We start from the raw sequence: 45,152 nt of genomic DNA, 5'->3' as shown, positions 1-45,152 counted from the left end.
CACTACCCAAGATAATCACGAATTTGTGCGAAGTGGAGCAATCCGGGCATTAGCCGAGAACTTCAAAGATGATCCTGACACCAAAACCTGGCTCAAAGAACGCACTACCCAAGATAATCACGAATTTGTGCGAAGTGGAGCAATCCGGGCATTAGCCCGGAACTTCAAAGATGACCCCGACACCAAAACCTGGCTCAAAGAATGCGCTACCCAGGATGATCATCAGTATGTGCGAGGTGCAGCAGTCCGCGAATTAGCCGAGAACTTCAAAGATGACCTCGACACCAAAACCTTCCTCAAAAAACACGCTACTCAGGATGATCATGAAAATGTGCGAAGTGCCGCAGTTGAAGAATTAGCCGAGAACTTCAAAGATGACCCCGACACCAAAATCTGGCTCAAAGAACGCGCTACCCAGGATGATCATGAAAATGTGCGAGGTGCAGCAGTCCGAGAATTAGCTAAACACTTTAAAGATGACCCCGACACCAAAACCTGGCTCAAAGAACGTGCTACCCAGGATGATCATGAAAATGTGCGAGGTGCAGCAGTCCGAGAATTAGCAAATCACTTTAAAGATGACCCCGACACCAAAACCTGGCTCAAAGAACGCGCTACTCAGGATGCTCACGAAGATGTGCGAGGTGTAGCAGTCCGAGAATTAGCTAAACACTTTAAATATCAACCTGAGTTGCTTAAAATCTACTATCATTGCGCTGTCGATAATGCCTTTAAAGGTAGCCATAATCCCCGGCTTAAACTCAATCCTCGGTACATTGCACTGGAGATAATTATCAAGCAATTTCCTCAGCATCCCCAGACTTTACCACTGTTGCGCGATCGCGCACAAAATGATCCAGATGAGCAAGTGCGGGAATTTGCACAGAAGAAGTTGGCACAATTAGAGAAGTAGAAGAGTTGCAAAAATATGAGTAACACAGAAGTTCGTCAGCAAATCAACCAATATTTAGATGTATTATCTTCAGAACGCTTACAACTGGTTGCTGATTTTTTAGCATATCTAGCAGATAAGGAGAGTGAAGACGCTACCCAAGAGTTACTTGATATCCCTGGATTTATTGAATCATTTGAAGAAGGTAAAAAAGATATTGCTGAAGGTCGGGTAAAAAGCTGGAGAACAATTCGGTCTGATGTATAACGTTGTGTTATCTGCCAAAGCCGAGGAGATTTTTGCTACAGCAGACCAAGCTTTAGCCAAAAAGGTTGCTAGATGCTTTGAGCAACTAGAACAAAATCCTCGGTTTCATCCTAATGTTAAACCTCTCAAAGGTGACTTTGCAGGTTATTATCGCTATCGTATTGGTGACTATCGAGTAATCTATCAAGTTGATGATGGAACAAATCAAGTCATGGTAACTACTATTGCTCATCGACGAGAAGCTTATGAATAAATATACAATCGTGATTCAATGGTTAGAAGAAGATCAATCTTATGTGGTTTCGCTACCTGAGTTTACGGATATAATGCAGCCTTGCACTCACGGAGAGACTTACGAAGAAGCTCTTAAAAATGCTCAAGAAGTTTTAGAAATGCTGATTGAATCATCTTTGGCTGATGGTGAACCTTTACCAGAGCCTAAGACGCTAGGAAAGTCTTTGGAAGTTGCATAAAATTTATGAATTAAACAGGTAGCTTATGAACACATCTATAAATACAGCCAAAGTCTACGACGAAATTGTAGAGTTTATTGCTGCTGGAACCACTCCCCAAAGCGTTATCGATTTCAAACTTCTCGGATGCAGCCAAAGACCGTTTAGAGGATCTCGTTTACCGCGCAAAAATTGAAGGTCTTACAGGAAGTGGCCGGCGAGAGTTAGATCATTTCCTCACGCTAGAGCATATTATGCTACTAGCAAAAGCAAGAGCTACTCAGGACATCAGCGCGGAGTAAGTATTCAAAGTGTCTCGTTCATATATTAATGCAGAATTGCGGCGTTTAGTTAGCGATCGCGCCGCCCATATATGCGAGTATTGTTTATATCCAGTAAATAAATAGGTTATGATGTGCGATCGCACCCACCAATGGGAATTCTATACTTAGCAACTATTGCTACCTCACCAACTTGCAATCTGCTGTAAATTAAACCTAATTAGTGACTTCTTTCTATCATATAACTTTTGAAATCAATCATTAGGAGGATGCCAACCACTAATTGTCCAACGTCGTCGAGCAACAACTATAACTGGATTATTCATTCGCAAGCAAACAATTGTAGCCCTGCCAATAGTAGTTAAACCTTCAACTCTTGTCCCATCAGAACTCCAATTAAAATGGTCTGACCATCTCTGTGTACGTGGATGAAATAGAGGTGTTATTTCCCCAGTTAAAGGGTCTATAGCTTCGGTTGAATCAGCTTTAAATTCATTGCAAGAACGACAAGCTAAACATAGATTGTCAAACGTAGTTTCCCCACCTTTAGAACGGGGTTGAATATGGTCATAACTCATAGGAATGCCGCTATTAGCTTCAGTAGTTAAGCAATAACAGCAACGTCCTTTATCGCTAGCAGATATTTTAGTTTTTAAGCTTTCAGGAATGTATTTAGACACAATAGTTTAAGCAGTTGGCATATAATGTCCTCGCCAACGGAGTAACACAGCAGCTTGGGCTTTACAAAGCATAAAACTATCTGCTTCGTGACGCAGTTTTATGAGTTCCAATTGTTCTGCATCTGTAATGTTACCACTAGAGTTACATTCCAGCAGAAAGTTGTATCGTTCCATTTGCTCTGCTGTTTTGCGACTGCGGACAATTTGCCACAAACTATTATCATCTAGTTTATCTAAAGCCGCGAGGTCAGCTTGGAATTCCTCTGGTACATCATCCCATTCTGGAGGACTACCTACTTGCAAAGCATGAACTATTACCTCTTCAATGGGGCGATGTTGCGCGTGGGCAGTGTTAACTAAACGCTGATAGAGTATTTCTGGAATTTGCAGAGTAATTGTTTCTGTTGCCATTGCTCAATTGCCTACCCATACCTTGCTTAAACCGTCTTAATTTTAGCGTAGGTCAAGTTACTCCTAGAATGACGACCTACTTCTGGTAGAAACTGTCAAGACTACCAATGACAAGGGTTTTACTATCTCGGCTATATTTGGTTTTGTTGATTTCTAGCCAGTTGCAGAGCGGGAAATGAACTCTGTTAAGCGCTGTATCAATTATGTAGAGCTATTCTACAGCACTCATTTGACAACTGGCGTAGCTGGGACTCTAGAAGCGGAAAGTTTTACCTTATCCCTCGTACAACTTCTTCACTGTCCCTTTGTGTTGATATCTCCATTAAAACTGCAACTCGAAGTCATGATATGCCAAATTGCCAAAACTGCTTAGGGCGGTATTTCATCCCCATATTCTTTTCCTGGAACAGCTAATCTTCGTCCAATATTTGCCAGCACCCGGCAACTCATCACTCCAATAGACCCTTGTACCAACGTTAACTAAGCTGTGATACCTGAAGTTACAGAGGTGTCACAGAAGGCTCTTGCACACTATCGTTAACAGTTTTTGGTTCTACAAAAGCTTCTCGGCCTGTAATCAATCTAGAGCGACGATTACGAGTGATATAATTCCATGCCCACTGAAATACTACTAGTAATTTAGTGTCAAACTCGATTAAGAAGTAGATGTGAACTAATAGCCAAAATGCCCAAGCAATGAAACCTGTGAGTTTGATTAAGCTTAAATCTACAACAGCTAAATTTTGCCCAATCATCGCCAAACTACCCACATCGTTGTAATGAAATTGTGGCAAAGTCTTACCTTGAAGCCGTCGTCGAATTAGTTTACCTACATACTCTCCTTGTTGTTTAGCTACGGGTGCAACACCAGGTAAAGGTTTAGCATCTTGATGGGAGAAGTTGGCTAAATCTCCAATTACGAAAATGTTGTCATAACCTTCGATAGACAAGTCAGGTTCTACAATGACACGCCCAGAGAAATCGCGCTCTACACCTGTAGTTTCTGCTAAGACTTTCCCCATTGGGGAACCTTGAACACCTGCTGCCCACAAGATAGTTTTTGAGGCAATTTCTGTAAATTGATTGTCTTGCTTGAAAGTAACAATATCACCTTCAATATTTGTCACCCTGGTGTGAGTGTGGAGTTCTACACCCAACGTTTGCAAAGATACTGCTGCTGATGCCGATAACTCTGGCACCATGTGTGGGAGGATGCGAGGACCCCCTTGTAATAGGAAAATTTTCGTTTCTGAGGTGTCGATGCTGCGGAAATCTTCTTTGAGAGTTTTGTATGCCAATTCTGCGATCGCACCCGCTAATTCTACACCAGTCGGGCCACCCCCCACAATCACAAAATTCAAGAAAGCACGGCGTTTTTCAGGATCAGTTTCTTTTTCTGCTGCTTCAAATGCGCCAAATATCCGGCGACGCATTTCTATCGCATCTTCCACAGTTTTCAAACCAGGGGCAACTTCTTCCCAATGATCCTTACCAAAATAGGAATGGTTAGCACCTGTGGCAACAATTAAAGTATCATAAGGTACTACTTCATCACCCAAAATAACTTGTTGCGCTTTTGGATCAATTTCACTTACTTCTCCCAACAACACCTTTGTATTCTTGCTTTTGCTGAATACAGACCGCAATGGTGCAGAGATATCAGAAGGTGATAGCGTACCTGTGGCAACTTGATATAAAAGCGGCTGAAATAGGTGAAAGTTGCGTTTATCAATGAGAGTAACATTTACATTCGCTGCATTCAGACCCTTTGCTGCATACAGTCCACCAAAACCGCCACCAACGATTACAACTTGATGTGGTGCATTCTTATTAATTCCAACTGCCATAAGAAATATGCCCTTGTGTTAAGAAGCTGTAACTATTCTTAACAAAGATGTAACAGCATTATGATGTAGGTTGCTGTTTATTTAGAACAATTGAAGAAATACTAAAAGTAGCCAAAGTTAGTTCTTAGTCCTCAGTTTCGGATTGTCCTCAGAAAGGATTTGGCACACTTCGCAAATTTGATAGGTACATTTGTCCATTCTATAATTTGCTGCACAAGGAAAAACCCTGTTGTTTTACTTGAGTGATTCAGTAATCAAATCGGATTCCTATATTTGCACTCATTGAAATGCTTTCCTTCAACACATCTATATAATAAGATATTCACTATGAGCGATAACTATATTTTGAAACGTATACATACATACAGACAGCAAATCCTAAAAGAAAATAAAGAAACCTATCTTTCGCCTATTCAAATAATAAGATACTAATAGTAATAGGAGATACAGAATATTGATTTGTAGTCTCATCTAACTCTTATTTGAGTGCATCTGAGTACAGCTTAATATATTGCAAAATATCTTGATAAAATCTTAGCAAAAGCTTACGGGTAAAGTTTCTTGTAGCGTGAACAGAAATTCTTAAACCCTGCCCCAAAAATACTAGTACCCCCATCATGAAACACTAGTGCCCCTACCCCAAGAGAAATTTTAAGTTTATCTTGAGTCGGGGTTTTAGCGTTTGAGTACAACCTTAATCAATCCAATAAATCCAATCAGCATTGAGTTTTGTATCGAGTTGGATGTCACCTGATATAAGCATAAAAATAGCAGATGACTTTTCTACCAGATAGACATTACCGATGCAACAGTCTTTAGACAGTATTAGCAATCCCCAAAGTACCAAAACGCAGGATTCTGCCCATACATCCATGCTGAAAAATCTCCTCTCTGGCATTTTTTTTGAGCCATTATTGAGTGATTTTCGCATTATTTTTGAGCGCGATCCAGCAGCACGGAATTGGCTAGAAGTGGTGTTTTGCTACCCTGGATTGCACGCGCTATGTTTGCATCGTCTTGCTCACTGGTTACATGGTCGAGGAGTCGGTTTTATCCCCCGCTTAATTTCTCACTTGGGGCGATTTTTGACCGGTATTGAAATTCACCCAGGTGCAGAGATTGGACACGGCGTGTTTATCGACCACGGAATGGGTGTTGTCATTGGCGAAACTGCGATCGTGGGCGACTATACACTGATTTATCAGGGCGTCACCCTTGGCGGAACTGGTAAAGAAACTGGTAAGCGTCATCCCACAGTCGGCAAAAATGCAGTGATTGGAGCGGGTGCGAAAGTTTTAGGTAATCTGCAAATTGGCGATCGCGTCCGTATTGGCGCTGGTTCGGTTGTCTTGCAGAATGTCCCCAGCGACTCCACAGTTGTGGGAATTCCCGGTCGAATTATCTCTCGCAACGAAAGCGGCGTCAGCCTTTCTCCCTTAGAACATGGAAAGCTACCCGATGTGGAAGCAACCGTGATTCGTTCTTTGCTCTCACGCATCGAAGAACTTGAAAAACAACTGCAAACTTTAAAAGTCAAGAGTCATTAGTCATTGGTCATTTGCAAATGACAAAGGACAAATGACAACTGACAAAGGACAAATGACAAATGACAAATCACGTTTTGCAGATTCCTTTGAGCGATCGCTGGCGAATCTATCACCGTTTGCAAGAGTTAAAAATTAATTGCTCTTGTCCCCCTGATGGTTCTTTACGGGTGCAAGTGAACAATTTGCTGGAAGTAATTCTAATTCGCAGTACAGTTATGCAACTTCTTGCTTCTCGTCACGAATTATTAGAATGGCTAGAGCGTTGCTGGCGTTACAGTGATGAGTCATGATTATTTCAAAAAGACCTAACTCAGAGACAATTAATCTTGAATTCATGACGCAAGTACTGGACTTTATCCTTTTTGTCCATAGATGCACAAAGCTCAAATAGGTTTAGAGTTTGAAGCTACTGTCCGCTAGCAGAATTTGTTGCAGACTGAGATGGATTAGATGGGATTTAGATTTTATGTAGTCTACTAAATCTGAAATTACCCTGACATATAGCAACAGTGAAAAATTAGAAATTCTGATTTTTAATTATTTTCCCAAATTAAGAAATTGAAAGTTCAATTATGGCGACTCGGAACAGAGATATAAAACTACTCAATTTTTTGCACAATGAACTTGAACTTTCAAATGCTGATATTGCTGTAGCTCTGCGACACCGTGAATTAGAAAATGGCCCACTACCGATGCTCCTCTGGCAGTATGGTTTCGTTGATTTGGAGCAGCTAGGAAAGATATTTGATTGGCTAGCAGACCACAGTTAGCTAGTTTGTACCCCTTAGCTTTAAGTAGCATTATCTGCCTAAATTACACCCAAATGCACTAGAAAAGATGAGGTTAGGAAGATGATTACATCCTTAATTGCTGGATTTTGTGTATTACTTTGTTCCGGATTTGCTAATAGTTATATTAGCTCATTGCTACTCGAAGATATTTCAACTGACATCGGTAAAAACGATTAGTAAATTATACATTGATTTAGTTCCCTGTCATACAGATGTGATGCTAATAATGGGGCAATAATTAAGGATCATGTATCCTACATTATGAATTGTGATATTTTTAGCATTTACCATCACTAGGGATTGTAGAGAGAAAGGATATTAAGAATACTTCCAAGAGAGGGATATTTGCAATGAATCAAATCATCATTAATGACACTACACTACGTGATGGTGAACAAGCAGCAGGTGTTGCTTTTACCCTAGAAGAAAAAGTAGCGATCGCTAAATTTCTAGATGCCATTGGTATCCCGGAATTAGAAGTGGGTATACCGGCAATGGGCGACGAAGAAACCCGTGCGATCGCTGCAATTTCTGACTTGGGTTTACAAGCAAAACTCTTGGGCTGGAACCGCGCTGTCATCTCAGATATCAAGGCTTCCATCGCCTGTGGTTTGAATCGGGTGCATATTGCCATTCCCGTCTCTGGTATCCAAATTGCCACTAAATTTCATGGTCAGTGGCGAGTAAGTTTGCAAAAACTCAAAGACTCAATCCACTTCGCCCTCGATCAAGGTCTTTGGGTAGCAGTTGGCGGAGAAGATTCTTCCAGGGCTGATGAAAACTTCCTCTTAGATGTAGCACTTTATGCCCAAGAATGGGGTGCATCCCGCTTCCGTTTCTGCGATACCGTAGGAGTTCTTGACCCCTTCACCACCTACACCAAAGTCCAAAGGCTGGTTTCAGCGTTGACGATTCCCTTAGAAATCCACACGCATAATGATTTTGGTCTGGCAACTGCCAACGCCCTTGCGGGTATCAAAGCCGGAGCATCATCAGTGAATACCACAGTCAACGGATTGGGTGAACGGGCAGGAAATGCAGCATTAGAAGAAGTTGTCATGGCAATCAAACGCATCTACGGCGTTGATTTGGGCATTGACACTCCCAGTTTGCTGGAACTGTCTCAACTAGTTGCAGCCGCATCAGGAGCCGATGTACCACCCTGGAAAGCGATCGTTGGCGAAAATACTTTTGCTCACGAATCTGGCATCCATGCTCACGGCGTATTGCAAAATCCCATTACCTACGAACCATTTGCACCCGAAGAAGTGGGTTGGGAACGGCGTTTAGTAGTAGGTAAACATTCTGGACGGCATTTGGTTGCTAACTTGCTAGAACAGCATGGAATTTTCTTGAACTCTCAAGAAACCCAATCTGTTTTAGACGCAGTACGCCATCAATCGGTACAGAAAAAACGCAGTTTGACGACAGAAGAATTGTTGAATTTGGTCAGAGAACAGAGGTACTCTCATGCAACGCGATGAATTAGAACTAAACTTGCCACCCGCTTTTGAAATTGGTGAAAAAGTCAGAGTTCGTAAACTGCTAAAAAACGATGGTACCTTTCCCGGTAAGGAAGTCGGCCAAGTTTTGGTAAACAAGGGAGATATCGGTTACATAGCGAGTATAGGCACATATTTGCAGACTTCCTATATATATGCTGTGCATTTCTTAGAAACAGGGTTTGTCGTCGGCTGCAAGAAAAAAGAACTAGAATCGGTTGAGGAATCTCATGAAAGTAATGCTACGGATGAATGATGCCGGCACTTTAGTAGTTTACGTTGCTAAAAAAGACCTGGAAGAAGAAGTCGTCAAACAAACCGATGGAAGTGATGGCAAGATTCTCACCCTAGCAAATGGTTGGGAATTGGAATTTCGTGATTTACCAGACACAGCAAATTTACCTCAAACAGTAGAAGCTAAACGCCTAGCTTAAAAACAGTTAGGAGTTAAGAGTTATGAGTTGGAAGTTAAGAGTTATGAGTTAAGAGTTATGAATTATTAACTCCTAACTCCTCATTTTTAACTCCTCATTTTTAACTCCTCACTCCTAACTCTTCACTTTTAACTCCCCACTCCTAAATTTTTATCAATCATGGGTAACAAGTATTTGACGTTATCAGAATTGAACCTTGAGGGACAGTTACTAGGTTTTGTTGGTGGTGAACCAGGAAAATATAAATACTTGCAATTAGCAGTTCCATCTGGAGATGTGGAAATTAAACTGCCTAAAGAGTTGCGGCGGTTACTAAGTTCATCCTTAGTTCCCGGTCAACAAATTCGCATTTGTGGTCATAGTAAGGTAGACTCACGCACAAGTAAAATTAAAATTAAAGCCTATCGGGTGACACCAATTGATGCGTGTCCAAAACAAGATTTACCACCTCAACCCAAAGCGAGGATTATGGTATGTCAAAAAGGTGGTTGCCTGAAACGTGGTGGTAAAGGGTTATTATCAGAATTAGAAAAAACTTTGTGCGATCGCGGTTTGTTAGACAAAGTTACCATTGAACATACAAGTTGCCAAAAATGTTGTGGCAGCGCTCCCAACTGTGTTTTGCAGCTTGGTAAAAAGAAATACAAGAATATTCATCCTGATGCGATCGCATCTTTGCTAGAAAGTCACTTAACTTCAGAGTAATAAGCTTTTCTAGCTTTTCTTAAAATAATACATGACTTTGTAGGGGTAAAATCTTACCCTTATTTTTTATTGGTATCCCTTGTCAAAACCTAATACTATGAAAATTATCAAATCGTTTAAATTAGAGCCAGCATTTCAAGGAATGACTATGATGCTGAAATTTTATCCCTCGTCTGCTTGGAAAAATTAGGTTCTACAATATTTGGAAAGTTCTCAAAATTACGTCGCACCCAATCCATGCCTACTTCATTATTGAGTTTAATTTTTTGAGGCATATTTGGATAAATTTTTCCTAATATATCTGCATCTTGATTTACTACTACCTCCCCAAACTTGAGATATTGGCTACCAAATATCTTAAATATAGGATGCTTGGCTTGACCAAATAATAAAATATAAGTCCGTGTACGATTAGCACCTTCTGGCACAAATATATGGCACTGTGCGGCTTTACCTAATGGCATTTCTCCATGAAAAATTATCAGAGATGGAAAGTGATTTTCTAGATGTGCTTGAATATTCTTGGGCAGTAATAGTAAATCAGGTTTTTTGAGTTTTTCTAGCAAGCTGTAAGGTGCTGTGGGCAAATCATAAAAAGCATGGGAATTATGACCGTTATCAATAAATTGATGAAATTCTATATCGGTAATCCGAAACAATTCTCGGTGAGTACCGTTTTGATGATTGTAGTCGTGCATATTCAGCAGCATCGTCAGCATTGGAGTATCTATAGTTCTATCTGCTGTATGTCCAATAAAGTAGTATGTTTTAGCAATCTCATTTAGGACTGTGGGAATAGGTATTTTCGGATCATATCCACCATAAGACCAAATAAAATCCCCTTGAATTATTAGCTCTAATGATTTGAGTTGTGGCAATGTTTTCTTGTTCGTTCCAGGTAAAACAGTGCAGCCTGAACCATCAAATTTCAAGGCATGAAACGGGCAGACCACAGCACTCTTACCATCAGTTTCTGTTTCGCACCAGCCTTCTGACAACATTGCTCCCATGTGTGGACAGGCATTGGGCAAAGCATATATAGCTTCGGTAGAATCTTTCCACATCACATAGTCATAACCATACAAGGAAATTTTTCGAGGTTGGTTAACTGCCAACATCGACTTGTGAAGCAACAGCCAGGGCGCACCAGGAAGCATAGATTCCATGATCTTCTCCGCTAGTTATAAAATTGTGAAAAATCCGTCGTCTTTTTAAGATATGACAGAAGATTCACATTCGTCAAGCAGTTTACGTCGTCAACCCAAACAACAACGAGGAAAACAACGAGTTGAAAAAATCTTGGATGCGGCAGCAGCAGTGTTTGATCAAGTGGGTTATGAAGCTGCAACTACCCATTTAATTGCAGCAAAAGCAGGAACAGCAATCGGTTCTTTGTATCAGTTTTTTCCTGATAAAGCCGCTATTTTTCAAGCGATGGAGTTACGCCATGTTGAGCGGGTAAAGCAGATGTGGGCGCAGGTGAACACACCAGAAATTGTCCAGTTACCACTGCGTCAAATGATTCATGCTCTTGTTAACTCTGTAGCACAAATATTTGAGCAGCCAGTTTCACGGGTGGTATTTGTGCAGTTTTTCATGGCACGAGAAATTTTCCAGTCCATTGATGAAAGCATGACCCAAGAAGCAATTAACTTTACGGCAAATATCTTGAAACAGCGAAACTCAAAATTAAGTGAAGCCCAGTGCAGCTTGCTGGCAGAAGTTTGTGTTCACAGCAGCAATGCTGTCATGTTATCGGCACTTCGCAACCCAGATCAACAACATCGGCAACAACTGACCCAAGCTATTGAAGATTTGCTCGTTTTATATTTAGAACCCCATGTTGGAGATAATCTGTTGGGAAATGTAATGAAAGTAATGAAATGCTTACATTGTCAATCACAGCGATTATCTAAAAATGGGTATCGCCGAGGGAAGCAGTGCTATCTTTGTAAGGACTGTGGAAAACAATTTGTGTAAACTTGTGGCAGGTCTTTTGCTCCTTGAAAGCTAGTCATTAACCTCTGCTGCAACTGTGTGTAACCTTGTCGGTCATCGGTAGGCTAATTTTTTATTAAGATAAAAATAACTCTGCATTTCTTTAGTTGTTATGAGCCTTACCACTGCTAAACGCTTTACTATAGATGAATATCACCGTCTAGCTGAACTCGGCTTCTTTGAGGAGAATGACCGAGTTGAGCTAATTAAAGGTGAAATAATCCAGATGGCAGCAAAAGGTACACCGCACTCTGTTTGTGAAACACGCCTAGAACGAGAATTATATAAACTAGTAGGCGATCGCGCAACCCTGCGAGGACAACAACCAATTACTTTGTCTGACAACAGTGAGCCTGAACCAGATAGAGTAATTGCAAAAAATAGAGATGATGACTATCTAGCAAATCATCCTAGCCCATCTGATATTTTACTCTTAATTGAGATTGCCGATTCATCCTTAAAATATGACCAAGATGAAAAGCTACCTATTTATGCAGAAGCAGGTATTTCTGATTATTGGATATTTAATTTAGTAGATAATTATCTGGAGTGCTACAGCGAACCTTACCAAACTTTGCAAGGTAAATTTGGTTATCGTCGCAAGTTAATTTATTTGCCAAATGAATCAGTTAATCTGCCCTGTTTTTCTGAATTTTCGCTATATTTATCTAAGATATTTTCTGGAATGTTATTTTAAAATTGCTGCAAAAACAGATTGACGGCTTAGTATTCACTTGACAATCTACTCATCTCGATAAACATCTCTTCGATGCCCTACTCTGACAACTTTAACTATCAGTATATCATCTTGAATCTCGTACAAAATCCTATAATTGCCAACACGAATACGATATTTATTGCCGCTATCTTCTAGCTTGACAACGCCGCTAGGACGGGGATTCTCAGCTAGTTCTAAAATTTTCTCGTTAACTCTATCTCTAATATCAGCAGATAATTTTTTTAATTGTTTCGCAGCCCTGTTAGAAATTTCTATTTGATAAGTCACGATTCTAATTCTTGTTTGTACTGTTCCCAAGTAATAGTAGGTTCATTTTCAGCTTCCTCAAATGCTTTAATATCTTCTTGATCCTCTGCTTTTCTAATATCTAACAGTTCTAGAATATCTTCTAAAGTATCTTCATAAGCTTGTTCTAGTCTTTGATTGATTGCTTTTAACAACTCTTGTCTTTTAGTTGTAGTTTCCATAATTAACCTCTGCAACTGCAAAACTTTTAATTAATTTCCGCTAATAGTGAAACTCTTCTAATGGCTCATCAAAGTCATCTGTTATAGTAATCAAACCTTTGGCGCTACCAAATAAAGGAGAGCGTTTTTTCTCAGAAATCACCGAAGTCAGCTTAATTACTGGTTGCTCATCTTTGGTGATAATAATTTCTTCGCCATTGATTGCTACATCGATTAATTCGTGTAAGTGTTGTGATGCTGCATCGATAGTAATTTGTTGCATGATTATCACTATTTAATTAACTATTTCAAGCATGAAATAGCTGGAGTTATTTGTCAGTTATTAGCCTTTTACTTATCTTCCTTAGTTTCTAGTCATCAGTAGTTTTATTTTACCATAATAGTCAAATCAATCCTTCTAACGCGTGTTGCAAATCGTTCGTCACATCAGCAACAGCTTGTCTAGCACCTAAACGATTTTCCTTATACGCTGGGTAACGCTCAGAAATAGATATCGGTTCACCCACAGTAATTTTTACTTTTTGCTTACCCAATTGCGGACGTTGTAAACCCTTATCGCCTTTGATTTTAGCAATCATTTGCCATAAAATTAAAGTTGTCTCAGCAAACCTTTCTACTGTTGGATTTTCCCGAATATAATTACCAGAAACTGCCACAAAACTTTCTACTAAACGCATGTGCCACATCCGCGCATTCGCTTCTTCGGCAACGCGATCGCCTAAAGCTCTTTCAACAGCAGATACTCCTTTGACATCCTTAAATTCTTCTCTAAATATATAATTCCAACCTGCTTGTTCTACCCTCCGGCAACGGTCACTTAAACTACCTTTGGACTGCAAATTAAAATACTGTTCTGATATTTGTAGTGCAGCATTTAACAAAGCTTGTAAACGAACTGCTAATGCTTCATTTCTATCTTCAATTCCTCCTACTGCTGTTTTGGCATCTGCCAGCTTTAGATGATAAAATCGCGTGTAAAATTTTTCCATCAGTGAAAGTAAATGTTCTGCCAAGGTTAATAACCGGGGATAAAGCGACTCTATAGAAGCATTTTCTGGTGGATTCACAGGTAAACCACTAGCTGCTTCCAATTCACTTAAAAGATTTGCGATCGCACCCCAAGGAGCATCAACGTAACTATATTTAATCCCAACTGGTACAATTAGAACCTGTTCGGGGCGTTCAGCTTTGTGCAAATCTTCAGCACACCAAAAGCCTAATTGGGCGATACCGGGTTCCAAAGGGCTAATATTCTCCGATAAACCATTGGTTGCACCCTCTGGCGCAGCCGCCATCGGAAATTTCCCATTGGCGAACAAGTCACGCGCCGAACGTAACCCCGTCCAGTCAGCCTTACCTCGCTGAATCGGAGTCCCACCCAAATGAGAAGCAATCCAGCCAACGTGGGAACCTGCCCATAGAGGAATGCCGCGATCGTAGATAAAATGAGCGTGAATGGGATGTTGTAGTGTTGTACCTTGCGATCGCGCTACCTTTGGTACAAGTTGAGATAGCAAGTAAGCTAAACAAAACGGATCGTCTGTTTTCGGATGGCGAAATGCCAGCATAAAACGGATCTTACCCTCCTGAAACTGGCGATAGAGATCCACCAGAACCTCTACGTTGTCTGCTTCAATTTGGGTAATCGATGTTTGCCAGTTTATCCAACTGGGTAGCAACAGATGGACGAATCGTAGAAATAAGGGGTTAAACGCCGGAGGAATAAATTCTAAGGGTGCCTGTGCTTGATAAATTACGTCTGCCAAGGTAGTTTTCTCCTAAAGTTGCGATCAAAAAAGGCGGAAGGCTATAAGTAAAAATGAAAAAGAAATAACACTGTGTACTTTGTACTTCATCCTTAATACTTCATACTTTAGTTGACATAGAAATTAGTGATTCTGGAAAGGCTATAAACGATGCGACTGTCACAAATGTTATTCGTTACACTCCGGGATGATCCAGCTGATGCTGAGATTCCCAGTCATAAATTATTACTCCGTGCAGGTTACATTCGTCGCATCGGTAGTGGGATTTATGCTTATCTCCCTCTGATGTGGCGGGTACTGCAAAAAGTTTCCCAGATTGTGCGGGAAGAAATGAACGCGACAGGCGCACAAGAATGTCTTTTGCCACAATTGCAACCGGCTGATTTATGGAAGGAATCGGGACGCTGGGACACTTACACCAAAGCCGAGGGGATCATGTTTTCCCTAATTGACCGTCGTGAGCAACAATTAGGATTAGGCCCAACTCATGAAGAAGTAATCACAGCGATCGCTCGTGATATGATTCGCTCGTATCGCCAACTACCACTACATCTCTACCAAATTCAAACCAAATTCCGCGATGAAATTCGTCCCCGCTTTGGTTTGATGCGCGGACGGGAATTTATCATGAAGGATGGCTACTCTTTCCATACCGATGAAGCCAGTCTCAAAGAAACTTACCAGGATATGTATAAAGCCTACAGCAATATCCTGCGACGTTCTGGTTTAGCTTTTCGGGCAGTGGAAGCTGATTCTGGTGCAATTGGCGGTTCTGGTTCCACAGAATTTATGATTTTGGCGGAAGCTGGCGAAGACGAAGTTCTCTACACTGAGGATGGTAAATACGCCGCTAACGTAGAAAAGGCTGTTTCTTTACCAATTGACGCCGAAACCTCACGGTTTACAACCTACGAGAAACGCGATACACCTGGAACAGAAACGATTGAAAAGGTGTGTCAACTCCTCAACTGTTCTCCCACTCAATTGGTGAAAAACGTCCTTTATCAAACCGTTTATGATAATGGTATAACGGTGTTAGTTCTGGTGAGCATCCGAGGCGATCAAGAAGTTAATGAAGTCAAATTGCAAAATGAATTGACTAAATTAGCTTCTGAATATGGTGCTAAAACTATTATTAGTTTGAATGTACCAAATGTAGAAGCCCAGCAAGCATGGACAGCTAAATCTCTACCTTTAGGCTACATTGCGCCAGACATCGCAGACGAGTATATTGCCGCCAATAAACAGATCCATCCCAAGTTTTTGCGCTTGGTGGATCAAACAGCCGTTGATTTAAAAAACTTTGTTACAGGGGCGAATGAAGCTGGCTATCACGTAGTTGGCGCTAATTGGGGTGAGCAATTTCCACTACCAAGCGGTGTAGTAGATATACGAAAGGCAAGACCAGGCGATCGCGCCATCCATAATCCAGAACAAACCTTACAAAGCGCCCGTGGAATTGAAGCAGGTCACATCTTCCAATTAGGTACTAAATATTCCCAAGCGATGGGTGCAACTTATACCAATGAACAGGGTGAAGAGAAGCCCCTATTTATGGGTTGTTTTGGTGTAGGTGTATCACGACTAGCCCAAGCTGCCGTAGAGCAATCTTACGATAAAGATGGGATTATTTGGCCAGTTGCGATCGCACCTTATCACGCGATCATCACAATTCCCAACATTAAGGATGCTCAACAAATCGAAATCGCCCAAAAACTTTACACAGAACTCAATCAAGCAGGAATTGAAACCCTACTTGATGACCGCGATGAACGGGCTGGAGTGAAATTTAAAGATGCTGACTTAATTGGCATCCCTTACAGGATTGTAACCGGGCGGGCGATCGCTAATGGCAAAGTCGAAGTTGTGGAAAGAGCCACCCGCAAATCTCAAGAAATAATCATTGAAGAAGTTACAACAACGCTCCAACAGTGGATTACGGAAGCAATAGGACACAGGGCATAGGGTATGAGGCATGGAGAAGAGACAAGGAAGAGAGGGGAGTAAATTCTCCCTTTTCCCCTTTGTCTCCCCTGTCTCCCTCATCCCCCTCATCTCCCCACTCCCCAAAATTTACATAATTTGGCAGGTGACGGACTAGAAGTAAAAATTCTAGAATTGAATTATAGACTTGCGGAGTTAAAAGGCATAAAATCTCTTCCAAGTTGCGGGAAACTCTCTACTCGTAAGTATCGTCTTTAACCAGGCTGCTCCTCACATAACTACCATATCAGCCCTAGTCAGGAAGGTTTTGAACATGAAAGACCAACAAGGATCTAATCGTATTTCTTCAGGCGTAATTGCAGCCGTCTCAGCGGCGGTTGTAGCGGTAGGTGGCGGTGTGGCTTGGTTTACTTCACAATCCAGCAATACTCCTACACCGTCAAACCCCTCTGGGCGAATCGCTCAACCAGCACAGCCATCAACTAGGCAGCCAGCTAACGAGCAAACCCCTAATGTTTATTGGCTCAGATCAAATGACAAAAATATTGCTTTGGTTCCCCAACCTGTGAAAGTAGCTTCTATAAGACCAAATCAGCCTTTAGAATCAGCTTTTCAAAGTTTGTTAGCAGGCCCAACAGAAGGAACAGATTCAACAACCATCCCCAAAGGAACCAAGCTGTTGGGGTTGAAGACAGAAAATGATGAAGTTCACGTTAATTTATCTGAAGATTTTACCAGCGGTGGTGGTAGCACCTCAATGATGGGTCGCGTGGGACAAGTTGTTTACACTGCGACAAGTTTAAATCCCAAAGCCAAGGTATACATTGACGTAAATGGCAAACCGTTAGATGTTTTAGGCGGTGAGGGTGTAGAGTTACAACAACCACTAACTCGTGAAAGCTTTCAGAAAAATTATCCGCTTTAGTCATTGGTCATTGGTCATTGGTCATTAGTCATTAGTCATTGGTTTTTCACAAATGACAACTGACAAATGACAAAGGACAAATGACAAAAGACCTAACGTTTGCTATTTAACACACGAAAATTACGGGCTTGCTCCTCTAACCTTGTGGCGAGGCGATCGCAAACCCGGTTACACAACTCAAAAATCATTTGATCTTCCACCCGGTAATAGGCGCAAGTTCCTTCACTGCGGCGGCTAAGGATACCTGCTTGCCACATTACCTTCAGGTGTTTTGACACATTTGCCTGAGAAGTCTGTGTTGCCTCTACCAACTCTTGCACGCATTTTTCTTCATCCCGTAATAAGTGGAGCAGCCGCAGGCGCATTGGCTCACTTAACAGACTGAAGTATTCAGCTACTTGTTGCACCACTTCTGGTGGTAAAGGCAACGTTTGTTTCATCAGGATTAACCCGCAAAGACTGAAAGTTTTAACAATTACTCACTTGATATATACATTAATACTTAATCAGGGTTAATTCGCATCAAAGGTTGACCATATTCTACAGGGTCACCATTTTGGAGAAGAATTTCCATCACCTGTCCAGAGACTTCGGCTTCAATTTCATTCATCAGCTTCATGGCCTCAATGATACAGACTGTTTGACCTTTGCGGACGCGATCGCCCACTTCCACAAATGCTGCTTCCCCAGGTGCGGGAGCGCGATAAAACGTTCCCACCATTGGGGAAGGCACTTCTACTAATCTCTGGTCAATCGTTGAGGGAGGATTTACTGACAACTGCAATTGTGTGCTAGTACCAGTATTTTCAAACACGCGAGATGTGGACACCTCCGTTACCTGACTGGCGTTCAACTGGTTCCCCCCAGATGAACCCGATGTCAAGCCCGAACCTACCACACTGCCTAAAGTCCCTTGACCTACCGACAACATCTGATTGCTGAGGCTCACAGCCTTACGGACTGTTAGTTCAAAATCATCGCTTTTGAGCGTGACTTCTGCAATATCTGTTTGTGCGATAGTTGCCAGTAATTGGCGAATTTCATTAAAGTCCAATGGCACAGTTTTTATTACCTCGACCTATCCGTAAATGAGCATCTTAAGTGTGGCAGGGATTTAATCCCTATATAGGGATTTCAATCGGGACTTGCATCTCCGTAGAGATGAAAGTTATTCCCTGCTGATATATTTATCTTCCTGAGTGTCAACTTTGATGCGTTCTCCTTGAGAAATAAACAAAGGAACCATCACAATTGCACCAGTTTCCAGAGTTGCTGGTTTTGAGCCACCTGTGGCAGTGTCACCTTTTAAACCTGGATCTGTTTGTACAATTTCCAGAACCACAGACTTAGGCAATTCTACTCCTAGAACCTGCTCACCCCATTTAATAACTTCAGCTTCCATACCTTCCTTAAGGTACTTGACGCGATCGCCAATTTGTTCGCGGGTCAATCTGCCTTCTTCGTAGGTTTCCATATCCATAAAGACGAACTCATCGCCCTCTTTATAGGTATGCTGCATCGTGCTTTTTTCTAGAGTGGCTTGCGGCACTGTTTCCCCTGCGCGGAACGTTTTTTCCATAACGCTCCCACTCTGGACATTTTTTAGCTTAGTTCGTACAAAGGCAGAACCTTTACCTGGCTTGACGTGTAGGAATTCAAGCACTCGCCATACAGACCCATCCAATACAATTGAAACACCGGGTCGAAAGTCGTTACTGGAGATCATGAAACTTTCAAATTTTGGAAGACAATCGGGATTTATTGTACCCTTCTAGGGTCGTCATTGGGCATTTGTCATTAGTTAGTTGTCATTTGTCATTAGTCACTTGTACTGAGCGAAGTCGAAGTATTTGTCATTTATCCTCCGCCCTTAACGTGGGAAGATTATTTATGGGTTACGTCCAGTCAACAATTTAATGCTGCATTTGAGTTATCCCATGCTTAACTTATTAAAATCCTGGCTGAAGAACAGCCTAATAGCAATACTGCTGGTGACAATATTTTTAGGCATAACTACAGCGGGGTGGACTCCCTCCAGTAGCGCCGCACTGCCATCGGGCAATGCAATTACCGACGGTAAGGCTTTGTTGCGGTATGCACTCCCGATAGATAACAAACCTGTGCGGCAACTACAAGCCAGTTTAGAGGACATCTCTGCCCAACTGCGGGCGAATCGACGTTGGGGTGCTATTTCCAAAGACATCAGCCAAGCATCCCGCATTCTCGATAAACCTTCCCAAATCTTAACAAGCGTTCCCGAAGAACGCCAACCCCAAGCCGAAGCTTGGATTACCGAGTTGAAATCTGGGGTGGGTAAGTTGCAAGAATTGGCGAACAGCAAAGATAAAGAACAAATACTGCAAGAGAGAAGCAAACTTTTGAATCTCGTGACTCAGCTAGAAGAATCAATGGTGAAACAATTCCCCTTTGAAGTGCCTGCTGAGTACAGCAACCTACCACAACTTAAAGGGCGTGCCACTGTAGAATTCAAAACCAACAAAGGCGATTTAACTGTCGTAGTAGATGGTTACAGCGCTCCTGTCACTGCTGGTAATTTTGTAGATTTGGTAAATAGGGGTTTTTATAATGGCTTAGAATTTACCCGTTCTGAAGAATCTTACTTTCTCCAAACTGGAGATCCTGCTGGAAAAGATGTAGGTTTCATTGACCCAAAAACGGGCAAATATCGCGCCATCCCCTTAGAAGTCTTAGTTGAGGGCGATAAAGAACCTACTTATGGCATTACTCTAGAAGAAGCTGGTCGTTACGTTGATATGCCAGTTCTGCCTTTTTCTGCCTTTGGTGCAGTGGTAATGGCTCGTCCCGAAAGTGAAGTAAATGGTGGTTCATCACAATTTTTCTTCTTTCTGTTTGAACCAGAACTCACTCCCGCCGGACGCAACCTATTAGATGGTCGTTATGCCGTTTTTGGCTATCTCACCGAAGGCAGAGAAGTTTTGGATAAACTGAAGGCTGGTGACAAAATTGAATCGGCAACCGTGGTTAAGGGAATAGAAAATCTGGTTGAGCCGCAAGCTGCATAAGAAGACACAGGGGCAGGAGAAGAATAATTCTTGTACAGACGCGATTAATCGCGTCTCCCCTGATTCAGATTCCCGGCGGTGAATATTTGATCAACTACAATCCTTAATTCTGGAAAAGTTCGTGATACAATTTCCTGGTTAGCAGTAAAAACTGTTTCTTCGTACAATCCATCTTCCAGTAGTAACACTGAAACTTTTATTGCCAGTGGGTCTACAATCCAATATTCAGGAACCTCTAACGCCGCATATTCTGAGCGTTTATAACGATAGTCCCGTTTCACCGACTCTGGACTGACTACCTCGACAATTAGTAACGGTGGTGACTCAAATACTGCTGAAGCATTCAACAATTCTCTAGCTTGCTCCAGTGTCACTACACACAAATCAGTCAACCTAGATTTATTTCTACCTGTTCTCACCCCGCTTTCCCGAAAACAAAGCCAAGTAGAGTTACAACGTTTGATTTCTGCTTTCAAGGCAGTATCCAAAAAATCGACAATCAGGAAATGTTCAATAGTAGGTGGATTCATTAGTTCTAGCTTCCCATCCACCAGTTCATAATGGAAATCGCTACCATCATCATAGGTTAAGTACTCTTCAAATGTGATGCTGGTTACTGGTGTTGTTACCATTCCAACTGACTCCTAGACGATACCCTTATCTTAAACAGTAAAGTAAATCATCAGTTTTCTTCGTAATTTTGCAACACGGAAAACCGATTGTGAACAGTGAGTTATCTTCTCAACAAGTAAAAGACATTGGCGAACAAGGTCTTTTAGAAAGATTACAGCGCTTTTGTCCTCCAGAAATTATCGGCGATGATGCAGCAGTTCTTGAGACTGCACCAGGGCAATCTTTGGTAGTGACTACAGATGTGCTGGTTGATGGTGTGCATTTTAGTAACCTCACCACTTCCCCAGAAGATGCTGGTTGGCGAGCTGCTGCTGCCAATTTATCAGATTTAGCAGCAATGGGTGCTTCTCCATTAGGAATCACTGTCGGGTTAGGACTACCCAGTGAACTTAGGGTTAGTTGGGTAGAACGCTTGTACCAGGGAATGACAGAATGCCTACAAAAATACAATACTCCAATTGTCGGGGGTGATGTCGTGCGATCGCCTGTAACTACTCTGGCAATTACTGCTTTTGGTCAAGTTAACCCTAGTCAAATTATCCGCCGTTCTGCTGCCGTTATTGGAAATGCGATCGTCGTTACAGGCGTTCATGGAGCCTCCCACGCTGGCTTAGAACTCCTCTTGCATCCCGAATTAGGACAAAACCTCAATAACGAAGAAAAGACGGCTCTAATCCGCGCACACCAACGCCCACAGCCACGATTAGATGTCTTACCAATCCTCTGGAAAATCTTAACTCCTAACTCCCAACTCTCCATTGCTGGTATGGATAGCAGCGATGGTTTGGCAGATGCGATTATTCAAATCTGCCGCGCCAGTGGCGTTGGCGCTGTCTTAGAACGCAGACAAATTTCCGTACCAAAAACTTTTAACCATTGGTTGCCACCAGAGCAAGCGCTAAAATATGCTCTATACGGTGGCGAAGACTTTGAATTAGTGCTGTGCTTACCACAAGAATTAGCATCAGCCTTAGTGCAACATCTTGGAGAAGGTGCTGCGATCGTAGGTAAGATTACAGCCGGATCAAGAGTACTATTGCACGACGAACAAAAAAAATTCCCTGACCAAGTTCTGAATCTTAGTCAGGGATTTCAACATTTTGGTCAATAGTCCTTTGTCTTTTGTCATTCTTCCAATGACTAATGACAAATGACCAATGACAAATGACAAATTATTGCCACTTCTCGGCTACTAATTCTGCCAAATCCAAGACTCGTTGGCTGTAACCCCACTCGTTGTCATACCACGCCATAACTTTTACTAAGTCATTGCCCATAACCAAAGTCAAGCTGGAATCGACAATCGAAGAAGCATCGCTACCTTGATAATCGGAAGATACCAATTCTAGTTCGCTATAATCCAAAATGCCTTTAAGTGGGCCTTCGGCAGCATCCTTGAGAGCTTGGTTAACTTCTTCAGTAATAGTACGCTTCTCAACCTGAACTACGAAATCTACCATTGAGACGTTCGGGGTCGGTACGCGTAAGGCAACGCCATTAAGTTTGCCTTTGAGGTCTGGGATAACCAGTGCCACTGCTTTTGCTGCACCAGTAGAGGTGGGTACAATGTTTATCGCTGCTGCCCTCGCCCGTCGCAAATCCCGGTGAGAAGCGTCTAGCAAGCGTTGATCACCTGTATAGCTGTGGGTGGTGGTCATCGTACCTTTAATGATGCCGAACTTATCGTTCAACACCTTGGCGATTGGTGCCAAGCAGTTGGTAGTACAGCTAGCGTTACTGATAATGTGGTGTTTGTTGTGGTCATAGTCATGATGATTCACACCAACCACAAAAGTACCATCCTCGTTTTTACCAGGAGCGGTAATCAGGACTTTCTTGGCTCCAGCATTTACGTGCTTGAGCGCTCCTTCTTTGCTAGTAAATACCCCGGTTGCTTCGATAATTAGGTCAATTCCCCAATCTTTCCAGGGCAAGTTTTCTGGGTTGCGATCGGATACGCACTTAATGGTCTTACCGTTAACGATGATAGAGTTATCATCGGCACTAATCTCAGCACCTTTAATCTTCCCTAGCATTGAGTCATACTTGAGCAGGTGAGCATTGGTTCTAGGGTCTGAAGTGTCATTAATAGCGACAAGATCGATTTGACTATTCTCTCTACCCACCCAGCAACGCGCAAAGTTACGTCCAATCCGCCCGAAACCGTTGATTGCAACTCTAATCACAGTGTCTTGCCCTCTGTATTTATGCTTATATGTTGATATCGTTGACCCCAATCATATCGCAAAGGGGGGGGGCACTTTTAACCATAAAGTGTTAGATCAATAAAAAAACACATAATTTATTCAGATTTGTTCGAGTAGAGATTGTTGTTAGTGATATATGATCTGACCGGTTCCGGTACTAAATAACGAATTGACTGGCGTTCGCGGCAAAATTTGCGAATTAGACTTGACGAAACTCCTACTAAAGGTATATTCAAGAGTTGCCAGTGAATGGTATGTAACTGCTCCCTGAGTTGCTGCTCCACTTGCTTGCAGATTAATTTGCTTTGAGTTATAGTCTCACCACCTAGCAGTCGGGGTGCGATTAACCAATCACACATTTGTGCTAGTTCGTGTCCACGGTACCAACGGGGTAAGGTTTGGAAAGTATCCAAGCCCACAATCCAGTACCAGTGAGTATTTGGGTAACAAGCAGATAAGTCAATCAGGGTGTTAATGGCATAGGAGGTCCCAGAGCGATTTGTCTCCACTAATGAGACAGTAAACCCTGGGTTATCTTTTGTAGCTAATTGCAGCATTTGCACACGATGCTCAAACAAAGCTGCTTCTTTGTGAGGAGGATTTAGGGATGGCACCCAAATTACCTTTTCAAGGGATACTTGATGCAAAGCTGTCTCGGCTACGAGCAGGTGTCCCCAATGAATTGGATCAAATGTGCCACCAAAAATTGCGAGTTGCTGCATCCAGTTATGCCTGGGTTTTATGCAATTGAAAAATAGTTTCATTACCAATGTACTATTGTACTCAATTCACGCCTAGACTTGATGCAATTTCAAATCAGTTTCACTAAACAATGTATTATGTAGCCAATTCCAGTAAGATAGCCAAAAATATGTATTTGACATTACAAGAATTTCTTTCCCGATGCGTTCAAAATTTTCAGAATAATCTTAACAACAGTTCAGAAATAGCAAAAACCTCCAACCAAGGTAAAATCATTCTGAACAAAGAAAACCAGAGTGGAAAAGTCATTCGGGCATCAAATATAAACATGATATAGGAGCAGTTACGGTAAAAATCAAATTCCTGTTATGATACGCGTGTCATTTGTGATTATGGTGTGGTGTGGTGTAAGAGGAGTAATAAATGACTAATTCTGTAGATTTTAGTGGTAGACCATTTCATTTCATTGGCATCGGTGGTATAGGTATGTCTGCTCTGGCATACGTTCTCGCAAAGCGCCAATTTCCAGTATCAGGTTCGGATCTTCGTCCAAACCATATTACGCACAAGTTGGAATCTATCGGTGCTCATATTTTTGGTAAACAAGAGGCAAGCAATCTCGAATTCTTTCGCCCTCAGGTATTGGCGAATACAGTAGTATTAAATTCACAAGAACAATTACCTGCTGATACTAAGTCAAAACTGCCTCAAGTCATTTGTTCAACAGCAATAAACACTAATAATTTAGAATACAAAGCAGCGCTAGAATTAGGCTGTCCAGTTTTACATCGTTCAGATGTGTTAGCCGCATTAATTGCCGATTACCATAGTATTGCAGTGGCAGGAACACACGGCAAAACTACAACCAGTAGCATGATTGGCTATATGCTTCTGGAAGCTGGTCTAGACCCAACGATTTTAGTGGGTGGCGAAGTCAATGCTTGGGAAGGCAATGCTCGATTGGGACAAAGCCAATATTTGGTAGCCGAAGCAGATGAATCTGATGGTTCCTTGGTAAAACACGCTCCAGAGATTGGCATCATCACCAATATTGAACTCGATCATCCTGACCATTACGATACATTAGAAGAAGTTATTGACATCTTCCAGACATTTGCCAAGGGTTGTAAAACGTTAATAGGTAGCATTGACTGTGCTACAGTGCGCGATCGCTTACAACCTACTATTACCTACAGCTTACATTCAGATACCGACGCTGATTACACCGTCACTAATATTGATTATCGTGCTGATGGCACCACAGCTTTAGTTTGGGAAAGAGGCAAAGCTTTGGGCGTGTTGAAGTTGCGGTTGCTCAGTCGGCACAATCTCAGTAATGCCTTAGCAGCGGTGGCTGTTGGTCGCGCTTTGGGCTTAGAATTTGGAGCAATTGCTAAAGGTATCGCCACCTTTGAAGGAGCAAGACGCCGCTTTGAGTTCCGAGGTGAAGTCAATGGCATTACCTTCATCGATGATTATGCTCATCACCCTAGCGAGATTCGGGCTACTCTCGCCGCAGCACGTTTACAGGCAAGACCAGGGCAAAGAGTAGTTGCTATCTTCCAACCCCATCGCTATAGCCGGACACTGACCTTTTTAGAAGAATTTGCCGAGTCCTTTACCCATGCTGATTTGGTTGTACTGACTGATATTTACAGCGCAGGTGAACCCAATTTAGGGCAAATTAGTGGTGAACATCTAACGGCGGAAATTGCTAAACAGCATTCGCAAGTAGTTTATCAACCAACTTTACCCTCAGTATGTGAGTACTTGCTACAAACACTACGCCCAGGAGATTTGGCACTGTTTTTGGGGGCTGGGAACTTGAATCAGGTGATTCCTGAAGTAATTACGACACTTTGTGAGCCTGCTAAAGCCACATCCTAAGTGGAGACTTTGCGAAGTTTTATTTCTGAGCAAAGTGCCCCTTTAGCAATGGTTTCATTTGTGAACTCTATTACCGTATGTTTGCGGTAAATAAATGTAAAACCTTTTACCAAAACAAAGTAAAGATGACCATTTCCCAGGCAGCTGGAAACGTCTGCACAGTTTCTGCTTTGAATACAAAGAAACACCAAACAGCTAATTCGGTGAACAGTGAAGTAATTTACTTACCCAGTACTGATTGTGCGATCAAGTCCCAGGCTTCTTTGTCAGCATTTACTTCCTACAGAGTTGGGGGAGCAGCTGATTTGTACGTTGCCCCCCGAAACTTAGAAGCACTGCAAGCAAGTCTTAAATACGCAAAAGAACGTGATTTAAAGGTGACAACACTGGGAGCAGGTTCTAACTTGCTGGTCAGCGATGGTGGTATATCAGGCTTAGTCATTGCTACTCGTCATCTCCGCTTCAGCCATTTTGACCCAGAAAAAGGTCAATTAACCGTTGCTGCCGGAGAATCAATTCCCAGCTTGGCATGGGCCGCAGCAGAATTAGGCTGGCAAGGATTGGAGTGGGCTGTTGGTATTCCCGGAACAGCAGGTGGTGCCGTAGTGATGAACGCAGGGGCACATAATAGCTGTATCGCAGATATGTTAGTTAGTGCCGAGGTACTTTCACCTGATGGGACACTAGAGACTCTTACCCCAGAACAGTTAGGTTATAGCTACCGGACTTCATTATTGCAAGGTGGCGATCGCATTGTCACCCAAGCCACCTTACAACTCGCACCAGGTGCAGACCCAGCAAAAGTTGTAGCAATCACCAAAGAACACAAAAAGCATCGGTTAAGCACCCAACCATACAACTTCCCCAGTTGTGGTAGTGTGTTCCGCAATCCTAAACCTTATAGTGCTGGCTGGTTAATTGAACAAACTGGTCTGAAAGGCTACCAAATTGGTGGAGCACAAGTAGCATTACTCCATGCTAATTTTATCGTTAACCGAGGTGGGGCGAAAGCTAGTGATATTTTCTGTCTCATTCGCCACATCCAACATCAAGTACAAGAACGTTGGTCTATTAATTTAGAGCCAGAAGTCAAAATGCTCGGAGAGTTTCAAGGTGCTTGTTGAAACTTTCAATTCAGAGAATTGGGAGTGGGCAGTGGGGATAAGGGAGCAGAGGGAGAAATAAATGATACCCTATTCCCTACTCCCTACTTCCTATTCCAGGATGCATTAATTATTGGTAAAAAAAGAGTCAAATTACTTACCGCATCTATAATTGAATTTGATTTGTTATTCAACGCACACGCGTACAAATAATTATGACAGGAAAAGGACAGGGATTTGGCTTTGGCTTAGGAAAAATGAAGGAACTGGCCGAAGCTTTTAAGAAAGCACAGCAAGTTCAAGAAGGCGCAAAGCGACTCCAAGAAGAATTGGAGCAAATGGAGATTCTGGGAGAATCTGGCGGTGGTCTAGTGAAGGTAATTGTCAGTGGAAACCAAGAACCCAAGCGGGTAGAAATTTCTCCAGATGCTTTAGGGGAAGGTGCAGAAGTACTTTCCGATCTCGTGACAGTGGCAATGAAAGAAGCCTACAACAAGTCCACAGCAACCATGCGGGAACGTATGGAAGAATTAACCAGTGGGTTGGAGTTACCTGGATTTTAGTCTATTGGTCATTAGTCCTTTGTCAATAGTCATTCGACAAAGGACTAATGACTATTGACAAAGGACAAATAATATCTATGCCTTACAAGTTGCTGTTTGTCTGCTTAGGTAACATCTGCCGATCACCATCGGCAGAAAACATCATGAATCATCTAATTGAGCAGGCTGGCTTGAGCGAAGATATCCTCTGTGACTCTGCTGGTACATCTAGTTATCACATTGGTAGCCCACCTGACAGACGCATGAGTGCTGCGGCTGCTACAAAGTTGGGAATTCAACTGCGTGGTCGAGCACGCCAGTTTCAAAAGTCAGATTTTCAAGACTTTGATTTGATTTTGGCGATGGATCAAGAAAATTATGAGAACATCCTCACTCTTGATCAAACTGAGCAATATCAACATAAAGTGCGTTTGATGTGCGAGTTTTGCTCTCGGCACACTCTAAAAGAAGTTCCAGATCCATATTATGGTGGTCAAGAGGGATTTAATCAGGTTATTGATTTACTGATTGATGCTTGTGAAGGTCTGCTCACAAAGGTTAGGAGTTAGGAGTTAGGAGTTAGGAGTTAGGAGTTTTAATTCCTCATTCCTCACTTTTAACTCCTAACTTTTTATTCCACCAAACCATGCTTCATCGCAAAACGCACTAATTCCGCTCGGTTGCTGGTTGAGGTTTTTCTCAATAAACTGCTGACGTACTTTTCCACAGTTCGAGGACTCAGGTGTAGCTGATGACCCATTTCGGCATTAGAAAGACCATGAGTCAATAACTCTAGGACTTCCTGTTCTCGATGAGTTAGAGATGAGTGCAGATGGGATTTCTGAATTTGAGTGGACAGAGAATTATGGGCATCCGCCGCTTTTGTTGAGGCGGAAATGCCCAAACTCTCTTTATGAGAAAAGCGATACTCTGATTGAATGATTTGCGATCGCTCCAAAAGATTGCGAATTGCTGCTGCTAACTCTTCCAGTTCAAAAGGCTTGGGTAAATATAAATCGCATCCTGACTGGTAGCCCATAATTCTTTCCTGAGTCTTAGTGCGTGCCGTTAATAAAATTACAGGCAATAAACGAAACACTGGCTGTTGACGCACCCGGCGCACCAGTTCATAGCCATTCATCTGTGGCATGACGATATCCGTGACAATCAAATCAGGATGATAGTCATCTACCATAACTAAAGCCTCTCGACCGTCATTAGCCGTGATCACCGAGTAGCCAGACAGTTCAAGATAGTCGCTAACAGACAGACGAGTGCCCAAATCATCATCCACTACAAGGATTGTCAAGGGCATGGATAGTACACCCCTAGCATTTTTTTAACTCAGAAATTTGCTTCTACGTGCTCCATCAGTGAACACAGATAATAATAGTGTTCTTATGTTTCATACTATGACAGGATTACCAACTAATGACTGCCTTCAGGGTTTATTTATAAAGAAAATCTTAAATCTTTAGGATGAGTTAGCGAAGTGTAACTCACCTTTGACTCCCTCTGCTTGAGAGGCATAGAGAGCTTTGTAATTTGTAACAACTCATCAATAAGGCATAGTAAATGCTTATCATAGTATAAATTATTAACTTAATCAATATTGCCAAAAAACTCTTAATTGTGAACTTAGAAAAGCTAAATTAGTGATATACAGTTCATAATTTATAGCGGTTCTAAGATACACCCTATAATTCACAAGCCAATCCAAATAACTTTTTAGGTACATTTAAAGCACACAAAATTATCAATGAGCGACAAGAACGACGGTTACAAAGTTATTAGCGACAACCGCCAAGCCCGTTATTTGTATGAAATTCTAGAAACTTACGAAGCTGGAATTGAGTTGACAGGAACCGAGGTGAAGTCGATTCGTGCGGGTAAAGTCAATCTTCAAGATGGCTATGCTTTACTTCGCAATGGCGAAGCATGGTTGATCAATATTCATATCTCGCCTTACAACGCTAGTGGACAGTATTTCAATCATGAGCCACGGCGTACACGCAAGCTACTCTTGCATCGGCAAGAACTCCGTAAGCTAATTGGCAAAGTAGAACAGCAGGGTTTAACTTTAATCCCTTTGAAAATGTATCTCAAACGAGGCTGGGTAAAAGTGAGTATAGCCCTTGGCAAAGGTAAAAAGCTCCACGATAAGCGAGAAGACTTGAAACGACGCCAAGACCAGCGTGACATTCAACGGGCAATGAAAAGCTATTAACGGTTAGTGTAAACAAACTACCACACCAGAGGGAGAAATAGATTGCTGTCAAAGTATGTTGTCTATCCATAGCGTTAGTTGTGAAAATGCTGAGTTTATAGCCACAGATTGATTTTGTTAAGGTTGGAACTCGATACAGTTGTGAGTAACTTCGGATGGCATCAGGAATTTTCACAACTTATGAAAAGTAATTTCATTAAAGCTGTTGGCGCTGGCGTTCTCACCTTGAGTATGGGAATTTTACCCTTAACTCTATCTGCACAAGCTCAAACAACTAATGATCCCGGAGTCAATACTGCTCCAACAACGACAACTTCTGATCGCAACGATTTTGATTGGGGTTGGCTAGGATTAATTGGTCTATTCGGTCTAGCTGGTTTAGCTGGCAAAAAGCGCGATAACGAACCAACCGCTTATCGCGACCCTAATGCGCCAAGTGCCACTACCTATAGAGACTAATAGCATTTTGGATTTTAGATTTTGGATTGGCAATTCTCTATTGCATCTGGATTTTGTGAATCTATCTCTCGGAATAATTTTTAAAATTGGTGCAAGCAACTCAAAATAACCTTTGGCAAGTTGCTATCTGCCTACAAAATTCAAAAATGTGAGTTGTCAGTTGTGATCAGGAAAACAACTGACAATTTACTAATGTTAGTTTACCGTTGGTTCTGAGTGAGATGAATTTGTCTGGTTTTGAGCTAAAGGTGTCCAGTAGCTAGCAATTAAGGCAACGATGAGCCACCAGAGGGTATTGACTTCAGGACGATACCAGACAGTATCTACAGTGCCGTGAGCTAGCATACCCAACAAAGTAGCGATCGCTCCAATTAACCAAAATCCCTCTACACTTCTAAATTGTCGCAGTCGTCGGATTTGGAGAAATGCCGTATTAAATGTGACAATTATTAGCCAGAGAAAGCAGCCTAAACCAACAAAGCCAGTTTCTACAGCCACCTCAAAGAAAATCGAATAGGCACTCAGAGCAGTGTAACGAGGACGTTGGTAGAGGGGATAAACTTTATTAAAAGAGTTGTGTCCGGGGCCAATGCCGAAAATCGGGCGATCGCGAATCATCTCAAAGACAGCATCCCACACATTTAGGCGAAAATTATTACTGCTATCTTTGCGGTCAGCAAAAATACTGAAGACTCGCTGGTTGAATGCAGGTATAAATATCACTGCTAGCACTAATACCCCGATCAAACCTCCTAAGACAATCGGCAGCGACCAAGTACGCCAAAAAGGAGGCATTTCTAAGCTTTTCCAATAAACTAGCAATGGCATCACAGCTAAAATTGCTACTACTAGTCCAATCCAACCACCACGACTAAAAGTGAGGATCAGGCAGGCAGTATTAACAATGAACATTGTTAATGCGAGAGATTTTTTGAACCAGCTTTGCCATGCAAAAATTGCCACTAAGCTAAAAATTACTGCTGGTAAGAGGTATCCAGCCAATAAGTTGGGATTGCCTAAATAACTGTAGACCCTTGTAGTCTTAGATAGAGGAGATTCTGGGTCAACCCAAGTTGCTAGTGCTGTGGCTCCAAAAAACCATTGCCGCAACCCATATACACTGACAATTAACGATACGTGCAGGTAAAGGATGATAATCCAAGAGCGGAGCCGAGGCGACCTTAATACCCTGGCACAAAGGGTAAATAGTAGCAAATACAAGGTCAATGTTGCCAAATCACTAAGTGCCGCTTTTTTCACTGGTGATAATGCTGTTGCAATTGCGGCAACTCCCCAGTAGAGCAATACCAGCAGGTGAATGGGAGTGACTGACGAGACATTTGCCGGTATTACTTCATCAGATAAAGTCAACAGCAGCCAAAATCCTGCACAAGCTACCAGTAACAAACCCACCAATGTACTCGAAGCAAAAGGTGCAAGGGCATATATTAAGCTGAGTAAAGCCGCTGCGATCGCATCTCCCCACTGGAGCAAGATGCTGGTTTGCCGCCAAGAACTCAACAGTCCCACCAGAGAGCGGTGTACGTAACTGGTAGCAAGATATTCTTTGAGCGGTAAAGATGATAAAGTAAATCGTTGCCAGACTAAATTCATAAAAAACATTGAGATCAATTAGCCTGCCGACGCAGAACTTGGAATTGATCATAATGCTTATAGCTATAAAAAGGTAATAACGGAGATTGCACATCGCATGATGGCGCTCTTATTCCTAGCCATCAGCTAATACAAAGTTAAGATAGGCTTTCATGTACTTAGTACAGCTTTACGTAAAATCATGGCGAATTGAGGGTTGAAAATTAAACGTATAGGTAAGCGCAAAAGCACGCAGAGAATTCGCATTTAATGAAATATAGATATAGGACTCATATTTGATTTTTGAAAAAACACCGTTTGCTTATTGTCTGCCTATCGCGCTTGCGCTGCGCTTCCCGCACGACGCAAGTAAATTCAAAAATCAAAGCGGACTCCTATAGAAAATACGTCTTTCCCAGTCTCCAATCCTCAATCCCCAATCCCCAAGATTAGACATCGCTAATTGCTTGTGAAGGAGTTGCCAGTTGCAGTGGCAAAGAAAGCACATAACGATATCCTGATTCTGGTGAACCTTGAATCAAAATGTGTCCACCATGCAATTCTGCCAGTTGACAACTTAATAATAGACCCAAGCTTTCACGAGAAAGACTTCCATGTGATTTAGCTAAATTTATACCTGAACTACTAGCAAAGAAATTTGAGTGGGGATCACTCAATTTTTTTGAATTGTCTACTGCCACTGATAAATTATCTAGTTGCTCCTGGTTTTCTGCATGAGTATTGTAAGTTGCTACCTCACCTGTCAGTTCCAGCAGTGACAAAGAATTGAGACGGAAGTAAGGATCAACCTCAGTTATGCCGTCCCCTAGCCAGGGATGGGAAACCCAAATAGTAATGTTGAGCGCATCTTCTTTGTAAGAAACATGAATGCGAACAATGCTACCTGTAGCCGCAAGTTGAATCACACTGAAAACCAGGTGATACAGCATTTGCCGCACCTTGTCTTTATCTAAAGGCCAAATGCGATTGCGTCCCGGTTCTATAGACAAGCGAATATCTTGCTCGCGGCGATTCGCTACTTCTTCTAGGGTATTGATAGCTTGTTGGCATAGCATTTCGATATCCACAGGAGCTAGATTTAGCACAGTTGAGTTTTCATCCATAGCTCCTAGTTCGGTAATTTCGTTTACTAGGGAAAGTAAGTACCGACCACTGTGTTGGATAATTTCTAAATATTCTCTCTGCTTAGTCGTCAAAGGCCCATATATCTCACGTCCTAAAACACTAGCCATACCAAGTACAGATGTTAAGGGCGTGCGTAACTCCTGAGTTAGCTGACCCAAAAGTTCTAGTTTCAGTTGCTTGGTAGAAACAGAGTCGTTATCTTTAGTGGGTGCGGTGATTTTAATTTCTGTGTTACGTTCGTCATTGAGTGAAAATATAGAAGCATTCTTAGGAGTGCTTGATTCGAGTTTTCCTTGCAAAAGTCGGTTACGTTCAAATTCACTCATGCTCCAACGAGCTATGATTTGTAAAAACTCAATGTCTCGGGTTGTAAAGTTGCGCGGTACTAAATCCATCACCGCCAATGCACCCAAACAATGTCCCTCAGCATCAATAAGTGGCGCTCCTAAGTAAGCACGAATACCATAATCTTGCACCAACTTGCTGCTAGCAAGTACGGGATCTGTAATTTTATGTGTATCATTAATTACAAATATTTGATAGCTATCTACTACCTGAGTGCAGAAGGATTCCCGGCGTGACAGTTGGCGGCTTTGTGCCAAATGATTCATTAATCCCAGCCTAGATAAGCCCACCGCCGACTTGAACCAATGGCGTTCTTGATCCACAAATCCCAATATGGAAATTGGTGCTTCCAAAAAGTGGGCAGCAGTCTGTGTGGCTTCTTCAAAAACTGGAATCGTTTCTGGTTGCCGCAAACCTAAATCTGACAAAGCTTTGAGGCGTTGTTGTTCTCTTGATTCATGAGAATCCCAACCATCCTTTAGGGCAAATAATTTGTTTTCAGGCTCTATCATTGCCACTGCTACCTTAATAATTTCTCGATACTGTAATTGATATAAGCCCTATTACTGGGTTATCAATTGCTATTTTTAAGCATTCCCTAATTTTGCCTCTGACAAACAAATTTGGGGCAAAAATTTTTTATTCCTTCCATTAAGCCGACAACGTGGTATCCACCAGTTACTATTTACTGGTGCTGAATGTTCTTTATTTACCACTGGTGTAGTCTTTATTGCTTGAGATTTTGCAATCAGACTGCGTTAGATTTGGATTCAGCCAGGGTAACCTAATGCTAAGGATAGAATACAAAGGGACTGTCATTCTTTATGTATATAAGAGAAAATTTTTATTGGTATATTAAAGGTAAATTTACTTAAAAAGACTGCTATATTAGTGTGATTATTTGTAGCAAGTTTTACTGATGACAGCTAGCACCCAGGGCTGACAATCCTAGTAAAGGATGACATAAATAGAGCAACCATATCCCTACGAGTAAGCAAGCTACAAAATTAGTTAAAAGCTTATTTTATCAGCTTTTTGAGTTTTGAAAGAAGTCGGAGTGGCGGCTGCAAAGAAGTCTGATGGCAACTTCAGACGATCAACTGAACAAGCTATGGTTTTGAATTACCCATAACGTACTCGATAGTTGATATAAGTCTCCATCCAATAGATTAAACCTATTACAATTTCACGCCGAAAATTGTGCTGGCTTTTCTATTTTTTGCATACGAGAAAATATTTTTAAGGACAACTGGTAATGAATAAAATGACTATTAGAGTTCCTTTTGTAGACCTGAAATTACAACACGAACCAATTCAAACCCAATTGCAAGATGCAATCCAATCCGTATTGGAACAGGGAGATTTTATTTTAGGACAAGCACTCTCAGATTTTGAAGCCGCATTTGCAAGAGTGTCTGGGGCAGAATATGGAGTTGGTGTTGCATCAGGAACAGATGCGATCGCTCTCGGATTGCAAGCGTGTAATATTGGTGCTGGCGATGAAGTGATTTTACCCGCAAATACTTTTGTCGCAACGTTGATTGGGGTGATCCGCGCTGGTGCCAAGCCAATTCTGGTAGATTGCGATCCCCAAACAGCTTTAATTGACTTAAAAGCCGCAGCAAAGGCAATTACGCCTCAGACTAAAGCAATCATTCCTGTACATCTCTATGGTCAGATGGTATCACCATGCGAACTAGTGAACTTTGCCGATACCTACAGACTATTAGTTTTTGAAGATGCAGCCCAAGCACACCTCGCCCAAAGAGACGGATATCACGCTGGTTCAGTAGGAATAGCAGCAGCTTTTAGTTTCTATCCCAGCAAAAATTTGGGCGCATTTGGGGATGGGGGAATGCTGCTGACACGAGATTCAGATGTAGCCCAGAAGATGGTGCGTTTGCGAAATTATGGTGCATCGCAAAAGTATTTTCATACTGAACCAGGTACAAATAGCCGCTTGGATACTTTACAAGCAGCAGTTTTGCTCCAGAAATTACCATATTTGCCACAATGGAATCGCGATCGCCTGACTATTGCCCAGCAGTATGATAACGAACTAGCACCCTTGGCATCTGCTGGCATTATCCCTATGGAAAACCAAAGTGATACAGGACACGTTTATCATCTTTATGTCATTAAAGTTGATGATTCTTGCCCAATAGAACGCCAGCAACTCCAGGAAAAACTCACAGCGGCGGGAATTCAAACTGGCATTCATTACCCGATTCCTTGTCATCTCCAGCCAGCATTCACCAACTTAGGCTATCAACTGGGCGATTTTCCCCAAGCAGAGAAGTTGTCAAAGCAAATATTATCATTACCGATGTATCCTGGTTTAAGTAGTAGCCAAGTTAAAGAAGTTGTAGCAGCGATCGCTCATGCAGTCTCAACAATTTCTCAGGCAGATGAACCTTCTCCTGCTGACCTTAGCAGCGTGGTAGCCTGAAGTGAATTCATGCCTAATGTACGTCTCATTTGCTCTTTGTCCTTTTTCTAATGACAAATGACCAATGACCAATAACCAAAGTTTTTGAATTACTTAAAATCATGGCACTCCGGCAACAGGTTAAAAACATAAACGCATCAGGCTTGTTAAATTTAGCCGTATTAGGCGTTTTGCTGCTGCTTTATGCTCCTATATTGCTACACTGGTTGGATGGTTGGCTGCACAAAAATATTAGTACAGAACACGAATATTTCAGCCACGGGATTATTGGTCTACCATTTGCGGCTTATCTGGGCTGGATGAACCGGAAAAAGTGGAAACGTTTGCCAGATACCATCCATCCTTTGGGCGCTGTTTTCTTATTATTAGGGGCAGTTTTTTATCTTAGCGGTGTTACAGAGTGGGTTAACCTTTCCTTGCCCGTTATATTGGTGGGATTATGCTTGTGGTTTAAGGGAATATCAGGTTTGCGATCGCAAGGATTCCCCCTACTATTAGTATTTTTGGCAACCCCAACAGCATTGCCCTATCTCATTGCTCCCTATACCTTGCCTCTCCAAAGCTTCATCGCTGGCACAGCAGGCTTCATACTGAATCAATTTGGTATGGAAGTAACCGTAGATGAAATAAATCTTTACGTGGGAGGACGGATTGTGGAAGTTGCCCCCTATTGTGCGGGGCTAAAAATGTTGTTTACAACTCTCTATGTCGGCTTAATGCTGCTGTACTGGACAGATGCTTTGTCTTCACGGCGCACAACTATATCGTTTTTATCTGTTGCTGCGATCGTTAGTACTACAGCCAATATTATTCGTAATACTTTACTAACTTTCTTTCATGGCACAGGTCAAGAAGGAGCTTTTAAATGGCTGCATGACGGTTGGGGCGGTGATCTCTACTCTGCTTGTATGCTGGTGTCATTAGTGCCCTTACTGAATTGGATTAATAGCTATTTTTCAGCATCTCTAGAAACTCAGCAAGAAGCAGAAAGTTAGAATCTGGATATGGGGAATGGGGCATTGGTTCTTCTCCCCCTGCCCCCTCATCTCCCCATTCCCTGCTCCCCATAAGTCCTAAATATTACTGAACTCACAATGTTATTTTATAAAGTAAAATTTTGCCTAAGTATTGCAAATTTTACTGATGACTTCCTTCTCCAAGTTTTTTAAGGAAAACCAATTGAGTCAAGTAGCAGCACTTTTGTTATTGCTAGTGCTGCTGGCAATGGGAGGGGTTCCCGGATACCTGACAGGACAGTGGCAATGGAAACAGCCGCCCCCTGTTACTACCCTCAACGAGTTAAGACAGATCCGCAAGACTGGGTTAGCCCTTCCTGCTTGGCAAACTACTGAACAAGCAGAACAGCAAATTGGCGAACATAAATGGTCTTTGCAGGTAATCAAAAAAGAAGGTTCCGAATCCCAGGCAATCCTGCTTTTATTGCCCCAAAATGGGCCTATGGATCAACCAGAGGTGGAATGGACAGATGTTAACGGCTGGGGAAGATCACGCTGGGGAAAGTGGGATGTAGCTCAATCTCGTTCTGCTGAATTTACTGTGAAACCACCTGCAAAGTTGGCATCTAATGTCAAAACTCAAGTAAAAGCTAGGTTTTTTCGTGCCTACACACCACAGCAAACCTTCGCTGTCTTGCAATGGTACGCTATGCCAGATGGCGGAAATCCATCACCTTTCCACTGGTTCTTGGCAGATCAATTGGCACAGTGGCGTCAGCAACGCATTCCTTGGGTGGGTGTGAGCATTCTAATTCCAATGGAACCTTTAGGGGAGGTAGAAACATCTTGGTCTTTAGCCCAGTCAATTGGGGAAACAGTACAAGCTGCATTGATGGCAGGCCCTTTGTAGAGTCCGTTATCCATGCCTTTGTGCAAAACTTTATCAAAAGTATCTCTATAATTACGTTCACCCTAAAACTCAGCTAAAAGATGTTAACAATATGAAGTTAGAAAATAAATTTAGTAAAATTATTCTCTTTCTCTTAGTAAATACTTGTAGATAAAAGAGACATTTAGGACATTTTTAGAGTAAGATAACCACTCGGCGCGACTAATTTCTATATCAGTATTTTCTGCACCGATGTTTATAGATGCCAGTTATTATATGCGTGGATTCAGCGCCTTGTGTTGTGTCAGTCTTCAAGTAGGAGTTTTCTTAACAACACCTATCCAACTTGTTGTTGCCCAGCCCTTTCCACCTCAAGGACAATCACCAAGGCAACCCCCCTCGCCTGTTCCAGGTACTGAGTTTGTACCTCCAGGTGCAAATGACGAAATTTCTCCCCAACTTAGCCGCTACCTCTTGGGCCCAGGAGATATAATTGGCGTTGTGCTTCAGCGTCCTCCTGGCCCATACCGCTTAGGGATAGGAGATGGAATTAGCGTTTCGGTTCAGCGCTTTCCAGATTTGAGCTTTCAAGCTTTAATCAACCCAGAAGGTAATATTGTGGTGCCATTACTGGGAACAGTTTTCTTACAAGGTTTAACTTTGCAAGAAGCTCAAGAAAAAATTCGCTTGGGTTTAAATCGTTATGTGGTTGATCCAGTAATAGTTTTAGCTTTAGCAACGCAGCGTCAAGACTTCGGTTTTCAAGCTGTAATTAGTCCAGAAGGCAACATTGTAGTGCCGCAAGTGGGAACGGTATCATTACAGGGTTTAACCTTGGAAGAAGCTCAAGAAAAAATTCGCTTGGGCTTGAGTCGCATTTTCCCAGATCCAATCGTGGTAGTATCCTTGGCAGGGACGCGACCAGTTCAAGTTACCATTAGCGGGGAAATATTTAGACCAGGAATTTATCCGATTAATTCAACAACACCCCGTGTTGCTGATGCTTTGCTAATATCTGGTGGTTCAACGTTGAATGCAGACCTGCGACAAGTGCAAATACGTCGGAAGTTAATGGATGGTTCTGTAATTTCACAAACTATTGACTTATATGCAGCACTGCAAAATGGTGGTTCAATCCCTAATTTACGCTTACAAGACGGAGATGCAATACTCGTACCCCGTCGTGAAGTTGGTAATGATGACGGTTATGACCGGAATTTGGTAGCACGTTCATCCTTGGCTGTCCCACAGATTAGAGTCAGGGTTTTAAACTATGCTGCGGGAGGTATTTCCATTCAAGCGCTGCCTAACGGCAGTACATTTGTAGATGCTTTGGGAGGAGTAAATCTGGACACTGCTAACCTCCGAGATATCGCTCTGGTTCGCTTTGATCCTGAACGAGGTAAAGCTGTTACTCAGAAACTTGATGCTAAAAAAGCTTTGGGCGGTGATGCGTCCCAAAATGTAGCGCTTCAAGATAATGATGTTCTTGTTGTTGGTCGGAACCTCATCGGTAGAATTACTAATTTCCTGACTACCATTACCCAACCTTTCTTTAATGTTCAATCCTTTCTCCGATTTTTTGACAACTTCGGTGGTGGTGGTTCAAATTAGTGAGTCTCACTTTTTTGCTGATTGTTGCTAGATGGACAGAGAATTTGGGGTGAGAGAGATGGAGGAGATAATGGTGAAAAAATAACAAATAAAAATTGACTGCTGATAACTAAAATACCTGACAACTGATTACTGATTCTATATGCCCCTGCCATGACCCCACCAATTGTTAAGCGCTATCTTATTGCTTTTGATAAGTACAAGTGGATTGGACTAGCTAGTTTTGCTTTAGTTGTAGCAGGGTCAACTGTGGTGGCTATGCAACCAGAGCCACCTACTAGCTATATAGCATCTGCTGCACTTACTTATAGTGGCCCACCAGTTTCTTTCTCTGCAACTGGTAGTGAAATCCAACAGCAAGGAAAAGAACTGAATGAGGAAGTTTTACTCTCAAACCAAATAATTGCAGCAGTGGCAGAAAAAGTTGGTGTCAAACCGCAAAAGCTCGGTGCCAGTATTGTCCTTTCTGTACCTAAAAAAAATCCTAGGAGTGGAGAATTAGAATCTAGTATCTTGGAATTGAAATATGTCGATGGTGATGCCAAACGAGCTATCCAGGTCTTGACGGAATTGATGCAAGCAATGGTCAAGTTGAGCAGTGATATCAATACTGGGCGATTACAAGCAATTATTGAAAAGATTAACGATCGCACACCACAAACTAAACGGGAACTGCAAGTTGCTGAACAGAAGTTGGAACAGTACGATCGCATAGAGCGCACAGCAATATTAGCAGCGGAAAATGGCAGCTTGTTAAGCGCTATTACTGCCAGCCAAAATCTCCAGCGGCAAATTCAATTAACTATTTCTGGGGTTGATGGGCAACTTCGTAGTTTACAAAATAAGTTAGGCTTAACAGTCGGACAGGCTTATATTTCTTCTGCTTTGAGTGCTGATCCCATAATTGGTAACTTGCGAGCGCAAATTTATCAAAGTGAGTCACAAATCGCCGTGCTCAGAAAAGATTTGCGACCGGAACACCCAACGATGGTTCAGTTGCTGCGTCAGAAACAAGCTGCGGAAGAATTGCTGCAACAACGTGCCTCTGAGGTATTAGGTGGTGATGGTACGGCCGCTCCGCTTCAGGGTAGTGTTGCAGGTATTCGCACCCAAAGCAGCTTAGATCCAGCCCGCCAGCAATTAGCAAACCAAATGGTGTCTTTGCAAACCCAGCGAGAGACGCTACAACAACAACTAACTCAAGAAATCCAACAAGAAGCGCGACTACGGCAAGAGTATTCTCTGATACCCAATAAGCAATTAGAGCGATCGCGTTTAGAACAGGAAGTTGCGCTCAAAAAAGCTATCTATGACCAAATGCAGGTGAAATTAACCGATGCTAAAACCGCAGAGGCAGAAACTACCAGCAGCCTCAGTATTGCCAGACGCCCCACAGTTACTGTCGATCTCAAACCTCCGAAGAGTGTGCCTATTACCCTTGCTGTGGGTGGTTTCTTGGGTCTGGTGATTGGTGGCGGGGTGATATTTTTGTTGGGAGCGCTGGAAGGGACTTTCAAAACCAGAGAGGATATTCGCCAGAGTCTCAAGCAACGGGAAGTGGCAGTGTTGGGAGAATTGCCTTTAATGCCAGTTGATGATTTGGATCAAGATGCTGTGCCGGTGTTATTTTCCCAAGATTCTCCTTATTTAGAATTTTATGAGAAATTCCGTAGTAATCTGCGCCGGATTGGTGGTAAAAACTTAAAGGTGGTATTGGTTACTAGCACCAGTAGCCTAGAGGGTAAAACAACAAGTGCATATAACTTGGGTGTAGCTTCAGCCCGCGCTGGTAAAAGAACCTTAATTATCGAAACAGATTTGCGATCGCCTTCCCGTTGTACATCCCTGAATGTAATTCCTGATCCTGAAGCCACTATTGAACCCCTCCGTTATTACGCTAACTTGAGTGAATGTATTCGTTTAGTGCCTGATGTAGAAAATTTATACATTGTCCCCAGCCCCGGCCCTGTACGGCAATCCGCTGCTATCCTTGAATCTAGCGAAATGCGGCGGCTGATGGAGGATGTGCGCGAACGTTTCGATTTAGTAATTTTAGATACTAGTCCTCTCAGCATATCTAATGACCCTTTATTAATCCAACCCTACAGCGATGGGATCGTACTAGTGGCGCGACCACACTATACACAAGAAAACATGCTAGGTGAGGCTATTGATCAATTAGTGGAAGCTGAACTAGGGTTATTGGGAGCAATTATTAATGGTGCTGATATCATCGTTTCTGCACCTGAACAAGCTGCACCATCATCAACATCATCAACATTTACATCTGAAGTGGAAGAATCTGAAGAAGTTTCAGCGAGTGCCAACAAAAACTAATAGTTTCCAAATATGGAGATTTTAACGCAGAGGGACGCAAAAGTTAGCGCAGAGGATACGCAGAGGTTTGATAGGCATTAGAGTTTTAGGAAATGCTATATTTTAGTCGCGCCTAAACAAGCCAAATAGGGGAGCGAGAATTACTCCAAAAACAAAACCACCGATGTGGGCCCAGTAGGCAACTCCACCAGTTTGCACAGCCATATTAGCCGCTGTTTGCAGAGTAGCAAGACCAGATATTACATTTTGCACAACAAAAAGTCCAATGATTACTAGTGCTGGAACTCTGATTGTGGTGATGAAAATCCCCAAAAATATTAAGGTCATGACTTTAGCATGGGGAAAGCGGATAATGTACGCACCCAAAACCCCAGCAATTGCACCACTTGCCCCCAAGGAAGGAATCTCAGAATTCATGCCAATAAACCATTGGCACAAGGCAGCTAAAGCACCACACGCCAAATAAAAAATCAGATATTTTAAATGACCCAATCGATCTTCAATATTGTTGCCAAAAACCCAGAGAAACACCATATTTGAGATTAAGTGCCACCAACCACCGTGTAAAAATTGCGACGTAAATAACGTTATCCATTCTTCACCCAAATTAGTGGTTAGTTCTTGAGGTACTACTGCATATTGATTGAAAAACTGACTCAATTGTGCATTTGACAGGCTCACCTCGTGAAGGAAAACTAAAATATTCATGCCAATTAACCCGTAGGTGAAATACGGGGTGATTCGCGTCGGATTTTCGTCGTAGAGGGGAAACACAGGTGTTTTTCCTAAATTATTGACTAACTGCAATATAGCTTGTAAGGCTAGTAGTTGCGAAGGCTAGGCAATTTCACCTATTAAATTAATCAGTATGATTGAGGGGCGCGGTAATAACATGAAGAGTTACTTATACCAAGATTCTTCCAGAGATTTATCGCTAAATAAACCCAACAGGGGGCCGAGAATTGCCCCAAAGATAAATCCGCCTGCATGGGCCCAGTAGGCAATACCGCCGCTTTCCATGCCGATGTTGGTACGTGTTTCAAAACTAGCAAGTCCGTAAAAGGCTTGTTCGAGAAACCAGAATCCTAAAAAGAAATATGCGGGAACGCGGAAAGTCGGAAAGAAAAATCCTAAAGGTACAACGCCAAGAACTTCAGCATTCGGAAAGCGGAGAATGTATGCACCCATGACGCCTGCGATCGCACCACTCGCACCCAAAGAAGGAATGCTAGAATCTTGAGCGAAGAACCACTGAGTTAAGGATGCCAAAATACCGCAAGATAAATAAAAGAGCAAATATTTGGCATGACCTAACTTATCTTCAACGTTGTTACCAAAAATCCAGAGAAACAACATATTGCCACCTAAGTGCAACAATCCCCCATGCAAAAATTGTGAAGTAATCAAAGTTGCCCACTCTGGCACTGGTTGATGTACAGAAATACCAGCAAAGCTTAAACTGAGTTCTCGTGGAACTACAGCCGCAAGGTGTAAAAACCCATTTAATGCTTGGGGGGGAAGACTTGCTTCATAAAGAAAAGCGAGGACGTTGGCAGCAATCAGTCCATAAGTAACATAAGGTGTGATTTTGGTCGGATTATTATCGCTAATTGGAACCACGGGCGTTTTTCCTGATTTGTTAAGACAGCGATTCTAGAATACTGAATTTTGCAAGTAGTTTCTTCTACCTCGTGGATAAATCTCGCTTTGAGACTTAAAAACCGAAAGCCAAAAATCCACCATCGACGGTGATACATTGTCCAGTAATGAAAGATGCCGCAGGCATACAAAGAAATGCAACTAAACCCGCTACTTCTTCTGGTTGACCAACCCTTCCCATAGGTGTTTGTGATAGAACTAATTTGAGAAAATCTTGATTATCGAGTACAGACTCGGTTAGAGGCGTGCGAATAGCCCAAGGTGCTACGGTATTTACCCTAATATGATCGGAAGCCCATTCAACTGATAGCGATCGCGTCAATTGATTTATAGCCGCTTTAGTCATACCATAAGGAGCGCCTGTACGGTTCGAGACTAAACCTGCCACCGAACTTATATTTACAATGCTGCTATTTTCCCCATTTTGCAGCAGAGGGTAAAACAGACGGCACATCTCAAAAATTGATATCTGGTTTGTCTGGATGATGAACTCATATTCAGCAGCCGTGTAGTCTACTAATTTTTTGCTAATATTGGTTCCCACATTATTCACCAGGATGTCTAATTTATCCCAGGTTTTGCTAATCTGCTCAAAAATAGCTTGTCGCCCATCAGGGGTTGCAACATCTGCGGTAATCCCATAGGCGGGTAAGCCTGATTGTTGCCAGATAATTAGTTGTTGTTCAACATCTTGAGAATTCCGTGCCACAATTGTCACTTCTGCACCTAGAGCTAAAAACTCATTGGCAACAGCTAGTCCAATCCCTTTGGTAGCACCTGTAATCAGTGCTTTCTTTCCTGTCAGTGTCCAGCGTAGACATAGCCCGCCGTAGCCATCGCTCATTTGTAATTCTGCGGATTTTTTATTTTCAAGGTATCAGTTTAAGAGTTTATCTTGTAAGTGCCCAATGCGATCGCTTTTTATAGTAATGTAGGCGATCGCAATCCTTAAACCATTTACCGCATCTGATTCCAATTCAATAGCTGATCAAACTCATGTTTTTTTCAAATTCTCTGGAAAATCAACTCCAGCGCTGGAACGAAACCATTCGCAATCAGCCGAAAAATCCCAATGCTTACATTCGCCGAGGCATGGTTAACTTTCAACTAGCCAAGATTGATGAATCTATTCAAGATTTTGACATGGCGGAGCAATTGGATGACCGTATCAAACCTTACCTTTGGCAACGGGGATTATCGTACTATTATGCAGAAAGATTTGCTGAGGGCGCTGAACAATTTGAAATAGATTTGACTGTGAATGCTCAAGATGTAGAAGAAACAGTATGGCGATATCTCTGCATAGCTCGTTCATTAGGTGTTGAAGAGGCACGTAATTCTTTACTAACTGTAAAAAATGATCCTCGACGTATTATGCAGTGCGTATATGATTTTTATTCTGGGAATTGTACACCAGATGATGTTTTAACCGTTGGTCAATCAGAAGGAATAAAAGGAAATTTCTACAGTCATCTTTACTTGGGATTATATTACGAAGTCGAGAATAATCTTGATTTAGCTCAGGAGTATATAGTGAAAGCTGCTGATAATTACAAAATTGATGATTATATGTGGTATCTAGCGCAGGTACATAAAAAATTACGAGGGTGGATATAGTCCTTATAGTGTCGGAATCTTACTAGTCCACAAATTGCCGAAATTACTTGTTCATATTTTTGGGGATTTAATCTAAACCTTTCTTGAACAACTCG

The 45,152-nt window shown here is 42.1% G+C and carries 50 protein-coding genes and 1 pseudogene; 31 read left to right on the top strand and 20 right to left on the bottom strand.

Going from position 1 to position 45,152, the window contains the following annotated elements; all coding sequences use genetic code 11:
- The 5 genes and pseudogenes from ABF638_RS16895 to ABF638_RS16875 form a co-directional block, all read left to right on the top strand.
- Positions 1–913 (top strand): HEAT repeat domain-containing protein (locus tag ABF638_RS16895; protein WP_435024004.1); only part of this gene is annotated, 913 nt, incomplete at its 5' end.
- A gap of 15 nt (positions 914–928) precedes the next feature.
- Positions 929–1,159, top strand: a complete 231-nt coding sequence (locus ABF638_RS16890) for a hypothetical protein (protein ID WP_193950334.1) — start codon at positions 929–931, stop codon at positions 1,157–1,159.
- Entirely contained in the window at positions 1,152–1,412 is a 261-nt protein-coding gene (locus ABF638_RS16885; protein ID WP_335042217.1) for a type II toxin-antitoxin system RelE family toxin, read from the top strand. The genes ABF638_RS16890 and ABF638_RS16885 overlap by 8 nt, the downstream gene beginning before the upstream one ends.
- Positions 1,405–1,632 carry a type II toxin-antitoxin system HicB family antitoxin gene (locus ABF638_RS16880; protein WP_435024001.1) on the top strand — a complete coding sequence of 76 codons (228 nt, stop codon included), beginning with the start codon at positions 1,405–1,407 and terminating at the stop codon, positions 1,630–1,632. The genes ABF638_RS16885 and ABF638_RS16880 overlap by 8 nt, the downstream gene beginning before the upstream one ends.
- Positions 1,633–1,657: 25 nt before the next feature.
- A pseudogene (locus ABF638_RS16875) lies at positions 1,658–1,913 on the top strand (hypothetical protein).
- 233 nt (positions 1,914–2,146) lie between these two features.
- Here ABF638_RS16875 and ABF638_RS16870 read toward each other — a convergent pair.
- Both ABF638_RS16870 and ABF638_RS16865 read right to left on the bottom strand, forming a co-directional pair.
- Entirely contained in the window at positions 2,147–2,572 is a 426-nt protein-coding gene (locus ABF638_RS16870) for an HNH endonuclease (RefSeq protein ID WP_104898434.1), read from the bottom strand.
- 6 nt (positions 2,573–2,578) lie between these two features.
- Positions 2,579–2,983 (bottom strand): hypothetical protein, encoded by a 405-nt coding sequence (locus tag ABF638_RS16865; protein ID WP_435023999.1) that lies wholly within the window; start codon positions 2,981–2,983, stop codon positions 2,579–2,581.
- A 175-nt stretch (positions 2,984–3,158) separates the two neighbouring features.
- Here ABF638_RS16865 and ABF638_RS16860 point away from each other — a divergent pair, with 175 nt between their 5' ends.
- On the top strand, positions 3,159–3,356 hold the full coding sequence (locus ABF638_RS16860) for a hypothetical protein (protein ID WP_435023997.1): 198 nt from the start codon (positions 3,159–3,161) through the stop codon (positions 3,354–3,356).
- Between the two features lie 127 nt (positions 3,357–3,483).
- On the opposite strand, the gene ABF638_RS16855 is transcribed toward ABF638_RS16860, so the two are convergent.
- Positions 3,484–4,830, bottom strand: a complete 1,347-nt coding sequence (locus ABF638_RS16855; RefSeq protein ID WP_435023995.1) for an NAD(P)/FAD-dependent oxidoreductase — start codon at positions 4,828–4,830, stop codon at positions 3,484–3,486.
- 803 nt (positions 4,831–5,633) lie between these two features.
- Between ABF638_RS16855 and cysE the strand changes: the two genes are divergently transcribed.
- The 7 genes from cysE to ABF638_RS16820 all read left to right on the top strand — a co-directional run bounded on the left by cysE (position 5,634) and on the right by ABF638_RS16820 (position 9,809).
- Complete coding sequence (cysE, locus tag ABF638_RS16850; protein WP_435023993.1) at positions 5,634–6,377, top strand: serine O-acetyltransferase; 744 nt, start codon at positions 5,634–5,636, stop codon at positions 6,375–6,377.
- 59 nt (positions 6,378–6,436) lie between these two features.
- The gene (locus ABF638_RS16845; protein WP_069070444.1) at positions 6,437–6,667 is read left to right on the top strand and encodes an Asr1405/Asl0597 family protein; all 231 of its coding nucleotides are present in this window, start codon (positions 6,437–6,439) and stop codon (positions 6,665–6,667) included.
- 282 nt (positions 6,668–6,949) lie between these two features.
- On the top strand, positions 6,950–7,147 hold the full coding sequence (locus ABF638_RS16840; protein WP_334897333.1) for a DUF2949 domain-containing protein: 198 nt from the start codon (positions 6,950–6,952) through the stop codon (positions 7,145–7,147).
- 371 nt (positions 7,148–7,518) lie between these two features.
- A complete protein-coding gene (gene nifV, locus ABF638_RS16835; RefSeq protein WP_289794931.1) occupies positions 7,519–8,652 on the top strand; it encodes a homocitrate synthase in 1,134 nt (377 codons plus the stop codon).
- The gene (locus ABF638_RS16830; protein WP_069070441.1) at positions 8,639–8,926 is read left to right on the top strand and encodes a nitrogen fixation protein NifZ; all 288 of its coding nucleotides are present in this window, start codon (positions 8,639–8,641) and stop codon (positions 8,924–8,926) included. The genes nifV and ABF638_RS16830 overlap by 14 nt, the downstream gene beginning before the upstream one ends.
- The gene (gene nifT / locus ABF638_RS16825) at positions 8,901–9,104 is read left to right on the top strand and encodes a putative nitrogen fixation protein NifT (protein WP_181928102.1); all 204 of its coding nucleotides are present in this window, start codon (positions 8,901–8,903) and stop codon (positions 9,102–9,104) included. The genes ABF638_RS16830 and nifT overlap by 26 nt, the downstream gene beginning before the upstream one ends.
- A 159-nt stretch (positions 9,105–9,263) precedes the next feature.
- Positions 9,264–9,809, top strand: a complete 546-nt coding sequence (locus ABF638_RS16820; RefSeq protein ID WP_435023989.1) for a (2Fe-2S) ferredoxin domain-containing protein — start codon at positions 9,264–9,266, stop codon at positions 9,807–9,809.
- Positions 9,810–9,955: 146 nt separating this feature from the next.
- Here ABF638_RS16820 and ABF638_RS16815 read toward each other — a convergent pair whose 3' ends face one another.
- The gene (locus tag ABF638_RS16815) at positions 9,956–10,966 is read right to left on the bottom strand and encodes a Rieske 2Fe-2S domain-containing protein (RefSeq protein WP_435024008.1); all 1,011 of its coding nucleotides are present in this window, start codon (positions 10,964–10,966) and stop codon (positions 9,956–9,958) included.
- Between the two features lie 61 nt (positions 10,967–11,027).
- On the opposite strand from ABF638_RS16815, the gene ABF638_RS16810 reads away from it, so the two are divergent.
- A complete protein-coding gene (locus ABF638_RS16810) occupies positions 11,028–11,789 on the top strand; it encodes a TetR/AcrR family transcriptional regulator (RefSeq protein ID WP_435023987.1) in 762 nt (253 codons plus the stop codon).
- 130 nt (positions 11,790–11,919) lie between these two features.
- Complete coding sequence (locus ABF638_RS16805; RefSeq protein ID WP_435023985.1) at positions 11,920–12,504, top strand: Uma2 family endonuclease; 585 nt, start codon at positions 11,920–11,922, stop codon at positions 12,502–12,504.
- Between the two features lie 45 nt (positions 12,505–12,549).
- On the opposite strand, the gene ABF638_RS16800 is transcribed toward ABF638_RS16805, so the two are convergent.
- The 4 genes from ABF638_RS16800 to ABF638_RS16785 all read right to left on the bottom strand — a co-directional run bounded on the left by ABF638_RS16800 (position 12,550) and on the right by ABF638_RS16785 (position 14,779).
- Positions 12,550–12,813 (bottom strand): type II toxin-antitoxin system RelE family toxin, encoded by a 264-nt coding sequence (locus ABF638_RS16800; RefSeq protein WP_435023984.1) that lies wholly within the window; start codon positions 12,811–12,813, stop codon positions 12,550–12,552.
- Positions 12,810–13,013 (bottom strand): hypothetical protein, encoded by a 204-nt coding sequence (locus ABF638_RS16795; RefSeq protein WP_323229375.1) that lies wholly within the window; start codon positions 13,011–13,013, stop codon positions 12,810–12,812. Before ABF638_RS16795 ends, ABF638_RS16800 begins: the two co-directional genes overlap by 4 nt.
- A 40-nt stretch (positions 13,014–13,053) precedes the next feature.
- Positions 13,054–13,275: a type II toxin-antitoxin system Phd/YefM family antitoxin gene (locus tag ABF638_RS16790; RefSeq protein ID WP_435023982.1), complete on the bottom strand. Its 222-nt coding sequence runs from the start codon at positions 13,273–13,275 to the stop codon at positions 13,054–13,056.
- A 121-nt stretch (positions 13,276–13,396) separates the two neighbouring features.
- Positions 13,397–14,779: a 1-acyl-sn-glycerol-3-phosphate acyltransferase gene (locus ABF638_RS16785; RefSeq protein ID WP_435023980.1), complete on the bottom strand. Its 1,383-nt coding sequence runs from the start codon at positions 14,777–14,779 to the stop codon at positions 13,397–13,399.
- A gap of 150 nt (positions 14,780–14,929) precedes the next feature.
- Here ABF638_RS16785 and ABF638_RS16780 point away from each other — a divergent pair, with 150 nt between their 5' ends.
- Together ABF638_RS16780 and ABF638_RS16775 are read left to right on the top strand one after the other, a co-directional pair.
- On the top strand, positions 14,930–16,744 hold the full coding sequence (locus ABF638_RS16780; protein WP_435023979.1) for a proline--tRNA ligase: 1,815 nt from the start codon (positions 14,930–14,932) through the stop codon (positions 16,742–16,744).
- A 292-nt stretch (positions 16,745–17,036) separates the two neighbouring features.
- Positions 17,037–17,648 (top strand): GerMN domain-containing protein, encoded by a 612-nt coding sequence (locus ABF638_RS16775; RefSeq protein ID WP_435023977.1) that lies wholly within the window; start codon positions 17,037–17,039, stop codon positions 17,646–17,648.
- Positions 17,649–17,740: 92 nt separating this feature from the next.
- Here the strand turns inward: ABF638_RS16775 and ABF638_RS16770 are convergent, their stop codons facing one another.
- The 3 genes from ABF638_RS16770 to efp form a co-directional block, all read right to left on the bottom strand.
- Positions 17,741–18,088, bottom strand: coding sequence for an ArsR/SmtB family transcription factor (locus tag ABF638_RS16770; protein ID WP_069070430.1), 348 nt, complete (start codon positions 18,086–18,088; stop codon positions 17,741–17,743).
- A 62-nt stretch (positions 18,089–18,150) separates the two neighbouring features.
- The gene (gene accB / locus ABF638_RS16765; protein WP_181928092.1) at positions 18,151–18,708 is read right to left on the bottom strand and encodes an acetyl-CoA carboxylase biotin carboxyl carrier protein; all 558 of its coding nucleotides are present in this window, start codon (positions 18,706–18,708) and stop codon (positions 18,151–18,153) included.
- Between the two features lie 108 nt (positions 18,709–18,816).
- Entirely contained in the window at positions 18,817–19,374 is a 558-nt protein-coding gene (efp, locus tag ABF638_RS16760; protein ID WP_069070428.1) for an elongation factor P, read from the bottom strand.
- A 211-nt stretch (positions 19,375–19,585) separates the two neighbouring features.
- Between efp and ABF638_RS16755 the strand changes: the two genes are divergently transcribed.
- On the top strand, positions 19,586–20,692 hold the full coding sequence (locus ABF638_RS16755) for a peptidylprolyl isomerase (protein WP_435023974.1): 1,107 nt from the start codon (positions 19,586–19,588) through the stop codon (positions 20,690–20,692).
- Positions 20,693–20,736: 44 nt separating this feature from the next.
- Here the strand turns inward: ABF638_RS16755 and ABF638_RS16750 are convergent, their stop codons facing one another.
- Entirely contained in the window at positions 20,737–21,324 is a 588-nt protein-coding gene (locus ABF638_RS16750; RefSeq protein ID WP_435023973.1) for a Uma2 family endonuclease, read from the bottom strand.
- An 89-nt stretch (positions 21,325–21,413) separates the two neighbouring features.
- On the opposite strand from ABF638_RS16750, the gene thiL reads away from it, so the two are divergent.
- Positions 21,414–22,436 carry a thiamine-phosphate kinase gene (gene thiL / locus ABF638_RS16745; protein ID WP_435023971.1) on the top strand — a complete coding sequence of 341 codons (1,023 nt, stop codon included), beginning with the start codon at positions 21,414–21,416 and terminating at the stop codon, positions 22,434–22,436.
- A 61-nt stretch (positions 22,437–22,497) separates the two neighbouring features.
- Here thiL and ABF638_RS16740 read toward each other — a convergent pair whose 3' ends face one another.
- Together ABF638_RS16740 and nadD are read right to left on the bottom strand one after the other, a co-directional pair.
- On the bottom strand, positions 22,498–23,511 hold the full coding sequence (locus ABF638_RS16740) for a type I glyceraldehyde-3-phosphate dehydrogenase (protein WP_435023969.1): 1,014 nt from the start codon (positions 23,509–23,511) through the stop codon (positions 22,498–22,500).
- Between the two features lie 116 nt (positions 23,512–23,627).
- Positions 23,628–24,254 carry a nicotinate (nicotinamide) nucleotide adenylyltransferase gene (nadD, locus tag ABF638_RS16735; RefSeq protein ID WP_435023967.1) on the bottom strand — a complete coding sequence of 209 codons (627 nt, stop codon included), beginning with the start codon at positions 24,252–24,254 and terminating at the stop codon, positions 23,628–23,630.
- Positions 24,255–24,657: 403 nt separating this feature from the next.
- Between nadD and murC the strand changes: the two genes are divergently transcribed.
- From murC to ABF638_RS16715, 4 genes are all read left to right on the top strand, one after another.
- Positions 24,658–26,121: a UDP-N-acetylmuramate--L-alanine ligase gene (murC, locus tag ABF638_RS16730; RefSeq protein ID WP_435023965.1), complete on the top strand. Its 1,464-nt coding sequence runs from the start codon at positions 24,658–24,660 to the stop codon at positions 26,119–26,121.
- Positions 26,122–26,246: 125 nt separating this feature from the next.
- A complete protein-coding gene (gene murB / locus ABF638_RS16725) occupies positions 26,247–27,245 on the top strand; it encodes a UDP-N-acetylmuramate dehydrogenase (protein ID WP_435023963.1) in 999 nt (332 codons plus the stop codon).
- A 194-nt stretch (positions 27,246–27,439) separates the two neighbouring features.
- Positions 27,440–27,787, top strand: coding sequence for a YbaB/EbfC family nucleoid-associated protein (locus tag ABF638_RS16720; RefSeq protein ID WP_069070420.1), 348 nt, complete (start codon positions 27,440–27,442; stop codon positions 27,785–27,787).
- 77 nt (positions 27,788–27,864) lie between these two features.
- Entirely contained in the window at positions 27,865–28,335 is a 471-nt protein-coding gene (locus ABF638_RS16715; protein WP_435024007.1) for a low molecular weight protein-tyrosine-phosphatase, read from the top strand.
- Positions 28,336–28,397: 62 nt separating this feature from the next.
- Here ABF638_RS16715 and ABF638_RS16710 read toward each other — a convergent pair whose 3' ends face one another.
- Positions 28,398–29,081: a response regulator transcription factor gene (locus ABF638_RS16710; protein ID WP_435023961.1), complete on the bottom strand. Its 684-nt coding sequence runs from the start codon at positions 29,079–29,081 to the stop codon at positions 28,398–28,400.
- Between the two features lie 444 nt (positions 29,082–29,525).
- On the opposite strand from ABF638_RS16710, the gene smpB reads away from it, so the two are divergent.
- Both smpB and ABF638_RS16700 read left to right on the top strand, forming a co-directional pair.
- Entirely contained in the window at positions 29,526–29,993 is a 468-nt protein-coding gene (gene smpB, locus ABF638_RS16705) for an SsrA-binding protein SmpB (protein WP_069070417.1), read from the top strand.
- A gap of 180 nt (positions 29,994–30,173) precedes the next feature.
- Positions 30,174–30,452 carry a WGxxGxxG family protein gene (locus ABF638_RS16700; protein ID WP_435023959.1) on the top strand — a complete coding sequence of 93 codons (279 nt, stop codon included), beginning with the start codon at positions 30,174–30,176 and terminating at the stop codon, positions 30,450–30,452.
- A 195-nt stretch (positions 30,453–30,647) separates the two neighbouring features.
- On the opposite strand, the gene ABF638_RS16695 is transcribed toward ABF638_RS16700, so the two are convergent.
- A complete protein-coding gene (locus tag ABF638_RS16695; RefSeq protein ID WP_435023958.1) occupies positions 30,648–32,066 on the bottom strand; it encodes an IctB family putative bicarbonate transporter in 1,419 nt (472 codons plus the stop codon).
- Positions 32,067–32,494: 428 nt separating this feature from the next.
- Positions 32,495–34,048: a GAF domain-containing sensor histidine kinase gene (locus tag ABF638_RS16690; RefSeq protein ID WP_435023956.1), complete on the bottom strand. Its 1,554-nt coding sequence runs from the start codon at positions 34,046–34,048 to the stop codon at positions 32,495–32,497.
- Positions 34,049–34,791: 743 nt separating this feature from the next.
- Here ABF638_RS16690 and ABF638_RS16685 point away from each other — a divergent pair.
- The 5 genes from ABF638_RS16685 to ABF638_RS16665 all read left to right on the top strand — a co-directional run bounded on the left by ABF638_RS16685 (position 34,792) and on the right by ABF638_RS16665 (position 41,781).
- Positions 34,792–35,985 carry a DegT/DnrJ/EryC1/StrS family aminotransferase gene (locus ABF638_RS16685; protein ID WP_435023955.1) on the top strand — a complete coding sequence of 398 codons (1,194 nt, stop codon included), beginning with the start codon at positions 34,792–34,794 and terminating at the stop codon, positions 35,983–35,985.
- Positions 35,986–36,086: 101 nt separating this feature from the next.
- Positions 36,087–36,980, top strand: coding sequence for a cyanoexosortase B (crtB, locus tag ABF638_RS16680; protein WP_181928079.1), 894 nt, complete (start codon positions 36,087–36,089; stop codon positions 36,978–36,980).
- 148 nt (positions 36,981–37,128) lie between these two features.
- Entirely contained in the window at positions 37,129–37,851 is a 723-nt protein-coding gene (locus ABF638_RS16675) for a cyanoexosortase B system-associated protein (protein ID WP_435023953.1), read from the top strand.
- 255 nt (positions 37,852–38,106) lie between these two features.
- Entirely contained in the window at positions 38,107–39,444 is a 1,338-nt protein-coding gene (locus ABF638_RS16670; protein WP_435023951.1) for a polysaccharide biosynthesis/export family protein, read from the top strand.
- 153 nt (positions 39,445–39,597) lie between these two features.
- A complete protein-coding gene (locus tag ABF638_RS16665; RefSeq protein WP_435023950.1) occupies positions 39,598–41,781 on the top strand; it encodes a GumC family protein in 2,184 nt (727 codons plus the stop codon).
- A gap of 102 nt (positions 41,782–41,883) precedes the next feature.
- On the opposite strand, the gene ABF638_RS16660 is transcribed toward ABF638_RS16665, so the two are convergent.
- From ABF638_RS16660 to ABF638_RS16650, 3 genes are all read right to left on the bottom strand, one after another.
- On the bottom strand, positions 41,884–42,555 hold the full coding sequence (locus ABF638_RS16660) for a rhomboid family intramembrane serine protease (RefSeq protein ID WP_435024006.1): 672 nt from the start codon (positions 42,553–42,555) through the stop codon (positions 41,884–41,886).
- A gap of 126 nt (positions 42,556–42,681) precedes the next feature.
- On the bottom strand, positions 42,682–43,401 hold the full coding sequence (locus tag ABF638_RS16655; protein WP_435023948.1) for a rhomboid family intramembrane serine protease: 720 nt from the start codon (positions 43,399–43,401) through the stop codon (positions 42,682–42,684).
- Positions 43,402–43,495: 94 nt separating this feature from the next.
- On the bottom strand, positions 43,496–44,284 hold the full coding sequence (locus ABF638_RS16650) for an SDR family oxidoreductase (RefSeq protein ID WP_435023946.1): 789 nt from the start codon (positions 44,282–44,284) through the stop codon (positions 43,496–43,498).
- Positions 44,285–44,436: 152 nt separating this feature from the next.
- Here ABF638_RS16650 and ABF638_RS16645 point away from each other — a divergent pair, with 152 nt between their 5' ends.
- Positions 44,437–45,057 carry a tetratricopeptide repeat protein gene (locus ABF638_RS16645; RefSeq protein ID WP_435023945.1) on the top strand — a complete coding sequence of 207 codons (621 nt, stop codon included), beginning with the start codon at positions 44,437–44,439 and terminating at the stop codon, positions 45,055–45,057.
- The last annotated feature ends 95 nt before the right edge of the window (positions 45,058–45,152 follow it).

Origin of the sequence: Nostoc sp. CALU 1950 (genome assembly GCF_051172895.1) — a bacterium.
GTDB lineage: Bacteria > Cyanobacteriota > Cyanobacteriia > Cyanobacteriales > Nostocaceae > Nostoc > Nostoc edaphicum_A.
Note: the sequence above shows the minus strand (reverse complement) of the source record. Positions and strands in the feature narration are given on the sequence as shown.

Coding starts and splice junctions, on each gene's coding strand:
- ABF638_RS16750 (WP_435023973.1), bottom strand. CDS start 21,324: ATGGTAACAACACCAGTAACCAGCATCACATTTGAAGAGTACTTAACC.
- smpB (WP_069070417.1), top strand. CDS start 29,526: ATGAGCGACAAGAACGACGGTTACAAAGTTATTAGCGACAACCGCCAA.
- ABF638_RS16805 (WP_435023985.1), top strand. CDS start 11,920: ATGAGCCTTACCACTGCTAAACGCTTTACTATAGATGAATATCACCGT.
- ABF638_RS16860 (WP_435023997.1), top strand. CDS start 3,159: ATGAACTCTGTTAAGCGCTGTATCAATTATGTAGAGCTATTCTACAGC.
- ABF638_RS16755 (WP_435023974.1), top strand. CDS start 19,586: ATGCTTAACTTATTAAAATCCTGGCTGAAGAACAGCCTAATAGCAATA.
- ABF638_RS16790 (WP_435023982.1), bottom strand. CDS start 13,275: ATGCAACAAATTACTATCGATGCAGCATCACAACACTTACACGAATTA.
- ABF638_RS16845 (WP_069070444.1), top strand. CDS start 6,437: ATGACAAATCACGTTTTGCAGATTCCTTTGAGCGATCGCTGGCGAATC.
- ABF638_RS16820 (WP_435023989.1), top strand. CDS start 9,264: ATGGGTAACAAGTATTTGACGTTATCAGAATTGAACCTTGAGGGACAG.
- ABF638_RS16775 (WP_435023977.1), top strand. CDS start 17,037: ATGAAAGACCAACAAGGATCTAATCGTATTTCTTCAGGCGTAATTGCA.
- ABF638_RS16670 (WP_435023951.1), top strand. CDS start 38,107: ATGCGTGGATTCAGCGCCTTGTGTTGTGTCAGTCTTCAAGTAGGAGTT.
- ABF638_RS16650 (WP_435023946.1), bottom strand. CDS start 44,284: ATGAGCGATGGCTACGGCGGGCTATGTCTACGCTGGACACTGACAGGA.
- ABF638_RS16715 (WP_435024007.1), top strand. CDS start 27,865: ATGCCTTACAAGTTGCTGTTTGTCTGCTTAGGTAACATCTGCCGATCA.
- nadD (WP_435023967.1), bottom strand. CDS start 24,254: ATGCAGCAACTCGCAATTTTTGGTGGCACATTTGATCCAATTCATTGG.
- cysE (WP_435023993.1), top strand. CDS start 5,634: ATGCAACAGTCTTTAGACAGTATTAGCAATCCCCAAAGTACCAAAACG.
- nifT (WP_181928102.1), top strand. CDS start 8,901: ATGAAAGTAATGCTACGGATGAATGATGCCGGCACTTTAGTAGTTTAC.
- ABF638_RS16685 (WP_435023955.1), top strand. CDS start 34,792: ATGAATAAAATGACTATTAGAGTTCCTTTTGTAGACCTGAAATTACAA.
- ABF638_RS16690 (WP_435023956.1), bottom strand. CDS start 34,048: ATGATAGAGCCTGAAAACAAATTATTTGCCCTAAAGGATGGTTGGGAT.
- ABF638_RS16830 (WP_069070441.1), top strand. CDS start 8,639: ATGCAACGCGATGAATTAGAACTAAACTTGCCACCCGCTTTTGAAATT.
- ABF638_RS16855 (WP_435023995.1), bottom strand. CDS start 4,830: ATGGCAGTTGGAATTAATAAGAATGCACCACATCAAGTTGTAATCGTT.
- nifV (WP_289794931.1), top strand. CDS start 7,519: ATGAATCAAATCATCATTAATGACACTACACTACGTGATGGTGAACAA.
- ABF638_RS16890 (WP_193950334.1), top strand. CDS start 929: ATGAGTAACACAGAAGTTCGTCAGCAAATCAACCAATATTTAGATGTA.
- ABF638_RS16700 (WP_435023959.1), top strand. CDS start 30,174: ATGAAAAGTAATTTCATTAAAGCTGTTGGCGCTGGCGTTCTCACCTTG.
- murB (WP_435023963.1), top strand. CDS start 26,247: ATGACCATTTCCCAGGCAGCTGGAAACGTCTGCACAGTTTCTGCTTTG.
- murC (WP_435023965.1), top strand. CDS start 24,658: ATGACTAATTCTGTAGATTTTAGTGGTAGACCATTTCATTTCATTGGC.
- crtB (WP_181928079.1), top strand. CDS start 36,087: ATGGCACTCCGGCAACAGGTTAAAAACATAAACGCATCAGGCTTGTTA.
- ABF638_RS16695 (WP_435023958.1), bottom strand. CDS start 32,066: ATGAATTTAGTCTGGCAACGATTTACTTTATCATCTTTACCGCTCAAA.
- ABF638_RS16840 (WP_334897333.1), top strand. CDS start 6,950: ATGGCGACTCGGAACAGAGATATAAAACTACTCAATTTTTTGCACAAT.
- ABF638_RS16645 (WP_435023945.1), top strand. CDS start 44,437: ATGTTTTTTTCAAATTCTCTGGAAAATCAACTCCAGCGCTGGAACGAA.
- ABF638_RS16810 (WP_435023987.1), top strand. CDS start 11,028: ATGACAGAAGATTCACATTCGTCAAGCAGTTTACGTCGTCAACCCAAA.
- ABF638_RS16865 (WP_435023999.1), bottom strand. CDS start 2,983: ATGGCAACAGAAACAATTACTCTGCAAATTCCAGAAATACTCTATCAG.
- ABF638_RS16720 (WP_069070420.1), top strand. CDS start 27,440: ATGACAGGAAAAGGACAGGGATTTGGCTTTGGCTTAGGAAAAATGAAG.
- ABF638_RS16675 (WP_435023953.1), top strand. CDS start 37,129: ATGACTTCCTTCTCCAAGTTTTTTAAGGAAAACCAATTGAGTCAAGTA.
- ABF638_RS16795 (WP_323229375.1), bottom strand. CDS start 13,013: ATGGAAACTACAACTAAAAGACAAGAGTTGTTAAAAGCAATCAATCAA.
- ABF638_RS16770 (WP_069070430.1), bottom strand. CDS start 18,088: ATGAAACAAACGTTGCCTTTACCACCAGAAGTGGTGCAACAAGTAGCT.
- ABF638_RS16885 (WP_335042217.1), top strand. CDS start 1,152: ATGTATAACGTTGTGTTATCTGCCAAAGCCGAGGAGATTTTTGCTACA.
- efp (WP_069070428.1), bottom strand. CDS start 19,374: ATGATCTCCAGTAACGACTTTCGACCCGGTGTTTCAATTGTATTGGAT.
- ABF638_RS16880 (WP_435024001.1), top strand. CDS start 1,405: ATGAATAAATATACAATCGTGATTCAATGGTTAGAAGAAGATCAATCT.
- ABF638_RS16665 (WP_435023950.1), top strand. CDS start 39,598: ATGACCCCACCAATTGTTAAGCGCTATCTTATTGCTTTTGATAAGTAC.
- ABF638_RS16815 (WP_435024008.1), bottom strand. CDS start 10,966: ATGCTTCCTGGTGCGCCCTGGCTGTTGCTTCACAAGTCGATGTTGGCA.
- ABF638_RS16710 (WP_435023961.1), bottom strand. CDS start 29,081: ATGCCCTTGACAATCCTTGTAGTGGATGATGATTTGGGCACTCGTCTG.
- ABF638_RS16780 (WP_435023979.1), top strand. CDS start 14,930: ATGCGACTGTCACAAATGTTATTCGTTACACTCCGGGATGATCCAGCT.